The sequence below is a fragment of the Planomonospora corallina genome (genome assembly GCF_042650625.1).
GTDB lineage: Bacteria > Actinomycetota > Actinomycetes > Streptosporangiales > Streptosporangiaceae > Planomonospora_B > Planomonospora_B corallina.
Genome location: NZ_JBHSBM010000008.1, coordinates 106776 through 164446, shown reverse-complemented (window position 1 = coordinate 164446; position 57671 = coordinate 106776). Strand labels below are relative to the sequence as shown.

The following is a 57671-nucleotide window of genomic DNA, read 5'->3' as shown; positions in this document are numbered from 1 at the left end:
TCGCCGGTGTTGTTCTTGAAGGCCACCCCCAGCACCGCGACCTTCGCGCCGTCCAGCCGCTTGCCGATCCCGGCCAGCTCCTCGGCGATCAGGCCGACGGTGTAGCCCGGCATGGAGTCGTTGACCTCCCGGGCGACGCCGATCGTGTCCAGCCGGATGCCGCGGTCCCGGGCCGCCCGCCAGACCATCCAGGGGTCCTTGGTGAGGCACGATCCGCCGACGCCCACACTCGGCAGCAGGATGTTGACGTTCCCCGAGCCCTTGGGCATCGTGTTGGCCGCGTTGATCACCTCCAGCACGTCGACGTCCAGCGCGCCGCACAGCTTGGCCAGCTCGTTGGCCATCGCGATGTTGTGGTCGATCCACCAGTTGCCGGCCAGCTTCACCATCTCGGCGCTCTCCGCCGACCCGCAGTCGATGATCTCGACGCCGATCGTCCGCTGCCAGAACCGCGCCGCGGCCGCCGCGCTCTCACCGCACAGGCCGCCCACGATGATGGGGAACGTGCGCAGCTCGCGCAGGGCGTGGCCCTCGGAGAGCCGTTCGGGGCAGAAGGCCAGGCCGAAGTCCTCGCCGGCCACCAGGCCGCCCGCCTCCAGCAGCGGGGCGACCAGGTTCCTGGTCGTCCCCGGCGGCACCGTGCTCTTGACGATGACGAGCTGGCCCTCGCGCAGCCGTTTGGCGATTTCCGCGCACGCGTTCCGCAGGTACTCGTCGACGAGCTCGGTGCCGCGAACCGGTGTGCCCACAGCGATGATCACCACGTCCACGTCGGACACCAGGTCGTAGTCGGTGCTGACACGCAGGCGGCCGGAGTCCAGGCCGTCGCACAGCAGCTCCGCCAGCCCCGGCTCGCTGAACGCGCAGCGGCGTCGCGCCAGGCCGGCCACCAGCTCGGGATCGACGTCGATCCCGACGACGTCCACGCCCCGTTCGGCGAGCACCGCAGCGATGGGCGATCCCACATATCCCATTCCGATTACCGCGGCCGAGGTATTTCCCTGATCAGACAGGAATTCCATGGGTCACCCACTCTCAGGAATACGTCGTGCCGGTGCCGTATCAGCGTGCCAACCGGAAAGCCGCCGACGCATCTCCTGCGATGCTGTGAATTCCCGGCCCCCACCGCCCGGCACCGTCCATCCGCAACTCACAAGATGCACCGCGGAATCCGGCCGTAGGAGCATGCACGGAGTCACACCGACCAAGGGGGGCCATACGGTGCCTGCGCGACTCCACCAGCTCAGCACGGCGACGTCCGCCGACCTCACCGCCCGTGTCGCCGCCTCGGCACTGGCGACCGAGTCCCGGATGAGCCCGGACGTCGACGGCTGGCTCGCCGAGAAGAGGAACCAGCCGTTCGAGAGCACGCGCCTGGCGCTGGCCCGGCTGACGGATCCGGACGGCTGGTACTTCGCCCCCGGCACGGGGAACCTGGAGCATCGCAGCGGCCGGTTCTTCAGCGTGGAGGGACTGCACGTCCAGGTCGGCCGCGCGCACGGGGACGGGCACGACCGAGAATGGTGGCAGCCCATTCTCGTGCAGCGGGACATCGCCATTCTCGGGATAATCGCCAAGGAATTCGACGGCGTCCTGCACTTCCTGCTGCAGGCCAAGATGGAGCCCGGGAACCTGCACATGGTGCAGCTGTCGCCCACGGTGCAGGCGACGTCCAGCAACTACACCCGGGTGCACGGGGGAAGACCCGCCCGCTACGTCGAGTACTTCACCGAACCGGGCATGGGCCGGGTCCTCGTCGACGTCCTGCAGTCGGAGCAGGGAGCGTGGTTCCATCTCAAGCGGAACCGGAACGTCGTCGTGGAGGTCACCGGTGACGTGCCCGTCCACGACAACTTCTGCTGGCTGACGCTCGGGCAGATCCGTGCGTTGCTCCGGCGGCCCAACGTCGTCAACATGGACGCACGGACGGTCCTCGCGTCCCTGCTCAGCGTCGGCGGCGCCTCGGCCGGCGATCCGGAGCCCGGCGGCCTGCACACGATGACGGAGGTCCTCAGCTGGTTCACCGGCCGCAAGAGCCACCACGAGCTGTCCGCCCGGCTGGTTCCGCTGGACTCCCTGGTGGGATGGCACCGGGACGACGAGAGGATCCTCTCCGAGGACGGCAGGCACTTCAGCATCGTCGGCGTCCGGGTCCACGCCCGGACGCGCGAGGTGCACAGCTGGAAGCAGCCGCTCCTCGCGCCCCACGGTCCGGGCCTGGCGGGACTCGTGGTCCGCCGCATCGGTGGGAGACTGCACGCGCTGGTGCGCGCGGAGGTCCTGCCGGGATACCGCGACACCGTGGAGCTCGGTCCCACCGTGCGGTTCATGATGAACGACTACGCGGACACCCCGGCGGACCGGCGCCCGGAGTTCCTCGACTACGTGCTGTCGGCGCGCGGGGGAGTGCGTTACGACGTCGTGCAGTCGGAGGAGGGGGGGCGTTTCCTCCACGCCGAGACCCGCTATCTCGTGGTGGAGGCCGGTGACGACTTCCCGCTGCGGGTGCCGGCGGACTTCGCCTGGATCTCGTTCGACCAGCTCCTGGCCCTGCAGCGGCACAGCTACTACCTCGGCGTCGAGGCGCGGACCCTGCTGCTGTGCCTCCTGCTGCTGTGCCTGGGGAATCTGTGACGGAGAGGCGAATCCGCCGAGAGGCCCGGTGAGAGGCACCGTCTCACCGGGCCTCTCGCTGTGAACCGTCCCCGCCGGTCCTCCCGTCCCTGCCGCCCCCTCCCCGCGACCGGGGCGGGACAGGAAAGGCGGCGGCCCGGTCGTCGCCGGGCCGCCGCCTTTCCGGCCGTGGTCAGGTCCTCACCGCAGGACCTTCTCCCCTTCGAGCTCGCCCTCGGACGGGGCGGGGGCGGCGGGTGCCGGACGCCGGCGCCGGGAGGTGGCGAAACGCCGGAACATCGGGTCCTCGACGAACCTGAACTGCACCCAGGCGATGGCCAGCGTGACCAGGATGAGCGCCCCCAGCACGAGCCAGCCGACGGGCGCGCTCCAGCCCTCGGGCGTGCCGAGCAGCTGGCGGGCGTAGACGATGATCATGTAGTGCCAGATGTAGAAGGCGTAGGACAGGTCTCCGAGCTTGACCATCGGACGGCTGCCGAGCCAGCCGGCGCGGCTCCCGACGTCCCGGGTGGCGGCCGTGAGGATGATGAGGCCGACGGGGACGAGGTGGACGGCGGCCATGTTCAGCCGCTCGGGGATCAGCGGGGACAGGGCGAAGACCGCGACGAAGAGCGCCACGGCGGCGCCGAAGTTCACCGGGACCCTCCTGCCCGTGATGACGATCCTGGCCAGGATCATGCCGAAGACGAACTCCAGCATCCGGAACGGCGGGAACTGCTGGATCACCCACATCTCCAGCTCCGGCCAGCCGAAGCCCTCGATGGGCTTGGACGGGGGCAGCAGCAGCGGAGCCAGCAACGGCACCGCGAAGCTCGCCGCCACCACCCCTCCGGCCCACGCCCACAGCCGCTCGGGCCTGATCCGGTCGACCAGGCGGATGAGCAGCGGGAAGCACAGGTAGAAGAACAGCTCGGCCGAGAGAGACCAGGTCGGCGGGTTGAAGGCGATCCGGGTCATCAGGTCGGGGCTGAACGCCTGCAGCCCCAGGACGTGCCGCACCAGGGTCCCCAGATCGGTGGGCGTGTCGAGCAGCAGGCCGAGCACCAGGGCGTAGACGGCCAGCGTGGTCCAGTAGTTGGGGAAGACCCGGAAGAAGCGGCGCCGCCAGAACGTCGGGGCGGTGTCGGCCGGCCGGCGCGCCCAGGTCATGACGAAGCCGCTCAGCACGAAGAAGTACACCAGCGCGGCCCAGCCGGCGTGGAAGATCAACCCGGTGTACTCGTACTGGAAATTGGAGGCGAACAGGGCGCCGCCGAGGAGGGCATGGGTGAGGAAAACCAGCAGCGCGGCGATGAAACGCATTCCCGTGAGAGTTTCCAGACGGGATGATCGCGCGCTCGGCAGGACATCGTTCTGCGACGTTTTCTGTACCATCGGACGGCACTTTCTCGGAGTCTCGGATCGATCGTCGGGTTCCGGCTGCGCACCCCGAGTCCGCAGCCGTTCCCCCTAGTCGACTATCACTTCCCGCTGCGACCGCCACATCTTCATGAATGCGATTGTCATCGAATTCTCCTGAAACGGCCGATCGTCCATTCGATGTTGAGGCCGAGGGCCGTCCCCGCCGGGCCGCTCATCAACTCGGGAAGCACGCGCTCGCGCATGAGGTGGTGGATGACGGCCTCACGCAGGCTCCGATCGGTGATCTCCGACAGGTACTCGGCCTGGTTCGCGGGAACGAGCGCGGTCATCAGGCACTCCTCCGCCAGGATCTCGTAGGCGCGTTCCTCGACGGCGCCCTGGAAGCGGGACGCCAGCGCCGCGGCCACCGACGCCCGGGTCTGCGGGGTGGGCAGGATCCTCTTGTCGGCGCGACGCTGGGCGGCCTCCCGGGCGCTGGGCCGTACCTGTGACACCGCCTCCCGGAGCACGGGTGCCAGGGTGCGCGGTTCGGGGGAGTCGAGCGCGGCGAGCCAGTACCGGCGCAGCAGGCGGTTGGAGTCGTGGAAGAGCAGGGAGTAGGGGCCGGTGGGGCCCAGATCGGGCGAGTTGAAGGCCAGCAGGCCACCGGGCCGCAGGACATCGGCGATGGAGGCGGCGGCGTGCCGCATGGCCTCCTCCGTGAGGAGGTGGAACACCATGTTGGCCATCACGACATCCACCTGGTCTCCGCCCGTGACATCGATCAGCGGGCGGAAGGCGCCGCCGGCGCGGAGCGCGTGGAACCGGGTCCACGGGTGCTCGCCCAGCAGTTCGTAACCCTTGGCGAACCAGGTCGTGGGGATGTCGACCAGGTGCAGTTCGAAGGTGGCTCCCCGGTCGGCCAGGCGCCGCTCGACCTCGTGCGAGACGCATGCCTTGATCAGCTCTATCGAGGCCAGGCCGGTCCCCGCTCCGTAGTCGAGCACCCGGACGGTCTCGCCGGGCCGGACGGCCGCGATCCGCTCCTCGACGGCCTGGAGCGTGTCGCGGACCACGATGCCGGTGGCACCCGAGCTCCAGCTGCGCGGATGGGTGAGGTCACCATCGGTGAAGAGCAGCCGGTGCAGGCTCTCGCCGTCGGTGAGATCGATGTCCGGGGTGGGCCGCCACGTGTCACGGCGTTCCGTGGAGACCCGCGGCGGCGCCGGCTGCACGGGCACCAGGCGGTTGAGGGACACCGCGACGAAAGGCCGGGTGGTCGGATAGCGGCGCTCGAGGTGGCTGACGGGCTGGAGCCCGGCCAGCCGCAGGCACCGCATGTAGGCCGGGTACTCCATGGGGTACTGGTGCGACAGCCCGTGGTAGGCGTCGAAGGCCACCGAGTGCAGGGCCCCGAGGTGCCGCCGGGTCACGTGCGGCGGGACGCAGTGGCCCTCCAGGACGACGAGCCCGTGCCTGCCCACGTGCGGCACCCACCTCCGGAAGTGGGCGACCAGGTCCGCCTCCACCTCCGCGGCGCTCAGCGCGCGGCCGTCCGGGGCCACGTAGGCGCCGGTCGACCAGCCGGGCACGTCGTCGCGCGGCCCCCCTCCGATGTAGGTGCGGTCGTGGTCGAGGAAGGAGCGGATGTGCAGCCCGTCCTCCATCGCCAGCCCGTGGGCCGCCAGCTGCGCGGACAGAGCGTCGGGGTCGCTGATGTCGCCCAGCAGCAGCAGCGGATCCCGCACCCCGGCCGCCTCGAGTACGGCTCGTGCCGAGTCGAGGGCGACGCTGCTGGCGTCGATGCCGACGTAGCGGACGCCGTCCCCGAACAGGCCGTGGAGGTGGGCCAGCCAGCTGCCGTCCCCGCAGCCCATGTCGGCGATGAAGGAAGGGCACGGATCACGGCTGAAGATCTCCGCGAACACCGGATCCGCCTCCGTGAAATAGCGCCGGTGCGCGGCGGCGCTGGCCTCGACGTTCAGCCGGCGCTGGCAGTGCCACTCGCCGTCGCCCGGCCGGACGAGCAGGTCCCCGCGGCAGAGGTCCTCGAGCCGGGCCAGCATCGGCAGGTAGGAGCCGACCATCCCGAGGTGGTCGACCATCTTCAGCCCGGCACGCCCGAACGGGGTCCAGGACCCGTCCCCGTCGAGCCAGCCGAGCATGGCCAGCAGTCGCGCGACGTCGCCCTCGGGCCGTTCGAGCCGTCCCGAACCGCGCAGCGACAGCAGCGCGGGCGCGGCGAGCACGCCGTCCAGGTGCGCGGTGACCACGTCCTCGGGATCTGCGGTGGTCCGCCAGTACTCGTGCGCCTTGAGCAGGTCCGAGAAGGCCTTACCGGTGGCGGGGTCCCAGGGGTGCGCCCAGGAGTCGGGGGCGTTGTCGGCGAATCGGGCGAGGAACCGTCCGCCGGCGACGTAGCGCTCGCGGTGCCGCTGCGCGGCCCAGCCCTCGTCGGTCCACTTCAGCGTCTCCTCGTCCAGCCAGCCGACGGCGGCGAGAGCGCGCCAGGCGACGCGGACGTATCCCGTGTCCAACCGATCGATCCCGCCCTGCGAGTCCAGCAGGCCCAGCGCATCGAGCGCGCGGACCGCGGAGGAGAGCATCACACCGTCCTGATAGAGGAACATGGTCCGGCGGACCGATTCCCGGTTCACATCGGTGGACTGCGTACGGGGCGGCGCGGCAGTTATCAATTGAAATCCTCCCTCGACTAGCCCTGTTACGATCGCAACGCCGTCTCCTCCGGCACAACTCCTCCGTTGCGTGATCCGAATCGGATAATTCGCCGGGCACGAAAGAAGAAAGGCGCCGAACGGATCGGCGCCTTTCCCGGGCGTGGCGGTCCGGCGGACGGCCCGCACGGTTTCCGCGGTTCATCCGGTCGGAGGCGGTCGCCCTTTCCGGAAGCGGTCGCTCTTTCCTGAGGCGGCCGCTCTTTCCTGAGAGGTTCCCGCGGCGCGGAGGCGGTTCCCTACGTCTCGGAGAACACGGGCCGCTCCTTCACCTCCTCCGCGGCCCCTTCAGCGGCCGGCTCCTCCGCAGGGCCCGCGGCGGCGGTCTCGCCCGTGGGCGGCACGTGCCGCATCGTGGTGACGGCGAGGACCGCCAGACCGATGATGATCCCCGCGCTGACCCACGCCGTCGTGCTCAGCGCGCTGGTGAGAGCGCCGTGCGCCGCCTCGGTCAGGCTCTCGGCCAACGGCCCGCCGCCGAGCCGCTGCACGGCCGTCGCGGCCCCGGGCGCGCTCTCCTGGGCGGCCGCCGCCACATCGGCGGGGAGCCCGGAGGGCATCGTGCCCTCGATCTCGGAGCGGTAGACGGACATGCCCAGCATGCCGACCACGGCCACCCCCGTCGCCGCCCCGAACTCGGAGGACGTCTCGTTCACCGACGCCGCGGCGCCGGCCTTCTCCAGCGGCACCGAGCCCATGATCATGCTGGCGCTCAGTCCCGCCGCCGGGCCGATGCCCGCCGCGACCGCGACCAGGCCCGGGATCAGGAACCCCAGGCCGCCGCTCGCGTCGACCTGGGCGACCAGCGAGTAGCCGGCGGCGACGAGGAGCAGCCCTCCCGTGATGATGTACGCAGGACGGTACTTCTGCGCCAGGAGCGGGCCCACCTGGAGGCTGACCAGGGTCGCGATGCCCATCGGGATCGTCCAGAGCGCGGCGTTCAGCGGTGTCAGCCCCGCCACCAGCTGCAGGTACATATAGACGAACAGGTACGCCCCGGACAGGAATCCGGAGAAGACGGTCATCGTCACGGCCGCGCTGAACGTGCGGTTGCGGAACAGGCTCACGTCCAGCAGCGGGTTGGCCAGGGCGGACTGGCGGCGCACGAAGACCACGAGGAAGACCAGGCCCGCGGCGATGGACAGCACCGCCGTGACGTCGAGGCCCTCCCGCGAGATCTGCTTGAGCCCGTAGACGAACGGCAGGACGGCCGCCAGCGAGAGCACCACGCTGGGCAGGTCGATCCGGCCGGCATCGGGGTTGCGGAACTCGGGCAGCGTCCTCGGCCCGACGGCCAGCAGGAGGACGGTGACCGGAACGGCCAGCAGGAACACCGACCCCCACCAGAGGAACTGCAGCATCACTCCGCCGACGACGGGGCCGAGGATCGTGCCGCCCAGGAAGCAGCCCATCCACACGCCGATCGCCATGGCCTGCTGCTTCGGGTCCTTGAACATGTGGGAGATCAGGGAGAGCGTCGACGGCATGAGCGTCGCACCGGCGATGCCCAGCAGCGCCCTGGCCGCGATGAGCATCACCGCGTCGGTGGAGAGGGCCGCCAGTACGGAGGCGGCGGCGAACGCCGTGGCGCCGATGAGCAGCAGGCGCCGGCGGCCGATGCGGTCACCGATGTTGCCCATCGTGACCAGGAGGCCCGCGATCATGAAACCGTAGATGTCGATGATCCACAGCTGCTGCAGGCTGGAGGCGCCCAGGTCGGCGCTGAGGTGGGGGAGCGCCATGTAGAGCACGCTCATGTCCAGGGCCAGCAGGACGGTGGGCAGGGCCAGGACGGCCAGACCGATCCATTCCCGCCGTCCGGCTCGCAGGCTCAGCTCTCCTTCGGGAGGCGTGTGCACGGATGCTCCTTTCTGCCGTCGTTCGAGTGCCGGAAGAGGCAGCACCGGTGTCCGGGGGGCCGTTCCGTGCCCGGCCGGGGCGCCTCTGCCCGCTTCTCCGTACGTGCGCGGCGAGGTGCCGCTAATCGGACGCGGGCGGGATGTTCTGGTTCAGGCGGAACAGGTTGGTGGGGTCGTACTTCGACTTGATCTTGGCGAGGCGCTCGTAGGTGCCGCCCGGGTAGGCCGCCCTGATCCGCTCCTCGCCCTCGTTGAGCAGGAAGTTGACGTAGACGCCGTCGTCGCTCTGCTTGAGCGAGGCCGCGAAGTCGGCCACCCAGGCGGCGTGCCGGTCGCCCTCGGAGGGGTCCGCGTAGATGGCGGCCAGGTTGACCATGATGCGGCTCCTGCGGTGGGCGAACGCGGTGGCGTCGGACGGCACCCGGGCCATCGCCCCGCCCAGGACCCGCAGCTGCGTCGCGGCCATCAGCGCCGTCGAGGACTTGATGCGCTCGACGATGGTCTCGGCGACCGCGAGGTCGACGTGGTCGATGAACAGGTTGACGGAGGCGGCGAGGGGGTACATCTCCTCCTCCTCCGGATACATGCCGGAGTACGGCATGGCCTCCACCATGTCGGCCAGCGGGGTGGCGATGGCCCGGAAGGGCGCCAGGACCCGCTCACCCTCCTCGGCCGGGCCCGCGTAGCAGATCATGGCGAAGATGACCGGCGTGCCGTGGAGCTCCTCGGGCAGGAAGGGCATCGGCGGGGCCGGCATGATGTTCGCGATCGTGGACAGCTCCTCGGGGGCCGCGTCGGCCTCCTCGACGAAGGCGACGATGGCCTCGGGGGTCGCGGGCAGGATCAGGAAGCCGCCGTAGATGCCCTTCAGCTCGTGCAGGCGGAACTTGAACCGGGTGACCACGCCGAAGTTCCCGCCGCCGCCGCGGATCGCCCAGAACAGGTCCGGGTGGTTCTCCTCGTCGACGTGGAGGATCCGCCCGTCGGCCGTGACGATCTCGGCGGCCAGCACGTCGTCGACGGTGAGGCCGTGCTTGCGCACGAGATAGCCGATGCCCCCGCCCAGGGTGATGCCGCCGATGCCCACGGTCCCGGTGTCCCCGAACCCGGTGGCCAGGCCGTGCTCCCCGACCGCGACGGTGTACTCCCCGGCCGTCAGGCCGGTCTGCGCCCACGCCGTCCGGCCCTCGACGTCGATGTCCAGTGCCTTCATGGCGGTCAGGTCGAGGCAGATGCCCCCGTCGGAGACGCCGTGGCCCACCCCGCTGTGCCCCCCGCTGCGGACCGACAGCTCCGTGCCGGTCTCCCTGGCGAGCGTGACGATCCGGGAGACCTGGGCGGCGTCGGCCGGCCGGATGACGACCGCCGGCCGGTGGTCGACCCCACCGGTCTGCACGGCGCGGGCCTTGTCGTACTCGGCGTCACCGGGCTTGATGATCTGCCCGTACAGCGCGGGGTCGAGCTCGTCGACGACGAACGACCCGGATTCTACGGTTGTTGTCACGAGGTGGACTCCTTCTTCAGGCAGGCTTCACAGACGACTCAAGCGGGAGCACCCGGACCCTCGCACCTTCGAGGATGCGCAAGCCGGCTCCCGCCAGTCCCGTCCTGTCACGACACCGCGGGCACCACGTGTTCGCCGACGAGCTCCACCTGCCGTGCCGGGTCGGGTCCGGAGACGATCCCGATGGCCGTCTCGATCCCGGCCGCCTCCAGCTTGCGCAGCTCTTCGACCAGCGCGCCGGGATCCCCCGCGTCGAAGGGCAGGATGCAGGTCTTCTCGATCTCCTCGTAGTCGCGACCCTCGGCCGCGCAGTGGCCGCGCAGGACGTCGAGCCTGGTCTCCAGGTCGGGGCCGGCGTAGAGGTTGCAGGCGTCCGCGTAGCGGGCCACCAGGCGCAGCGTCGTGTCGCCGCCGCCACCGATCATGATCGCCGGGCGCGGCCTGGACGGGCTCTGCGGCAGGTTGAGCAGACGCCCCAGCCGGTAGTGGCGTCCCTCGAAGGGCTTCCCGGAGCCCTGCTCGCCCTCCCACATCCCCGCGCAGATCTGGAGCGTCTCCTCCAGCATCTGGAAGCGCCGGCTGAGGGAGGGGAACGGGATGCCCATGCCGGACGCCTCCGCCTCGTCCCATCCGACGCCGAGGCCGAGCATCGCCCGGCCGCCGGACAGCACGTCGAGCGTGGTCACGGTCTTGGCCAGGAGCGCCGGCGCGCGGAAGTGCACACCGGCCACCACCGGGGCGATGCGGCACCGCCGGGTGTGGGCGGCCAGGAACGACAGGACGGTGAAGCACTCCAGTTGCGGGGCCTCCGGGCCGCCGACGTGCGGCCCCTGCCAGAGGTGGTCGCCCACGCCGATCAGTGACAGGCCGCAGTCGTCACCGGCCCGCGCGATCCTGGCCAGTGTCTCGGCCGGGCCCGTCTCCCACGCGAAGTCCCCGATCACCACACCGATCTTCATGCCCGGCCTCCGGTCATCGCGGGTACGGTGAGCCGCACCGGCAGCGAGCGGTGACCGTTCATGATGAAGGTCGGCAGCGGCTGCAGCTCCTCGGCGGGCACCGCGAGGGACAGGTCCGGGAAGCGTTCGAACAGGGCGGACAGGCCGATCTCCCCGATCAGGCGCGCGATGCCCGCTCCGAGGCAGTAGTGCGGGCCGTACCCGAAGGAGATGTGCTCCTTGTCCGCGCGGGTGACGTCGAAGACGTCGGGGTCCCGGTGCAGGGCCGGGTCCCGCCCGGCCCCGGTGTAGTTGATGAGGATCGGCTCGCCCTTGCGGATGGTGACGCCGTCGAGCTCGATGTCGTCGGCCGCGAACCGCAGCGGAAGGCTGGCCAGCGGCGCCTCGGCGCGGAGCGTCTCCTCCAGGACCGCGCTCCACGGCACCCTGCCGCTGGTGACCATCTCGCGCTGCTCCGGATGGGTCAGCAGGGCGGTGGTGGCCTTGTCGAGGAAGTTGATCGTGGTCTCGGTCCCGGCGCCGAGGATGGCGAAGATCGTGTCGGCGAGCTCCGACTCGCCCAGCCGGCTGCCGTCCTCGTCACGGGCGGCGATCAGGTCGCTGGTGATGTCCTCGCCGGGATCGCGCCGCTTGGCCTCGATGAACTCGGCCATCGCGCCGCGCCAGCCCGCCAGGACCGCGGCGGCCTGCTCGGGGGTGGCGGTGGTGTCCACCATCAGCTCGATGACCACCGCCGTCTTGGCCAGCGCCGCCTCGTCCATCCCGATCAGGTCGGCCACCAGGCGGGCCGGGAGCGGGTAGGCGAAAGCCTCGCGCAGGTCCACCACCTCACCCGGCTCCCTGGCCGCCATCGCGTCGATGAGCTGGTTGGTCAGCTCCACGATGCGGGGCCTGATGGCCTGGATGCGGCGGGGCGTGAACGCCTTGCCGACCAGCCTCCGCAGCCGCAGGTGGTCCTTGCCCCAGGAGGTGGAGATGTTGTCCATCGCCACCCAGCTGATCAGCTCCCAGTCCGGCGGGATCTCGCCGCTGCCGAAGGCCGGCCAGTGGGCCCGGGCGCTCTTGGTGATCCGTGGATCGGTCAGCATCCGCCGGGCGGTCTCGTAGCCGTTCACCATCCAGGCCTTGACCCCCCCGGGCAGCTCGACCAGGGTGGCGGGGCCCTTGGCCCGCAGCGTGCGGGCTTCGGCGTGGATGTCCTTCCCCGTCACGTCGAGGACGTAGGGGCATGTGTCCATGAGAGTCTCCAAAGACCTAGTCGGGCAGCCTGATGGAAAGCGCGTGGCGGAACTCGTCCCGCGGGTCGTATCGCCTCTTGACCTCCTGCAGGCGCGGGTAGTTGTCCTTGTAGTACAGGTGGTGCCAGGGCACCCCCGAGGTGTTGAGCGCGGGGTCCGCCAGATCGGCGTCCGGATAGTTGATGTAGGCGCCGTCGCTGTGCTCGTCGGGCGCCGGCACTCCCCCGCTGTGGGCGTAGACGTCCTCGTACAGCTTCCGGATCAGGGCGATGTTGGTGTCGTCGTCGTCGGGACTCGACCAGGCGCCCAGATAGGCGGCCTTCAGGATCGAGTCGCGCTGCGCGGTCGCCGTGGCGTCGGGGGCGACGGCGTTGACCCGCCCGCCGTATCCGACGAGCAGCAGCTGGGTCGGGTTGTAGATCTCTCCGGTGAGGTGCCGGTGGATCGCCTCGATCTGGCGGTCGGTGTAGCCCCTGCGCAGATAGGCCGCCTTGATCTTGAAGCGGCGCGTGTCCGGGCCTCCGGGGTCGCCGTAGCCGGGATAGGCGGCGGCGTACAGCCACGGCTGGGTCTGGAGGTCGCGGACCACGGGCTCGGCGCCGACCCCGGCCGCGATGGCGTCCAGGAACTCGGTCATCAGCTGTTCCGCGCCCGGTGTCCCGGCGTCGATCTGGGCGCCCGCCATCAGCCCCGGAGGCACCGACCGGTGCGACCCGTGGAACCACGGGAACAGGTGTCTGGCAGGCGAGTCGGGGTCGCTGTTCTTCTCGCACCAGTCGCCGAAGTTCCGCATCATGGTGGTGAAGCCGGCCCGGTCGACCGAGTCCCACGACCAGACCGCCACGCCGCTGAGAGTCGCGGCCGGAGCCCTGGGCAGCAGTTCGGCGGGGTCCGCCGAGGTCACGCCGGGTGTGCGCATCCAGTAGCGGGTCACCACGCCGAAGTTGCCGCCGCCGCCGCCGGTGTGCGCCCACCACAGATCCCGGTGCGGGTCGCCGGGCTCGCGGCTGGCCGTCACGACCCTCGCCCTGCCGTCCTCCCCGACGACCACCACCTCCACCGCGTGGAGGTAGTCGACGACGGCGCCGTGGCTGCGCGACAGGGGGCCGAAACCGCCGCCGACGAAGTGACCGCCGGCTCCGACCTCGGGGCACATGCCGCCCGGCACGGTGACGCCCCAGCCCTTGAACAGGACCCGGTAGACGTGGCCCAGCGTCGCGCCGGCCTCGACGGCGAAGGCCCGTCGCTCGCTGTCGTAGTAGACGCGGGTCATCTCGGAGACGTCCAGCAGGACCTTGACCTCGGGGTCGGCGACGAAGTTCTCGAGACCGTGACCACCGCTGCGCACGGCGATCCGCCTGCCCTCGGCGACGGCCTCGTTCACCGCCTCGACGACCTGCTCGGTGGTGGTCACCACGCGGACGAAGTCAGGACTTCCAACGAATCTGTGATTCGTTCCGCGGAGCAGGCTCTCATATCTCGGATCGTCCGGAGTGATACGCGCAGACACAAGCGCCGGAACGTCGGTCATATCGATTCGTCCTCCAATGTCTGGGAACAGAGTGGCGCGCGGCGGCGGCACCGGCACCTTCCGTCGTGCTGACAACCGAGCAACGGGAGAGATGCGCGCCTCAGCAGAGGAACGGGACGATCGGCCTTTGGAGCATTTCTGCTGTCACGGGCCCGGCGGTCGGCCGCCGGGCCGGCCAGACATTCCGGAAAGGATTGCGCCGGTGGCCGAGGCGAATCGAACGGGCAGAATAGTCATCGATGCCCTTTTCTCCGAGTACACGTTCCCCAACTTCCTCGACCCCATCAAGAAACGTGCGGCGGAATTCGAGGAGCTCCACCCCGAGTACCGGATCAACGTGGGCAGCTTCTACTTCCAGAACCTCGCCGAGGAGATCTCGAAGGCGGCCCTGCAGGGCCGCACTCCGACCATGGCCTCCTACTACAGCGGCGCGACGCAGCTGGCGCGGGACACGCTCACCCGCGAGGGGAGGCCGCTCTACACCTCGGTGGAGAAGGCGATCGCCGGCCGCGAGGAGATCCTCGGCCACCCGGTCGTCCTGGACGACATGGTCGCCGCAGGCCGGGAGTTCTACACGATCGACGGCTCCTTCCAGGCCGTGCCGCTGACCCTGTCCACCATGCACATGTACACCAACACCACGCTGCTGAACGCGGCGGGCGTCCAGGAGGTCCCGCGCACCTGGCAGGAGGTCGAGACCGCCTGCCGGGCGATCGCCGAGCTGGAGAACGGCCCGTCACACGCCATCAGCTGGGCCAACGACGGAAAGTTCTTCCAGCACGCGCTGATCCAGCAGGGCGCGGCCCTCACCGACGCCGGCAACGGCCGCCACGGCCGCGCGAGGAACGTCGATCTCGCGTCTCCGGAGATGCTGGCCTATGTCATGTGGTGGTACCGGCTGTTCCGGGACGGCCACTACCTCTACACCGGCAAGGTCGAGGACTGGGCGGGCTCGGCCCGGGCCTTCGCCGAGCAGCAGGTGGTCTTCCGCTTCAGCTCCTCCTTCGACGCCCCCTACATGGTCAAGGCGGCCGAGGAGGCCGGATTCGAGATCCACGTCGGGCCGACCCCCCACAACGGCGACCTGCCGTACGGCGGGAACTGGATCGGCGGCGACGCCATGTGGCTGGCCGACGGGCTCGACGAGGCCACGCGGGACGGCGCCCTCGCCTTCATGCAGTACCTCAACAGCCCGCGCAACGCCGCCGAGTGGCACAAGGTGTACGGCTCCGCTCCCGTGACCTACCCCGCCATCGAGGTGCTGGAGCGGGAGGGCTGGTACGACGAGCACCCCTACCACCGCGCGGTGTCCGAGCAGCTGGAGAAAGCCGACCGGGCCCCCGGCTCGCACGGCCCGATCCTCGGGCACTTCGCGCAGATCCAGCACGCCATGATGGACGCCCTGGAGGACATCATGGGGCGCGGCCACGACCCGGTCGAGCGTTTCACCCGGGCCGCCGCCCAGGCCCGGGAACTCCTCGACCACTACGGCGCCGTCTGCGTCGGCACCGGACCGCGGCCCGGCCACTGCCTGCTCATCGACTGCTGAGACTGCCGAGACCGAGACTGCTGATCCGCGACGCGGCGGACACGGCGCGAGGGGCCGATGGGAAGATCCCATCGGCCCCTCGCTCTCGTGGCCGGCCGGTGACGGCGAGGTCGCGGCCGGTCAGCGGCCCCGGCCGGGAAGGCCCAGCGGACGGCCCGCCGTACGGTACAGCCACCACTGCACGAGCATGAGGTTGGCGACCCAGCCGATCCAGCGGGCTCCTTCGAGGAGGTAGTTGAAGTCGACCTCGATGCCGAGTGCCATGATGGTGTTGACGATCAGCACGCCCCAGACGTTGTTCATCACGATGGCGAAGCTGTAGAGCATGAACCTGCGGTGCAGCTCCCAGTTGCGCTTGCGGGCCCAGACGAAGCCGGCCACCGTGAAGCCGAACCACAGGAGCGTGGAGCAGGTCACGCCGATCTGGCCGACGACCGGGGCGAACCGGACGATGACCAGTCCGATCACCGCGGAGACCAGGGCGGAGACCACGTACACCCGGCCGCTGATCCGGTGGACGGCCGGATGACGGATCCGGATCCGCGGCCAGACCTGCAGGATGACCGTGAGCATCGCCAGCGTCCCGCCGATCATGTGGACCACCAGCAGCGGGTAGTACATCGGGAAACCGTCGTGCGCGGGAAGCGGCGCCGTCTCCTCGGGCACGTACGGCCTGATCTGGAAGACGAGGTAGGCGACCACGATCAGGGCGAGCGGGACGATCCACGGCCGGCGCCACCACGGCACCTGGGCGGACGGCGGAGCGGCCGGTCTGGTGATCTCGCGCGTGTCGAGTGCCACTGTGGGTCTCCTCTACGGGTGCAGGACGTGGCCGATGTTCGGTGACTGGTCGCCGGCGAGCAGCGAGCGGTAGGCCTTCCCGATCTCCTCCGGCCCCCGGCCGTTCCTCACGGTGAGCCACGGGACGGTGCTCTCCAGGAAGCGCTTCTCGGACGCGCCGTAGCGGGAGTAGTACGCCTGCGCCCCCTCCGTCTCCGCCTTGTCCCACTCGACGGCCGGGGTGAAGAAGACCTCCGCCTCGGGCCCTCGCAGCCCGTCGGGGGGCGGCACGGCGGCGGTGGGGTGGGTGAAGCCGATCAGCACGGTCGCGGCGAGGTCCTTCTCGTACGTCTCCGCGACCGCGAGCCGCGTCCCGGCGTCGCCCGTCAGGTCGACGAAGACGATCGGGCCCTTGACCGGGGGCCACTGGTCGTAGGGCGAGACCGTGTCGTACAGGCCCAGACCCTCCACGAACGAGGTGGCGGCCGTGATGCCCACCGTCGTCAGCTTGGACCCGCGGTGCGCCAGCTCCTCCACCAGGCCGATGGCCACCTTGCTGGAGGCGCTGGTGATGACGGCCGACACGGCGCCCTGCGCCTCCCGCGCGACGAGCAGGTCGGCGAGGTTGTACGCGGCCGGATAGACCGGGTGGAGGAGGGCCCGGCGGTCGTCCAGCCCGTCCGGCTCGGCCGCGAGCTCGAACGTCCAGTACCACGGGTGCAGGAAGTGCCGCGTGGGGGTCATGTCGGTGAAGCCGCGCGGCGTGACGGCCGGCCGCACCACGTGGTGCGTGGACATCGGCATGTAGCCGAAGTAGCGGGTGCCCACGCCGATCTCGGGGTGCCTGGACTCGACGACCCGGGCGAAGCCCCAGACGGGGACCCGTCCGTACCCCTCCGGCCCGGGGAAAGCGTCGAAGAACGGTATGTCCGACTCGCCGAACCGCGCGTACGTCGCGTTGTTCGTGGTCAGCCCGAACTTCTCGACGGCCAGGAGCACCTCACCGTCGTCCGGCTCGAGGGGGGATGCGGCACGAACCTCGATCGCTGACAGGTCGTCGCGCTTGACCACCAGATCCCATCTATCCAATTCGGCCACTGTCCTCTCGTGCACGGCGAGACTCCGCCTGGACTGCTACACGGGCCATCGTGCTTTCCCTCCTGAGCGCCCCACACCTTCAGGAATGCGGTCCCCGGTCAGGACGGCAACACCGCAAAATGGAATACGCGTGGCCTCTCCGAAAACGCGAACCTGGCTTCGTCTCCGATTCAGAGAGGACCTCCAGAGAGGACCACGCCATGCCGCCTTCCGGATTCACCGACCACCACTCCGGACACGCGCCATCACGACTGCCCTCCCTCACCGGGATGCGATTCGTCGCCGCGTTCACCGTGTTCGCCGTCCACGTACTGCTGACCCCGATATTCGCGGACAGGTCGCTGCAGATGTTCCCCGCCCCGGGGGAGACCGCCATGCTCCTGTGGCAGACGGGCTTCATGGGCGTCAGCTTCTTCTTCATCCTCAGCGGGTTCGTGCTGACGTGGTCGGTACGGCCCGGGCAGAGCACACGAGGATTCTGGCTCCGGCGGTTCTTCAAGATCTATCCGAACCACCTGCTGACTCTCGTCGCCGCGACCGTCCTGCTCGGCGGAGTCTCCCAGATGCCCCTCGACCTCACGGCGGGCGTCCTCAACGCGCTGCTGGTCCACTCGTTCTTCCCGCAGATGGAGATCTGGACCGCCTTCAACTCCGTCTCGTGGTCGCTGTCCAACGAGGCCTTCTTCTACCTCCTGTTCCCTCTGCTCTGGCTCGCCGTCGGCCGCATCCGGCCCGAGCGGCTCTGGCGCTGGGCGGGAGTCGTGGTCGGGGTGATCTTCACCGTTCCGCTGGTCGCACCGCTGCTGTTCGCCGACGGGCCGTGGGACCCGCTGACCCGCTCCCCGTACCTGGAGTTCTGGTTCACCTCCAAGTTCCCGCCCGTCCGCCTGCTGGAGTTCGTCTTCGGCATGATCCTGGCCCGGATCGTCCTGACCGGCAGGAAGGTCCCGCTGAACCTGGGCGCCTGGCTGCTCGTGACGGCCGTGGTCTTCTTCGTGGCGCCGTACCTCCCGCTGACGTATCCGCAGGTGGCGGCCATGGTGGTGCCGCTGGGCATGACCATCGCCACCGGCGCCCGCGCCGACCTGGCGGGCAGGCGCACCTGGCTGGCCGGTCGCCCCATGGTCTGGCTCGGCGAGATCTCCTTCGCCTTCTACATGTGCCACCTGCTCGTCCTGAACTACGGGCACATGCTGCTGGGCGGCGGCAGCTGGGACACCCCCGCCGCGCTCGGCATCGTGGCCCTGCTCTTCCTCGCCTCGCTGGCCGTGGCGTGGCTGATGTACACGCTGGTCGAGAAGCCCGTGATGCGCTTCGTCCGGTCTCGGCGGGCGGCGCGTACGGCGGAGCCGGCCGCGGCCGCGGAGCCGGTGGCCGTGTCGTCGTCCGGATGACCGGTCCCGGAAACCTGGACCATGATCGCTTGCGGGCATGAACGAGGGCGGCAGGGACGCGTACCGCGTCCCTGCCGCCCTCGCCGCGTCGTGACCGTCCCCGTCGCGTCGTGACCGCCCTCGCCGCGTCGTGACCGTCCCCGCTGCGTCGTGACCGTCCCCGTCGCGGCCCCGGGCACACGGCGAAGGACGCCGCCTCGCCACAGCCAGACGGCGTCCGGAACGGGCTGCGGGTCCGCGCGACCGCGTACGGGCGACCGCGCAGACCCGGCCTCACTCGCCCATGAGGGGCCTGATCTCCACACCGCCGCGCCAGGTCGCCGGGTTGTGCTTGGCCATCTCCATGGCGTGGTCGATGTCGTTCGCCTCGAGGACGGCGAATCCGCCGATCACGTACGGACCGTCCACGAACGCGCCGTCCTTCACGCCGCCGTCCCGGGAGACGGACTTGCCCTGCGTGCTGGGGTGCAGCGCGTAACCGGTGACGGGCTTGACGCCGATCTCGTCGACCTTGGCGGCGTAGGTCTCGTGCGCCTCCATCTCCTCCGGCGGCGCGCTCTCCCAGTCGCCGGGGGTCGGGGTGTACAGGATCATCGCGAACTGCGGCATGGGTTTCTTCCTTTCTTTCGTGTGCACGCCTTCCTGGCCATCGGATGCCAGATCGTGGTCAGGCCTGCAGGTCTGCTGTCGGGGGATCCCCCGCCACCGGTCGAGGCGCGAGGGCCTGTCCCGGGACGGGAAGCTTTGTCGTTCGTGCGTTGAGGAGCGCCACACCGAGCAGGAGGACCGCGCCGACGGCCGCCACGGCGTGGAGCCCGTCGGTGAACGCCGCCCGGGCCGAGGCCGCCAGGTCCCCGCCGGCCCCGCCTGGAAGGCCCTCGGCCGCGGCCACGGCCCTGGCCAGGCTCTCCCGCACCGGTTCGGCCACCTGCGCCGGCATGTCGTGCGGCAGCCGCGCCCGGTAGACGACGGTGCCGACCGTGCCGACGGTGGCGATGCCGACGGCGTAACCGAACTCATTGCTTATCTGCGACAGCGCGGAAGCCGTCCCGGACTTCTCCGGCGGGACCGAGCCGACGACCAGTCCGGTGCCCAGGGTCAGCAGGGGTCCGCCCCCCACGCACCAGACGGCGAAGCCGGCGACCAGTCCGGCGGCGCCGTCGCTGAGGGCGACCATGGCCAGACCGGCCACCGTGAGCAGCAGCCCTCCCGCGACGAGCCGGAAGGGCGGCACCCTCGTGCTCAGCACCGGCGCGGCCATGAGGCTGAGGATGCCGAGGGCCAGACCGGGCAGCAGGCCCAGCCCCGCCTCCATCGGGGACATCCCCGCGACCGACGGGAAGAACTGGGTGATGAACATCATCGTCGTGCCGGTGAGCATGGTGTAGAAGAACATGCTGACCAGCGCGGTGTTGAACGCCCCGCTCCTGAACAGGCTCAGGTCCAGCAGCGGATCGGCCAGCCGGCGCTGCCGGCGCAGGAAGCGCACGGCGAAGAACACGCCGACCGCCAGGGCCAGGGCGGGACCGGTCCGCCAGCCGTGCCTGGCCAGTTCCTTGACGCCGTAGACGAAGGGCAGGACCGCCAGCAGCGACAGCGCCACGCTGCCGAGGTCGACCCGCCCTCCCCGCTCGCCCGTGGACTCCGGCAGCAGGAGGGGAGCCAGCACCAAGGTGATCGCCATCGGCGGGACCGCCAGGAGGAAGACCGAGCCCCACCAGAAGTGCTCCAGCATGACGCCGCCGATCACGGGCCCGACGATGGCGCCGATGGAGAAGCACGCGGCCCACACGCTGATGGCGAGCCCGCGCTCCTTCTCGTCACGGAACATGTTGCTGATCAGCGCCAGGGTCGTCGGGCCCAGCGCGGCGCCCGCGACGCCCAGCAGCGCGCGGGCCGCGATGAGCGTCTCCGGGCCGGTCGAGTAGGCCGCCGCGACCGAGGCGACGCCGAAGGCGGCCACGCCGATCAGGAGAAGCCTGCGGTGGCCGATCCGGTCGCCCAGGTTCCCCATCGTGACGAGGAGACCCGCGACCATGAAGCCGTAGACGTCCACCAGCCACAGCTGCTGGGTGCCGCCCGCCTCCAGCTCCGCGCTGATGGACGGCAGGGCCAGCAGCAGCACGAAGATGTCGATGGAGACGAGGAGCGTGGGCAGCGCGAGCACCACCAGGGCGGACCATTCACGCCGACCCGCCCTGATCTGCACGTCGCCGGCCACGGTTCACTCCCTCTCTGCTCGTCTGACCCGGCACTGGAAGTCGCATCTGCGGCGGGGAAGGAACACCGACAGCCAGAACATTCTCTCCGTGCCGGTCGCGCGGCGGCTTCTTTCAAAAAGCGCTCTCGGCCGCGGGGAAGGCGTCGACGACGCGGTGGCGGCCCCGGTTCCCTCTGACCAGAAGGTCCTTCAGGACATCGGTGCCACCGCTCCGGAGCGCCGCCGCGGCGGCGGTCAGGTCCCGCACCACCTCGTCCAGCACGACGGCGACCGGCTCCGCGTTCTGCTCCAGGATGTCGCACCACAGTTCCGGCAGGCCGGCCGCTATCCGCGTGGTGTCCCTCAGCCCTTTCCCCGCCAGGGAGAGCACCGTCTCCTCCGCTTCCGCGAACCGGGCCGCCAGCGCCGCGGAGACCAGGTGCGGCGTGTGCGAGACGGCGGCGACGATCCGGTCGTGCCTCCTCGAGGGCAGCAGGCGCACCGTCGCCCGGCATGCCTCGGCGAGCTCGACGACCGGCCGGACGGCCTCCCACGGCGTGCCCGGGCCCGGGCACAGCACCCACGGGCGGCCGGCGAACATGTCGGCCCGAGCCGCCGCCGGGCCGGACAGCTCGCGCCCGGCCATCGGATGTCCGGGTACATAGGTGGTGAGGTCGCAGCCGGCGCGCGCCGCCTCCGCCACGATCACCCCCTTCGTGCTCGCCACATCGGTGTACACCGCGCCGAGGCCGCGTTCCTGGGCCTCGCGCAGCACCCGGGCCACCGAGGACGGCGGGGTCGCGATGACGACGACGTCGGCCGGAGGGGTGTCCGGCGTGAACCGGACCCCTGCCCCCATCCGCTCCGCCTCGGCCACGGCGTCCGCGTCCGCGTCGATCAGGGCCACCTCGGCGCCGGACCGCCGCACGGCGAGCGCGACCGAGGTCCCGATGACGCCGCTGCCGATGACCGTGACACTGCGGATTCCGGTCACACGGGGAGAAGCCGGTGGAACCTCGAGGGTGGCGACCGTCATCACTGCGTCCCTTCTTCACCTGACCGTCCTGACATGATTGTGAGAATTACCGGAATGCGTCCGCGGGGGATCCTGGAGGTGAACGTTTCCTGGCCGGACGCGCCGGGACGGATCTCCATCCGCCCGGGCAGGAGCACGGCGATCCGACCGGTCATCCGGAAACCGCCGTCACGGCCTTTCGGCGATTCTTTTCCCGCTCTGCGGTTTCTTTCTCACACGTCAATGATGCGTTCCCTTCCCCCCGTCCTCCAGGGAGACCGGAAACAGCATGCTGCCGTCCCGGATCAGGTTCCTGCCACGGCCGGGGAGGGGCGGGGCCGCCCGGTCCCTCCCCTCGCACCGAGGGACGTGCGGGCCCGCACCCGGGGCGCTTCGGGGCCCGGGACCGCGCCGGGCGCGGGCCCGCGGAAGCGATCCCCCGTGCACACGCGTCAAGCCCCCGGTGGAGACACCGGGGGCTTGACGGGGAATCCGCTTCAGGCGGGGACGGGGGCGAACTGGCCGGGGGTCCGCCCGGCCCCGGCCGGGCCCCGGTACGCCTGGGCGATGGACAGCCAGTGGTCCGCCTCCTCGCCGGAGGCCGTGACGGCCAGGTCGTCGCGGTGGCGCCGCCTCGTCACCAGCAGGCAGAAGTCCTCGGCGGGGCCGGTCACCCGCTGGGGCGAGTCCTCCGGCCCGAAGGCCCACAGCTCACCGGAGGGACCGGTGATCTCGAAACGGAACTCGGTGGCCGGCGGCGTCAGTCCGCGCGCCAGGTAACCGAAGTCACGCGTCAGGACGGCGAAGAGCACCAGGTGCTTGATCCTGTCCGTCCGCTCGAGCCGGGCGCCCACGGCGTCGGCGATGTCCTGTCCGTGCGCGAACTGCTCCATGATGCCGGCACAGGCGAGGATGACCGGCGGCAGCGGGTTCACCAGCCACGGCACGGTCTGGCCCTCGGGCACGGCGGCCAGCGCCTCGACGACCGCCTCCCGTTCGGCCCGCCACTTGCCCAGCAGGACTTCCGGCGTGTCGTTCTGGTAGAGCTTGAGCGCGGCGTTGACCGCGCCGTCGAAGTCGTTCTTGGCGCCGGCCACCAGGGCCTGGAAGGCGTCGGCGTCGGAGGCCGCCGTCTTCGCCAGCGTGAAGATGAAGGTCAGGTGCGCGATCTGGTCGGCGACCGTCCACCCCGGGGCGGGTGTGTGCAGCTGCCACTGCTCGGGGCCGAGCCCCGAGACCAGCCGGTCCAGCACCTCGCCCTCCGCGGTCAGATCCCGCAGGACCTCGTCCAGGGATGTCATAGCGTCCTCCTCTTGCTAGGGGTTGGTGAGAGTCCGGGAACCACCGCTCTCCGCGCCGCGGCGAACGCGGCCCACGAGGTCAGTTCGATCAGGGCGCGATCGCCCGGCCGCTGCTTCCGGAACTCCTCGACGACCTGGTCGTCCACCTGGTAGGCGGCCACGGCCGTCAGCAGGGCCAGCCGTCCCGCGGGGCGGTGCACGGGAGCGAGGAGCCGCACCGCGTCCGTCACCCACGCCCGGCTGAGACCGGCGGGTCCGCCGTCCCAGCCGGCCAGGTGCGCCGTCACGAGTTCACGGACGGCTCTGGGCACCGAGAGGCTTCCAGCCGCCTCGATGGCCGTGGCGGCCCGGCCGAACGCCTCGGCGAGAACGGGCTCCTCGCGCGCCCAGGAGAGATCCGCGGGCAGGTCCGCCGGTGGCAGCAGGCTCAGCGACCCGCCCGGCGCCGCGGGGCGGCGGGCCGCCGAACTCATGATCAGCCCGAACAGCCCCATGAACACGCGGCGCAGGGACCCCGGCAGCCGCGGCGGCACCGGGGAGCCGGCCAGGAACACGTTGACCATGCGGTTCAGGTAGTGGAACGTGAACGCGACCGCCACCAGCTCCGCGTCGGGACGCCATGAGGTCTCCTGCGTCCGCCGCGAACGCGCCCAGGCGGCGATCCTGCGCATGACGGGGTCGGGCAGGTTCTCCAGTTCCTCCGCCGTGCACCTGCCCCCCGTCAGACCGCGCAGCACGGTCCCGTGCACGTCGACGCAGTACGGGCAGCGGTTGTCGAGCGACACCGCCGAGGCGACCGCCTCCTTGGTCGCCCTGCCGACCGTCCCCTCCGCGAGCATCGACTCGCGCAGCATGATCCAGGAGGCGGCGAGCAGGTCGGGCGCGGGCGAGTGCAGGATCACGGGCGGCGCCGGCATCCCGAAGTCGCGCTCGAGCTGGGCGTACACCCGTGCCACCGGCTCCGGTGCGGCGTCCGGCCGCACCGGGGTGACATGCCGGACCTGCGCCAGCACGCCGGGCAACGACGCCCGGGTGAGCATCCGTCCCATCGCCCCGCCCCCTAGCCCCTCGCGAGGCTGGGGAGGAGGCCGGCCACGCCCCGCCGCCCGCCGGTGCCCCCGTCCGGCGCGGGAGCCCCGTACGCGACGTCGACCCCACGGGCGCGGGCGGCCTCCACGATGCCCGGTACGGCGCGCTCGGCCAGCGCGGCGATGGTCATGGCCGGATTGACGGTCAGGCCCGCCGGCACGGCGGAGCCGTCGGTGACGAAGATCCCCGGGTGGCCGCGCAACTCGTGCCGGTCGTCGAGGGCGGAGGTCGCGGGGTCGTCCCCGATGCGGCAGGAGGCCAGCGGGTGCACGGTGTAGGCGCCGATCAGGTCGTTGGTCCACGGCGTCACCGTGGCCAGGCCGTCGCGCTCCAGGATGTCCTTCACCTCGGCGTCGGCGAGGTGCCATCCCCGCCACGTGTTCTCGGTCGGCTGGTAGCGCAGCCGGCCGACGCCCAGCATCTGCTGGGAGATCCGGTCGGCGTTCCCGCGCACCGGCGGCGGGCCGAAGACGCCCTCGTTGTCGTCCTCGGTCATCTGGAAGATGATCAGCCATGACTGCCAGGCCTCGAGCATCTCCTTCTTGCGGGGACCGAACCAGGTCATCCCCGCCCCGTCCGCCACCTGCGCCAGGATCGTGCCCAGGCCGGGCGGGAAGTAGAGCTGCTCCAGCGAGAAGCGGGTGTACTCCGGCAGGGAGCCGTCCAGCCGGTCCCAGTTCGCCACGGTCGGCCCCTTGCCGATCTGGTTGGCGGCGTACGCCAGGCCGTCGTCGCGGCTGAGGCCGAGCACCTCGCGCACCCGGTCCTCGTTGAGGACGGCGGTGTTGAGCCTCTCCCCGTTGCCGGAGAAGTAGCGGCCCACGGCGTGGGGCATCCCTCCCAGCGCCGCGGCGCTGCGCTGGAGGATGACGGGGGTGGCGCCGGCTCCCGCGGCCAGTACGACGATCTTGGCCTCGATCGTCCCCTCGCCCGTGGTGATCCTGTAGTCCTCGTCGTCGACGAGGCTGTAGTGGACCCGGTAGTGGCCCTCGTCCGTCCGCGAGATGGACTGCACCTCGTGCAGCGGCCTGATCTCGGCGCCGTGCGCCAGCGCGGCCGGCAGGTAGTTCACCAGCAGCGACTGCTTGGCGTCGAACCGGCAGCCCGCCATCATCCAGTTGCAGTTGGTGCACGCGCCGGTGTCGACGGCGGCCGGGACGGGGTTCGCCGTACGGCCCGCGTGGTCGCAGGCGGCCGCCCACAGCCCGCCGGCGTAGGAGACGTCGTCCCAGTCCTGCTGCGTGATGGAGATCGACTCCGCGACCCGGTCGTACCAGGGGTCGAGGGTGTCGCGGTCGATGGAGGCCGGCCACATCCGTCTGCCGATGCTGCCGCGGCGCTCGAAGACGAAGCGCGGCGCCCGCGGCATGGCGGCGAAGTAGACCACGCTGCCGCCGCCCACGCAGTTGCCGCCCAGGATGCTCATGCCGTCGCCCACGACGAAGTCGAAGGCGCGCGTGTACGACGAGCCGAGCTTGAAGTTGTGCTCGAAGTCGGCGCCGGTCAGCCAGGGGCCGCGTTCGAGGACCACGACCTTGGCCCCGCCCGCGGCCAGGTGGTAGGCGGTGATCGCACCGCCGAATCCGCTGCCTACGACCAGGACGTCGGTGCGTTCGTGGCTCATGCGGGGCTCCCTGAGGGCGTCGTGTTCGGGTGCGGGGTCGCCAGCGCTCTGCCGTACGAGAACTTCCGGAAGCGCCACAGTCCGTCCGTGTCCGGCTTGGCGATGCCCATCGCGGTGAGGCCGGGATGGCCTGCCGCGAGCGCCTCGGCGGTGTCCAGGTGAGCGGCCGAGTCGTAGGCCATGTAGCTGAAGAGCGCCAGGCTGACCCACATGGCCTTCTCCGGATGGCCGGGCGAGGTCAGCCTGCGCACCAGGTCGGTGCGTTCGTCGAAGGAGAGCGCCACGAAGGCGGGCTCCTCGGCGGAGCGGCCCTTCTCGGCCGCGTAGGTACGGGCGTGCTCGTTCAGCAGGCGGGCGAAGTCGTCCAAGCCGCCGGTGACGCCGGTCGCGTCCCACTCGAGGAGCTCGACGGCGCCCGCCGCCACCGCCCCTCCGCCGGGGGAGACGCCGGCGACGGCCCGGTCACCGGGGAACCGCTTCTCCCCCGGGAGGATCGTGTCGGCGAACGCCTCGAGAGTCGTCGTCCTGGTCTGGTGTTCGTCCGGGGCAGGCGACCGCATATGCATTCCTCATGTCAAGTCCGGCTCGGTCCGACCTCATCGTCCGGCCGGCGGCGGAACGCCCGCATCTCGCCGCTTGCTTTACTTGTATTGGTTCCTGCAGACTTCCGGCAATCTTTCAGATATTCCGTCTCGCAGGGGAAACCCCTATGACCCCTATTCCTCTCCCGCATTTTTTCCGGCCATACCCGAGAATCGCAAGATAATCGTAGATTTCCCCTCTCTCGGTGCTATCTTCCCGTGCAGGAGTCAAGTACGCCTTGACTGATCATCACCGAGTGCTCCCGCAATCCATTCTCGGGGAGGGGAAATGGAGAACGAGAGATCCGTCCTGCGCGCCATTCTCGCCATGCAGGACGAACTCGGAGAACCGCTGACCGTGGACGACCTCGCACGGACGGCGATGTTCAGCAAGTTCCACTTCTCCCGGATCTTCCAGCGCGTGACGGGCCTGTCGCCCGGCCGGTTCCTCTCGGCCCTGCGCATCCAGGAGGCCAAGCGGCTGCTCGTGACGACCTCCTCCGCCGTCACCGAGATCAGCCACCGGATCGGCTACTCCAGCGTGGGCACCTTCAGCACGCGGTTCACCCACAGCGTGGGCGTCTCCCCCATCAAGTACCGCCAGCTGGAGAGCGCGGTCCCCTGGTCGCTGATCGGACACCGGCACGACATCCCGGGCATCTCCTCCACCCGGATCGTGGGCGAGATCTCCTCACCGCTGGAGCGGCCCGTCTTCGCCGGCCTGTTCCCCGGCCGGCTCCTCGAGGGGCGCCCCGTCCGTTACACGGTGGTCGACGGTCCCGGCCCGTTCGAGCTGACCGATCTCCCGCCGGGGGACTGGTATCTGATGACGCAGTCCGTCGAGGCCGGACGGGAGGACGCGTTCGACCACCCCCCGGGCGGTGACAGCTCGCTGTACGTCGGATTCAGCGGTCCCATATCCATCAGGCCCCACTCGGCGACGGAATGGGTGGACGTGCGCCTGCGCCCGATGACCCCGCTGCACCCGCCGGCCCTGCTGGCCCTGCGCGAACTGCTGGGAACGTGAAATGACCGCCCGGGCCGGGGCCCGGGCGGTCATTTGAGCTCATCGGGCCGGGACCGCCTCGGGGCGGCGCACCGTCACCGGGCTCACGGTCATCGGCAGCCCGCCCCGGATCCGGAGCGACAGCATCGGCTCCGGAACCGCCCGGTGCCCCGGCACCGCGGTCAGCCGCAGGTCTCGGAAGACCATGGCGACGACGAAGGCGGCCTCCATCATCCCGAGGTGGTTCCCGACGCAGAAGCGGGGGCCCGCGCCGAACGGGATGTAGGCGTACCGCGGCCGGCCCGCCGGAGCGTCGGGATCGAACCGCTCGGGGACGAACCGGTCGGGCTCGTCCCAGAAACGCGGGTGCCGGTGCAGGGTGTAAGGACTGATCATGACGTCCGCGCCGGCCGGGACGCGGTACCCGCCGACCTCGTCGTCGGCCACCGCCCGGCGGGGCAGGGCCCACACCGGCGGGTAGAGCCGCATGACCTCCTCCAGCACCATCGCGGTGTACTTCAGCCGGTGCAGGTCCTCGTAGACCGGGAGCCGGTCGCCCAGCACCGCGACGGCCTCGGCGTGCAGCCGCTCGCGGACCTCCGGATGCTCGCCGACGAGATGGAAGGTCCATGACAGCGTGCTCGCCGTCGTCTCGTGCCCGGCCAGCAGCAGCGTGATCAGCTCTTCGCGGATCCGCTGCAACCCGTCCTCCCGGCTGGCGGCGACGATCCGGGAGACCACGTCGTCCCCGTCGCCGTCGTAACCGCCGAACCGCTGGGCGACGAGGTCGTCGGCCACCCGGTGCAGGTCCCGCAGCGCGCGGCGGAAGCGCAGCCGCTTGGGCAGCGGCAACCAGGACGGCACCCTGTTCAGCGACACCATGTCGAACATCGCCTGGTCCTGCACCGCCTCGAAGGAGTGCCCGATCGAGGCGAAGGCGTCCAGGTCGGCGTCGAGCACGGTGCGCCCCAGCACGCCGAGGGTGAGTGCGGTCATCTCCTGGGCCACGTCGACGGGCCCGCCGCCCTCCCGTGCCCGCAGCCGATCCACCAGCTTGGCCGCTTCCCGGCCGATGGCCTCGGCCTGCCGGGCGATGCGCCGGTTCTGGAAGACGGGCTGGACCGTCTGCCGCTGCCTGCGCCAGAGCCCGCCCTCGCTGGTCAGCAGCCCGTCTCCGATGGCCTGCCTGGCCTCGGCCAGGCCGAGTCCTTTGTGGTAGTTGCCGCTGTTGTCGGCCAGGACGTGCTTGGCGTGGTCGGGATGGTTGAAGAAGTAGAGCGACTTGGGACCGATGGTCAGTTTGACCGCGTCGCCGTACCGCTCGGCGGCCGTGGTCAGCATGCCGAGCCGGTCGGCCACGAGCTGCCTGAACAGCGCGGGACCGGCCGTGAGCGGAGGGCCGGGCGGGGTCCGTCCGCTCATCCGGGCACCTCGTCCCACGTCGGGCGGACCTTCTGGAAGGCGCCCCGGAAGACCAGCAGCGGCTCCCGGCCGGCCCACTGGTCCATGGACAGCACCCTGCCGATGAAGACGGTGTGGTCGCCGCCGTCGTAGGAGCGCCACAGCTCGCACTCGAAGTGGGCCAGCGCCTCGTCCATGAGCGGCACGCCGGTGGCCCCACCCGGCTGCCAGGCGACGCCGTCGAACTGGGCCGCGCCCAGGGTCCGCCAGCGGTCGGCGAAGTGCCGGGCCATGGCCTCCTGGTGGGAGGCCAGGACCGAGACTCCGAAGTGGCGTGTCATGGTGAGGCATTCGTGCATGACCGCCCCGCGGTCGACGCAGACGAGCACCAGCGGCGGGTCGAGTGAGACCGACGTGAACGAGTTGGCGGTCATCGCGTGCGGCGGGGTGCCGGTGGTCACGACGGTGACCCCCGTGGCGAAGGTGCTGAAAGCCCGCCGCAGCGATCTGGCGTCGGAGACGTCTCTGACCGGGATGGAGTGGTCGACTGTCACGATGACCTCCTAGGCCGTGTACGGTTCGAGCGCCGCGACCAGCGCGTCGGGAACCCTCGCCGGCACTGTGCGGGTGTTGGGCCCCCGCATACAGGCGACCCGCTGGCGGCCGCGCGCGACGAGCGTCTCGGTTCCGTCCTGGTTGACACGCACGTAGTCGAAGCTGAACTCCAGCTGGGTCTGGGCCAGGTCGACCAGCCGCATCCGGATGGAGAGCTCGTCGAAGGCCGTGATCTCGGCGAAGAACTCACAGTCGACCTTCAGTGTGAACAGCTTCAGGTCGTCCTGCAGATCGGCGAGCACCTCCGGCGCCCGCTCCTTCAGGAACATCTCGCGGCAGCGTCCCTGCCAGCGCAGGTAGTTGACGTAGTAGACGTTGCCCACGATGTTGGTCTCCTCGAACCCCACCGTGTGCGTGTACTCGAAGTGCTTGCCCATGTCTCACGACCGCCCTTCGACGAAGATGGCGATGACGACGGGGTCGGGGACGCCCCACACGGAGGCGACCAGTGTCGCGATGCGGGCCTGGCCGCAGGCGAACACCGTCCAGGGGCCCCTGCCGTCCCGGGTGAGGGCCAGGGACACGTGATCGTGCAGGCCCGCGTGCTCCGCCGCCGCCAGGGCCGCGCGCACGCGGGACGCGGCGGCGTCCAGCCCCTCCCCGCTCTCCCTGACGACCTGCCGGGCGAGTCCCATGCCGTCGCCCAGCAGCTCGCTCCACCGCTCGGCGGGCTGCTCGGCCACCCGCTCCAGCGCGCCGCCGACGGCGAACTCGGCGGCGATGCCGAGCATCAGGTCCGCGCCGTGGGTGACGGCGATCGTCCAGCCGTCGTCGCTCCGCAGGCCGTCGGGCCTGCCGAGGGCCCGGCCCGCGACCAGGCCCGCCAGCTCCAGGCTGTCCACCTCGCCCACCGGGGAGCCCGGTTCCACGGCGATCGCCGCCCGGCGGCCGGTCAGCTCCTCGACCGTCCGCTCCAGGTACGACCCGAGCAGCGGGGCGGCCCAGGGGCCGCGGCCGTCCTTCTTCCTGACCGCCTGGAGCCGCAGGCCCTCCCACCGCTCGACGACCTCGCCCGAGCCGGTGCGCACGGCGATGTCGTAGACGTAGGCGTCGCCCACGCGCTCCCGCTCCGTGGCGGTGAAGCGCAGCTCCCCGCCGGCCGCCGGCGCGGCAGGTCCGGGATGGATCCTGTCGATGCCGGTGGGCAGCAGGGTGGCGTCCGGGACGCACACCTGGTTGCCGTGCATCAGCGCGTCGCGCATGCCCGGGTCCGCCAGCAGCAGCCGGCCGGGCAGGAACGCGGCGAACCAGTCCGACGACTCCCGCACCGAGACGTCCGCGTCGACGTGCCGGGCCGCGGCCCGGTGGTAGCGGCGCAGCCGGTGGAAGCGCGGTCCCTGGAACAGGACCTCCCCGTACAGTTCCGTGGCCGGGTCCAGCGGGACGGCCGGCAGCCCGTCGGGCACCTGGTCCGGCGGCCCGTCCGGCACGGCCTGGCCGGTGTAGCGCAGCCGGGCGCGGAAGTGGTCGACCTCGAAGCCGGTCTCCGAGCTGCGGATCGCCACCTCCACGGTGTCGTCGTCCGTGACGGTCGCGGCCACCCTGATCCGCCCGCTGTCGTCACCCGGCACGATGATGGGCCGGGCGAACTCCGCCCCCTCGATCACGGGGAGCTCCTCGCGCCCCGTGACGGCGGCGCCGACCTGCACCATGGCCTCCATGCCGAAGACGGCGGGGAACAGGTAGTTGCCGTCCAGCAGGTGGTCGGCGAGGTAGAGGTCCGTGCCCCCGCTCATCTCGACCTCGCAGACCAGCTCCACCCCGTGGTAGCGGATCAGCGGCTTGTCGACGAACCGCAGCAGCGGCAGGTCGGGCAGGTCGTAGCGGACCGTGTTGACGCCCTCGGTGCGGCCGCTGATCACCACGACCGGCGGGGTGGCGGGATCGGCGACCAGCCGCCGCATGATCTCCACGCCCTGCTCCGGCGTGATCGGCGTGATGCCCTTGCGGACCAGGCCGTCCACCACCGACAGCCGCTCGCCCATGCCCACCTCGGACCAGACCGACCACTCCATGCAGATGGCCCGGCAGCCCGGGTGCTCCCGGCCGACCTCGGCGGTGATGTCGGCCAGCCACTCGTTGGCCGTGGCGTAGTGCGCCTCGCCGTGCAGCCCGGCGCGGCCGATGATGCTGCCGAAGGAGACCAGCAGGCGCAGCCTGCCCGGCTCCACCGCCGCCAGCACGTTGCGCAGCCCGTCGACCTTGGGGGCGAAGGTGCGCCGGAACGCGGCCATGTCGAGGCTCGCCAGGCCGGCCGGCTCGTTGCGTCCCGCCCCGTGCAGCACCGCGGTGACGGGCCCGAGGGCCGCCTCCGCCTCGGCGACCGCCCGCCTCACCTGGTCGGGATCGGTGATGTCGGCGCGGGCGTAGTGGACCGCCAGCCCGGCGTCCTCCATCCGCCGCAGGTTCTCGGCCAGCTCGGAGTCGCCGGCGGGGTCGGAGCGGCCCAGGACGGCCAGCTTGGCGCCGCTGTCGGCGGCCACCGCGATGGCGCACTCGGCGGTGATGCCCTTGCCTCCTCCCGTCACCAGCAGCACGTCGCCGGTCTCCAGCGCGGCCGTGGTCTCCGCGGGCCGTACGGGCATCGCGCGCAGGGTCGGGACCCGCCGCACCCCGGCGGCGTCGTAGTGCACCTCGGCGTAGTCGCCGGTCGCCGCCACCTCCGCGGCCACCCAGCCGACCGCCTCCGCGACCGCCGGCACGTGCACGATGGTCACGCGCAGGTGCGGGGCCTCCAGGTGCAGCGTCTTGGCCAGTCCGGCGGCGCCCCGGCCGTGCTGCACGAGCACGAACCGGGTGCCCTCGGGGGCGGAGACGACCGCCTGGGCGGCGAGGAGGGCCTGCTCCAGGTGTTCCTCCGCGCAGTCCTCGGGGAGGCAGACCAGCACGCCCGGCCCGGTCCCGTCCTGTTCGAGCGCGCCGCGCAGCGCCTCGGCGATCGGGGACGTCCCGTAGGACCGCCACTCCCCGCCGGTCCTGGACACCGGCCGGGCGGCCAGCGGGACCTCGTCGAGATCGAGCACGAACGGCCGGGCCCAGTCCGCGGCGCCGGCGACCAGGGGAGCGGCGGCCGCGCCGCCCGCGGTGCCGGTCCGCATGACCTCGTCCAGGGCGTCCGCCAGCTCACGCAGGTTCGCGGTGGCCACGTTGGCCGGGACGTGGGTCGCCGGGATGCCGAGGATCTGGGCGGCCTGGTCGATGATGTGCATCACGGTGACCGAGCTCAGGTGCAGCTCGTCCAGGGGCCGGCTGTCCTCGCGCACCATCTCCAGCGGCAGCTCGGCCCGCTGGGCGGCCAGGCGGCGCAGCAGGTCGACGGTGGACTCCCCGTCCGCCGCCGCCTCCTCGGGCGCGGCCTGCGGCTGCGCCGTGCGGACGGCCTCGCCGCGGACCTGGACCTGCGGCGCCTGCTCGGCGGGGCTGGCGAAGAAGGCGAACTCGGCGCCGATCTCCAGCGGGCGGACGAGCCGGCCGTGGAACAGCTCCTCGTGGGCCACGGGGGCTCCGATCACGTACGCCGCGGCCACCACGCCCAGGAACGCGGAGATCGACTCCGAGTCCGTGTCCACCGCCATGGCCGGCACGTCGCTCACCCCCGCGGCCAGGCGGCTGAGCACGGACCCGGGACCGACCTCGACGAACAGGTCGACCCGCGCGGCCGCGCGCTCCACGGCCTGGGTGAACAGCACCGGGTCGGTGATCTGGCGCTGGAGCAGCGCGGCGATGTCGGTGTCCGGGGACAGGATCTCCCCGGTGACGGTGGAGACGATGTCGCGGGAGATCGGGTCGAACACCTCGGTCTCCAGGTGCTCACCGAAGACCTTGCTCGCCGGCGCCACCAGGGGCGAGTGGAAGGCGTGGGAGACCGGCAGCCGGGTGAAGCGGATCCCGGCCTCGGCCGCCCGCACGCCCGCCGTCTCGATCGCGTCCGCCGGCCCCGCTATCACGGTCTGCTCGGGCCCGTTGTAACCGGCGATCACGACGGGCAGGTCCTCGATCAGCTCCAGCACCGGTCCGGGGGCCGCGCTGAGCCCCGCCATGGTTCCGGGCCGGCTGTGCTCGGTCATGACCCGGCCCCGCACGCCGGCCACCCGCAGCAGGGTCTCGGTGTCCATCGCCTCGGCCCAGTGCAGCGCCGACAGCTCGCCCAGGCTGTGGCCCACCGCGACCGTGGCCTCGATGCTCAGCAGGTTCAGCGCCCGCAGGCCGGCCATCGACCCGGTGACGATGCGCGGCTGGGCGACGGCGGTGTCCACCATGTCGCCGTCGGCGGGAAGCGCCGCCTTGAGGTAGACCTCCTCCGCCTCGGCGAACCGCCTGCGCAGCGCGCCGCCGCTGGTGCCCCGGCCGGAACCCTGGCCGGGGAAGAGGAAGCCGATCCTGCCCTCCCGCTCGGCGTGGCCGAGGAAGGCGCGCCCGCCGGCCCGCACCAGGCGGGTCTCCCCCGCCTCCAGCGCGTCCAGCACGACCTGCAGCTGCTTGACGGCGTCCTCCGGCGACACGGCCACGACGGCCGCCCGGTACGGCAGGCCCCGCAGTTCACGCTGGAGCGTGGCGCCCAGGTCGGCGAGCTGGGCGTAGGAGAGCTTCGGCACGAAGTCGATCAGCTCCCGCACCCGCTCGCGCAGGGTGTCCGGCGAGGCCCCGTCCACCAGCAGCACCTCGGCGTCCTGCGCGGAGGCGGCGAGCGCCTTGGTCCGGGTGCCGAACCTGGCCCGCCGGCGCGAGCCCGGGTTCTCCAGCACGACGTGGGTGTTGATCCCGCCGAAGCCCATGGCGGTGACCGCGGCCCGGACCGGCGCGCCGGCGGGCCAGGGCTCGGCCTTGCGCAGCACCCGCAGCGAGGCCCCCTCCTCCATGAGCACCGGGTGCGGGTCGACACAGCCGATGGTGGGGGGGAGCACCTGCTCGTGGACCGCCATCGCGGTCTTGATCAGACCTGCCACCCCGGCCGCGGCCTTGGTGTGGCCGATCATCCCCTTGATGGAGGTGATCGCCGCGGGCGCGGCCTCCGGATCCGCCGTCGCCCGGGCGCTCGAGAGCGCCTTGAGCTCGGTGGCGTCGCCCAGGGCCGTGCCGGTGCCGTGCCCCTCGAACAGGTGGACGGTCTCGACGCCGAAGCCCGCCTTCTCGTAGGCCCGGCGCATGGCCAGCTGGTACCCGCTGATCTCCGGACGGGTCATGCCGCCCCTGCCGTCGGAGGCGACGCCCCAGCCGGCGACCGTGGCGTAGATCCTCCGGCCGGACTTGACGGCGTCCTCCTCGCGCATCAGCACGACCATGCCGCAGCCCTCACCGGGCCAGAAGCCGTTGGAGCCCCGGTCGTAGAGCTTGAACTCGCCCTTGGCCAGCGCGCCCGTCTTGGCGAATCCGATGATCTCGAACGGGTCGATCGACAGGTCGACTCCGCCGGCGATCGCCACGTCGAGGTCGCCGTCCAGCAGCCCTCTGACGGCCGTGGTCACCGCGAGCAGGGACGAGGAGCAGGCGCCGTCGACCGTGTAGCCGCCGCCGTTGAAGTCGAAGTGGTTGCAGATGCGCCCGGCGATCGTGTTCGACAGCCCGCCGGCCAGGGTGTCCTCGTCGATGGCCGGGAACGGGCTCTTGTACGTGTCCTCGAGGCCGGCCAGGAAGCCGGCCAGCCGGTCGTCGTCCCAGCCCTCCGCCTTGAGGGCGGCGGCGACGGTCCTGCGCACGTACGGCCAGCGCAGGCGGAGCACGTTGGCCCGGGTGAACTCCCCGGTGAGCGTGTTGCCGACGACGGCCGCGGTCCGCTCACGCGGGAGGCCCTCCCCTTCGGGGAAGCCCGCGTCGGTCAGGGCCCGGCTCGCGACGTCGAGGGCCAGCCAGTGCGTGAGGTCGGTCGAGCGGTAGGTGCTTCCAGCGATCTTGTAGGCGAGCCGGTCGAACTCGTACCCCTCGATGACCGCGGCGTTGCGCGCGTAGAAGCGGTCCGGGGTGGCCGGGTCGGCGTCCCAGTAGTCCTCCAGCCGCATGCGGACGTCGGGCAGCCGGCGGAAGGCCCGCCGTCCCGCGACGGCGTTCTCCCACAGCTCCCTGGGCGAGGCGGCGTCCGGGTAGACGCACGCCATGCCCACGATGGCGATCCGGGTCATGCCTTGGCCCCCTCTTCCCGGACCCCGGACAGCGCCTGCGCCGCCTGCCGCTGGACCTGCTCGGCCTCCCTGGCCCGGGTCTTGAGGGAGATGTCCAGCGCCCACAGGTAGCCGCCGCGGATCAGGCAGACGGCGGCGGTGGCGAAGAAGATGCCGTAGGGGATGTTCATGCCGGTGAGCACGCCGTACATGACGGCCACGCCGCCGCCGAAGGCGACCTGCGAGAGCGGCTTGGAGGGACTGGTCCCGGGGTCGGTGATCATGTAGTTGGTGAACAGCACGAAGGCGATGCCGGTCATCATCGACAGGCCGCCGAGGATCGAGATGTCGTCGATGATCAGGCCGCGGACGACGGCCTGGAGGGCGAAGCCGCCGACCCAGGCGGCGATCAGCCACATGCGGTTGGTCAGCTTGGCGTTGAGCATGGTGCCGAAGAAGATGATGACCAGCGGGATGATCCAGTCGACCGGGTTCCCGACGTGCTCGCTGAAGTGGTACGGCGGGGCGATGCTGGCCCAGGGGAACAGGATCAGGATGACGGCGATGCCGAAGTTGGAGGGGTTCATGAAGTGCCGCAGGCGCCCGCGCACCGGGGCCCGCAGCACCCACTTGGCGCCCACGGCCACGGTGACGCCGAACATCATCACCAGGATCTGGTCGTTGACGTAGGTCAGCATGTTCAGCGCGATGCTGGTGATGTGCGCCGGGAGCAGGAAGTTCACCAGCCCGGTGAACCCGCCGCCTCGGAACCTCGGCGCGCGCCCCTCGACCCGCGCCCCGATCGCCTCCAGGACGATCTCCACCGTGTAGCCGGTGGCCAGCGCCACGAAGGGCCAGGCGAAGCCCTGCTCGAACCCCCACCAGGAGAAGCCGAGGATGTTGAAGATCGTGATAGAGAGCGCGAACCTGCGCAGTGCCTTGATGGTCTTGGCGTCGTGCCTCGGGGGGGCCGCCGGCGCCTTGGTCTGCTCGGCCATCGTCACTTCTCCTTCGCCTGCGAGCCGAGCTGGAGCGCGTGCCAGCCGGGAGTGAGCTGAAGATCCTGCTCGCGCACCTGGCCCGTGCGGTCACGCCACGTCAGGTGCACCTTCTGCGGGCCGGAGACGCCCTTGCCGAGGCCGATGTGCACGGCGTGGGCGCGCTTGCCGGAGTGGCCGCTGCCGCCGTCGACCCGGCCCAGGAACGTGCGCCCGTCCGCGGTCGTCACGGTCGCCTCGGCACCGATCACCGGGGAGCCCGACTCGTCGGACAGCCGCAGCCCCAGGAAGGCGCCCGTGTCCGGGCTCACGTTCCGGTAGAACACCGGCGGGCCGAACTGCCTGGCGACGGCGAAGTCGAGCCGGCCGTCCCCGTCGGCGTCACCGGTGGCGATGCCCCGCGTGGGGATCGGCACGGCCAGGCCGAGCTCCTCGGACAGGTTGGCGTAGGTGCCGTCCGCCCGCTTGGCGAAGAAGGCCAGGGTCTGGTCGCCGGCGATGTCCGCGCCCTCCTGGACGACCGGCCACGACCGGACGTCGTGGACGACGATGTCGTTGGCCGTGGCGAGCTCCTGCAGCTGCGCCCAGCGGTTGACCCAGCCCTTGACGAAGCCCGTCGCCTGCACGATGGCCTGCTCGCCGCTGTTGTCGAAGTCCTCGATCTTGACGTCCCAGCCCCAGCCGGACCAGGCCGTGCGCAGCTCGGCGCTGCGGTCGGCGAACGGCGCGCGCCCGCTGCGGAGCTGCTCGCGCAGGTCGGCGCGGTCCTCGGCGGTGGAGATCAGATGGAAGTTGCTCTCCTGGATGCCGAAGGGGGTGGTGATGTTGCTGACGAAGAAGTCGTAGAGGCCGTCGTGGTCGAGGTCGGCCGCGTCGGAGCCCATGCCCTTGAACGAGTCCTGCCCCAGGGTCTTGGACTTGGGGGTCCAGGCGTCCCGGCTCTGCTCGACCAGCTTGAACCGGATCTTTCCGGGAGTGGAGGTGTTGTACAGCAGCCGGTCGGGGCCGAAGTCGTTGTTCAGGAACAGCTCGGGGAGCTGGTCCCGGTCGAGGTCGACCGCGGTCGCACCGAGTTCCCAGCCCCGGGAGACCTCCTCCGACAGCACGTCGTCCAGCTTCTGGAAGCTCACCGAGGTCTCGGTCGCGCCCGTCCACCGGAAGAAGTAGTTCCGGCCGCCGTTGAAGCCGGCGGACATGGAGTCGTTCATCTCCACACCGCCCTCGGCCGTGTCGTCCAGGACGCGGGAGCCGTCCTTGAAGTAGTTGCCGATGAAGACGTCCTGGTGCCCGTCCCCGTCGAAGTCGGCGACGGTGGCGACGTTGCTGTTCCAGACCGGGCCGTCGTACTCGCCCCCGCCCGAGTTCGGAACCAGCTCGACGGGCTGGAACGCCGCCGCGCTCAGCTCCTCCGCCCCGGCCTTCTGCAGGTGCACGATCGGCGAGCGGCCCCACAGGTAGACGAGGAGGTCCATGCGGCCGTCCTCGTTGAGGTCGGCGGGCACGCAGCCCATGGGCGCCATCGTCTTGTCCATCGGCAGCGAGCCGTGTGTGAGCGCGAACGGCCGGTAGCGGTCGGCGCGCGCGCCGGGAGCCGGCGTGACCACCACCTGGTCGATGCGCGTGTCCACGATGCACAGGTCGTTGTCCAGCCCGTCGGCGTCGAGGTCGTTCATGGCGACCGCGGCCCCGACCGAGGAGATCCAGGCGCTGATCTTCTCGTAGGTCTTGTTCACCTTGCGGATCGTCTGCTGCTGGTAGCCACCGGGAAGGGCGACGTTCAGCGGCGTGAACGTGTACCGCTGCGCGGACTCGGTCCGCTCCTCGCCGGAAGCGAAGCTCGGCCGGGAGACCACGAACATCGTGGCCATCAGCACGAGCGCGACGATTCCCGGCAGCTGCCGGCGCAGCCAGCCGACTGTCGTGGTCACGGGGTGACACCTCCAAGAGATACGAATTGATCGGCGATGCGCTGCCGCCACACCTCGTACGCCGGCAGACCGCCCTCCCCCTCCGCGTCGGGACGGGTCTCGCGGCTGATCCGGGCCGCCTGCTCGGGAGTCGTGCCGCACAGGACCTGGGTGGCCACCTCGTTGTGCGGCACCAGCAGCCCCGCCCTGACCCGGGCCTCGGCGGCGAACACGCTTCCCTGCGCCAGTCGCGGACGGTGCCGGCCGGCGCGCTCGCGCAGCTTCACCAACTCCTCCTCGGGCGCTCCGCCCGCGTAGGTCGCGGCCAGCCCGACGCCGCTCCACAGGTCGGCCCACCGCGGCTCGGGGAACCCCTCGAGCAGGGAGACGACCCGGTCGACGTCCGTCCCGCCGACGAACCACAGCGCCCGCCCGATGCCCTGGTCGATGGCCCGGTCGCTGTAGGAGGACGGGTCGTGGGCCGGCCAGGGGAAGCGGGGCTCCCGGTAGTGCCGGTGGACGTACTGCCGGGTGCGGAAGTACGCCTGGTGGAACCCGTATCCGTCGTGCACGAGCCACTTCAGGAGCGGGTCGAGGCCCTCGCTGTCCGGCCACCTGAACCGGGGGAGCCGGGCCATCGCCCAGCCGATCCCGACGTACACCATGTAGAGGTGGTCGTCGCCACGGCCCCGGAGGAAGTCCTCGACGTTGCGCGAGCCGCCGAACGGCAGGCCGTCCAGGACTCCGAAGCCCATCCCGGCGCCTTCGTAGGCGAAGCCCCGGAACCTCCTCGGCACCTGTTCCAGGCGCTCCTCCGCCTCGGCGGGGGTACGGGCCTCGACCGCGTGGGCATAGCCGGCGAGGAAGACCTCGCCGATCGTCTCGAGCAGTTCCCTGGATTCCCGGTCCTTGACGTGGAAACCGCGGTTCTCCAGTTTCGTTTCGGAAACGCTCGGAGTCAGAATGCGTCGTCTCAATGATCGCAGAGCGCCAGCCAATTGCGTCTCCACTCCCTTGCAGGAATTCTCGTAATAAATCTTCCATAAGGGACGTAGGGGATCCCACTTCAGGCGTGCGCATTCCGGCGCCCGTGTTTCCGGAATGCCGAAGAGGGCGGCCGTTCCCGCGAACGGCCGCCCTCGTCGATCATCCGGGTCTCAGAGGAGCGAGTGCTCCGCGGCGAAACGGCCGCGCACCCGCCGGCGCCACAACTCGTACTGCGGGACCGGGGCGGAGTCGTGCGGGCCGGCGGTGAAGTCGTCCGCGAGCGCCACCGCGTCCGCCACGGACAGGTCGGTGAGGGCGGCCACGGCCGCGGCGGTGTGCCCGGGCACGAACCCGGCGTGGTCGCGCGCCTTGACGGCGAAGACGGAGCCCTGGGCCAGCTCCGGCGCGTGCTCGCCGGCCTCCCGGCGCAGCGCCGCCAGGGCGGGCCGGTCCGCGCCGCCGGCGAACGTGGCGGCCAGCCCCACCCCGCTCCACAGGTCGGCGTGGCGGTGGGCGGCGAATCCGCGGACCGCCGACGCGACGCCGGCCGTCCGCCCGCCGTGGATGAACCACAGGGCCCGGCCGATTCCCTGGTCCACCGCCCGCGGGAAGTAGTCGGCCGACCCCTGCCAGGCGTAGGGCTTGGGGATCCGCTGCCGGTCCACCCAGGTCTCCGTGTGGAAGTAGGCGAGGTCGAACCCGTACCCGTCGACCGCCAGCCAGCTCATCGTCGGGTAGTACGCCGACCCGGTGAGGTCGGGCATGACCTTCCTCCACAGCGGCCGGGGCAACCGGGCCATCGCGAAACCGATGCCGATGTAGGAGAGGAAGATGTGCGGCTGCCCCGGCCCGAGCAGCAGGTCGCGGGTGCGGGTGCCGCCCCCCATGGCGTCCAGGATGGTGAAGGCCATGGTCGCGCCCTCGTAGGCGAACCCTCGCAATTCGGCGTCCACCATTCCGAGGCGGCGTTCGACCTCCCACTGGTCTTTCGCCTCGATTCCCCATTCGAATCCGCACACCACCGCCTGCGGAATCATCTCCAACCGGGCCGTGGCCGCGGAGGGCGTCACCGGGAAACGCCGGCCGCTGAAACCGACCTCGGCGAGCGAGGGGGCGAATACGAACCTGCGGACCGAACCCATTAACGTCGACACCGGATATCCTCCGCTCGGTCGAATGAGGTGAGCCGATGAACGGCCGGCCGGACGGAGCCGGGCCGTATCCCGTGATGTGCGTGTGTCACGACCACGGAGCGACCGGGTACCAGGGGATGATCTCCCGCCTGGCGAGCAGCCTCACGTCCCAGTAGAGGAAGGTGAAGACCCCGGCGATGATCAGCGAGACGCCCGTGACCGCCGCGAGCCGGCCCGGCTTGCCCATGAGCCACCGGTGCACCCTGCTGCCGGCGACGGACGTCAGCAGCAGGAAGAGCACCGCCATGACGACGATGTTCCCGACGGACTGCAGCACGAAGGCGGCCGCGCCGTACAGGGGGTTGCCGCTCTCGGCCGCGTCGCGGAAGAGCTGCCTGAACAGCGGGAAGGGGCGCCCGATCAGGAAACCGCCGATCAGTGCCCCCATTACCACCTGCGGTGCGTTGGGGAAACGACGGGTCAGCCGGGCGAGCGGATCGGGCACCACGCCGAGCGCCGCCAGTCCCAGGTAGAACATGACCAGTCCGATCAGGCCGAAGACGACCATCGACTGGATGCTGCGCGCCGACAGTTCGCCGGGCACGTTCTGGGCGGTGGAGAACTGCGCCATCCCCGTCCCGGCCACGCCGACGATCGCCCCGTAGACGGCGGAGACGGCGACCATGCCCGCCGAGAGCCAGCCCAGCGGCTTCAGAGCGTGGCCGAGACGGCCCCAGCGGCCCCCGGTCCCGCCCATCATGGGGGTGACCGCACCGAAGACCGCGATGTTGCATGCCGTGAAGGATCCGGCCAGCCCGGTGACGAAGGCGTACACGACGCCGGCCGTCACGCCTGTGATGGGCGTCGCCTTGGCGTCGTGGCCGAGCAGCGAGTTGGCCACGCTGTCACCGATGACCTGGTCGACGAACTCCGCCGACCAGACCACGGTCAGCAGGAAGCCCACCAGGCTGCCGGCCAGGACGAGCAGGCCGCGCCGGCGGGGGAACACGCCCGTGTGGACCGGCACGCCGGTCGCGGGAGGCGCATCGGTCGTGGGTGGTGCGGTGGCCATGCCGTTCTCCTCCGTACGATGGGTCCGCGGCTATCCCGACCAGGTGCTGGTCCGCCAGCCGGCCTGGGAGGCCACCGGCGGTCTGCGGAGCAGACGCGGCCGTCCGGCACGCGGCGTCGCCGGACCGCCCGCCCCGCGTGCGAGGAGAACCGCGATCGCCGTCTCCAGCGCCTCGATCTCCTCGGTGGTGGGATTGCCGCGTACAACATTCACCTGTCGCTGCGACACACCTCGATGATCGATCCGCCGACGCCCCGGTGCATCTTCGTGTATGCGAGGATCAGACCTTGATCTCCAGATCGGTGGGGAGCTCCTCTCTCCTGCCGATCTCCAGCTTCCGATAGGTCCTGGTCAGATGCTGCTCCACCGTGCTCACGGCGATGCAGAGCTTGGCCGCGATCTCGGCGTTGGTGTAGCCCATCGCGGCCAGGGTCGCGACCCTGCGCTCGGCGGCGCTCAGCGTCCTGGAACGGTCGCCCGCGGAGACGACGGCCCCGGAGTGCCGGCCCCTGTCCGAGAGGGCCTCGACGAGGGGGGTCGCCCCGCACTCCCGGGCCACGGAGATCGCCCTGCCGGTCATGATCCCCGAACGCCGGTACTCTCCGACGAGCTGGTAGCCGACGGCGAGATCGCACATCGTCCGGGCCAGCTCGTAGCGGTCACCGGCGCCCTGCAGCAGGTCCACGGCCTGCCTCAGGAGCTTGATGCGTTCCTGCGGCTCACTGGTCCTCGCGAGCACGCGTGTGGCGAGCCCCCGCGCCCGCAGCGCCAGCGTGCTGCAGCGGCCCAGCTGGACCTGGGCCAGCTCCCTGGCCTCCTCGATCTGGCCCAGGCCGAGGCACGCCTCGGCGGCGTCGACCCGCCACGGGATGAGCTCCGGCGCGTCGACGTCCCACTTCACCATCAGCTCCCCGCACAGCTGGAAGTCGCGCAGCGCCATCCCGGGATAGCCCGTCGCCAGGTGATAGCGGCCCCTGGCCTGCAGATAGTGCAGGCCGTAACGGCTGTCGAACATCGCGTCGGGAACCGGCTCGTCCAGCCAGTCGTGCGCCTCGGCCAGCATGCCCCTCGCCGTCAGCGCGAGGATCAGCGCGCTCACCGGTCCGCCGACCGCTATGCCCCAGCCGCTCAGGGGAATGATCTTCAGCGCCTCGCGGGCATGTCTCTCGACACCGACCATGTCCCCCTGGCGGATCGATATCTGGGCCCGGATGGCGTTGAGCCGGGCCTGCCTGCTCGGGGCGTTCCGCGATGCGGCCTCGGAGCCGAACCTCTCGCACCAGGGCACGGCGCTGTCGGCCCGCCCGGCATAGGTGAGCGCCAGGAGGGCGTTCTCCACCGTGTCCATCGACACGTCGTTCATCCGGGTGCTCTCCAGGATCCGCTCGATGCCGCGGACGGACCGCTGCTCGGTCGGGATGGTGAGGACCTCCGCCAGAGCGAGTGAGGACTCCAGGCGTCTGCTGGCCGCCACCGAGGTGACCGCCCCGAGCGCCTGCTGCTCCGCCGTGGGCCTGATGTGCTCCATGAAGGGCGGGCAGGTGACCCGCAGCCACAGTTGCAGGGCGATGAGCTCGGGAAGCGCCGCCGGGTCGGCGGAGCGGCCCAGCTGTTCCAGGACCTGCCGCGCGCTCTCCGTACGGCCGTGCCAGAGCAGCGCCTGGGCCAGCACGACGGCGTCGCTCCCGCGCAGGCTTCCGCGGCTCATCGCGTCGGTGAGCTCGGCGAAGTGCGTCGTGGACGCGCCGGGGTTGATACGCCATTCCGCCCGGACCAGCATCGTCGTGATCTTGGTGCGCTGGTTCTCGTCCTCGCACTCGCGCCACGCCTTGCGCAGATACCTGACGGCGGATTCCACCGCTCCGGAGCGGAGCGCCGCCATCGCCGCGTCCTCCAGGCAGGAGACCGCCCAGGGGAAATCGATCCGGTCGGCTCCGAGCAGGTGCTCGGCCACGGTCCCGGGCGGGGCCCCGGTGCTGTAGGAGACCTCCGCGGCCCACCGGTGGAGCTCGCCGCGCTCCTCGTCGTCCATCTCGTCCAGTACCGCGACGCGGGCCACCTCGTGCCGGAAGCGCCCGTCCCGCAGGAGGCTGGCCGTGTTGAGGACCTGCAGCTCCTGCCGGACCTGCTCCGAGCTCATGTCGAGCATCCGGGCCAGCGACGCGGGCTCGTCCAGGACCGCCAGCGCCCGTACCACGCGGAGGGTCTGCGGGTCGCAGTCTCCCAGGCACGACAGCACGGCGCGTCCGTACTCCTCCCCCACGGCGATGTCCGCCGGGTCCTGTTCGCGGCCCGCGGACGACGCCGCGACGTGGTCGCTGATCAGGGCGTGCACCAGAAGCGGATTGCCGCCGCTGAAGGCGTGCCAGGCATCGGCGTACGCGGCCGCGGTCCCGTCCCCGACGCGTTCGGCGGCCAGGCTCCGCACCCCGGCGGGGGAGAGCGGCGCGAGGTGGATCCTGCGCCAGTGCGGCTGGCGGACCTCGGTGTGGAAATAGGTGTCGGTGTAACGGCCCTGGTCCGACTCGGCGAGGACCACCACCGTGCGGGCGAACCTCACCCGCCGGGCCAGATAGGCGAGGCAGAGCAGGGAGGCCCGGTCGGCGTGGTGGACGTCGTCGACGACGATCGCCAGCGGATGCCTCTCCGACAGTTCCAGCAGGACGGTGCAGAGGGCGTGCACGAGCTGGGCGTCGATCTGGGGCGAGGAGTCGCTCCGCCATTCGGCCGTCACGATGGACCGCACGCCCTCGTCCAGGAGCGCCAGCGCCCGGGTCCGCTCCTCGGGCGTCAGGGGCGCGTCGCGGACGAGTTGGCCCAGCACTCCCAGCGGCAGATCGCGTTCCAGCCGGGAGCCCATGGCGGTGATGGGCAGCGCCCCGAGGACCGCCGCCTCCTCCGCGAAGGAACCGAGCAGGACGCTCTTTCCCGTCGCCACGGTCCCCGTGACCAGCGCGACCCGGCCGCGGCCGCTGAGCGAGTCACGGAGGAGATCACCGAGGACGATGCGCTCTTCTTCTCTTTCGATCAGGCCCATCAGTCTGCCCCGCTCCCTCTTCGGTCAGCTCGTCCTCCTCGCCGTCCGCTCCGCGGCCGGCCGTGAAGACTGCCCGGAACTCTAAACCTCCATCACTTCGGCTTGTTATCGTCAGATTTTCGCCGGGCGGCGCCCGGCTCCGTTCCTGGACCACGATCCGGCCGTGACCGGCTGCGGAGCACGGTCCGAATCACTATCCGGTCATCGGTGATGTTTCATCCAGGAGCGGGTGGAAACCATGGGTGGCGGGATGCGCACCGCTCCGGAATCAGGCCGCCGGACGAATCCGAAACCCTCCGGCCGGGCGCCCACCGGAGCGGAGACGGCACCCGGCCGATGGCGCGGCGCACAGGTGCCCGCCTCCGGCCGGCGGCGGGACCGGGCGGGCAGAGGCCGGAGAGCACCTCACAGACGTTCCGATATCGCGATGATGCCGTCCCGATAATGGCCTGCCATAAGATGACGTGGATTCGGCGGAGCGCCACATGCGGCCACGTCCGGCAAGGAAGCAGGGAATCGACCCGAGTTCATCGAGATAGGTTGTTTATGGGCATCGCGATGCAGGCGCTTGACGGCATGTACGGTCGGCCCGCAGCGGGTGTGCGGGCTCGCGTGGAACGTATAGAGGCCGACCGCCGGGGCGCCGAGGTCCGGGGGGAGACGGATCGGGACGGCGGCGTCCTCACATGGCAGGCCATCGATTTCGACTCCGGCCTCTACCGGATCGTGCTCGAAACCGACAGCTATTTCGCCGGGCTGGGTCACTACGCCGTCTATCCCGAGGTCGCGGTCGTGGTCCGCATACAGCGCCCGTCCGACACCTATCGCGTCCAGGTCACGCTCTCCCCGTACTCGTATTCGACGTATTTCAGTTCCATCGACTAGGACGGCCGATCCGGCTGCGGGGACCGGGCGGGAGCGCGGAGGCCGCGCCTCCCGGGGCCTCCCCGCCGGACGGCCGGCACGGGGGCGCGCCCGCGCCGCCCTCCCCGAACCGCCGCGTCCGTTCACGGACCCGCCCGGGAAAGCCGGCGACGCCGGCGCGCCCCCTCCCGGACGCCCCCGGCCGCGGGCCGCCGCGTCCCCCGGCACATCGACACCGCCCCCGGCCGGTCGCTCCGGCCGGGGGCGTCGCGCGTCGACGGAAAGTCCTCCCGCATCCCCGGCCAGGTGGAGGGCCTAACCGCCCCGTACGCGGCACGCCGGCGGCGCCGGGGCAGCAGGAGAGCGGCGAGCCGGACCCCGCGCCGGCCGCGGTGCCGCGCACGCCGGGAGACCCGCCCCGCGCGGCGCCCGGCAGGGCCGGGCGCCGCGAAGTCAGTGGACAGCGCGACCATGGCGGGATAAGACAGCAACGAGGCCTCCGGCCGGGATGTCGGATCTTGCCGGCCACCGTCCCGCCGAGGGCCCGCCCGGCAGTTCCCGCTCCGTTCCCCGCCTCCGCACCGACCGGCGCCACCGGATTGAGAATGTCCTCTGATCGCGTTCCGAGATTCAAGCAGTCCGGTGCCCGCCGAGACCCGAGATCGCCGCCGCCGACCCGATCCATCCTGCGGGATATCACACCGGTAGTGCATCGATAATCGAACGATGTCCGACCATGGAATACTTTCGAACGCACCCACCGAAGCGAAGGAAGGAAGCAGCCATGAAGATGGACATCAAGCGGTTTTCTGCAGTTCTAGCCGCCGCGGCCGCATTCTGCTTCGCGGCTGCGGGAGTCGGCCTGGCGTCCGATGCGTCCGTCTCTTCCCAGGCAGTGCCGACGCCGACGCCGACGCCCACTCCCACGCCGACCTACAACAACCCGTGGCAGTGACGTCCGAGCCCTCCCGGAAATCAATGGGAGTAAGCGGGTGATAGGTTTGCATGAATATGGAGCATCAACCTAGAGGAATTATTTGGAGACCGCCGCACCGATCAGCGTCTCACTAACTCATCGACCAGGCGCCCGCCGACGGGTTGCAATTACGCGCCGTCTTACCTTGGCACTCTTGATACGACTTGTGTACACTTGCCGGGCGAAATACAAGTCTGTGTGCGGGGACAACAGATAGCGCGGCCTGCCCGTCATGCGGGCGCCTGGCCGTCAAGGAGACATGCGTGCAGTTCCGCCTGCTGGGTGCACTTGAGGTCATCGCCGACGGTCACCGCATCGATCCGGGCGGCACGCGGCAGCAGATCGTCCTGGCGACCCTGCTGCTCAACGTGGGCCGCGTCGTCTCCATCGACCAGCTCATAGAGGCCGTCTACGACGATCCCCCGGTCACGGCCCGCGTCCAGGTGCAGATCTGCATCTCCAATCTCCGCAAGCTCTTCGCCGCGTACGGTCATCCGGACGCCATCCTCACCCGCACGCACGGATACGTGCTCCAGGTGGACGAGCAGCGGATAGACGCGCGCGTCTTCGAGAGCCACCTCTCCCGGGCCCGCCGCGCCCGTGCCGGTCACGACCTCGACGAGGCCATCAGGCACTACAGGGAGGCCCTGGCCCTGTGGCGCGGGCCCGCCCTCGACGGGATGAGAAGCAGGCTCGTGCAGCTGACGGCCAACGAGCTGAACGAGCACCGCATCGCCGTCAACGAGGAATGCGTCGACCTGGAGCTCGAGCTCGGCAGACACCACGAGCTGATCGGCGAGCTCAGCCGCCTCGTCAAGGCGTACCCCCTGCGGGAGCGCCTGCTGGGGCAGCTCATGCTCGCGCTGTACCGCTGCGGGCGGCAGGTGGAAGCGCTGCAGGTCTACCGGGACGCCCGCCAGATGATGGTCGACGAGCTGGGGATCGAACCCCACGAACGTCTCCAGCAACTCGAGTACCTGATCCTCACCTCCGCCGAGGACCTCGAGCGGCCGGTCCAGGCCGCGCCCAGACGCCCGCCGGACACCGCCAAGCCTCCCGCGATGGTCCCGGCGGCCATCGCCGACTTCACCGGCCGGGACGAGCAGGTCGCGCTGATCCGCGAGAAGCTCACCGCCCCGCCCGCCGGCACGGCCCGCTTCGCCGTCCCCGTCGTCGCGATCGTCGGCAGGGCGGGCATCGGGAAGACGACCCTCGCCGTGCACTGCGCGCACGAGGTGGCCGAGCTCTTCCCCGACGGCCAGCTCTTCGCCGGTCTGCACGGGGGCACGCCCAACCCGGCCGGCCCGGCCAAGGTCCTCGAGCGCTTCCTGCGCGTGCTCGGCGTCCCGGGCCATGACATCCCCGACACGCTGGAAGAACGCGCCGAGATGTACCGCACGCTGCTGGCCGAGCGCCGGGTGCTGGTCGTGCTCGACGACGTCAGCGGCGAACACCAGGTGCTGCCGCTGCTTCCCGGCAGCCGGCAGGCGGCCGTCATCATCACCAGCAGGACGAGGCTCGGAGGGCTGCCCGGCGCCTTCCACCTGGGCCTGGACGCGCTCGACTCGGCGCGGTCGGTACAGCTCATCTCCCAGATCGCGGGCGAGGACCGGGTGCAGGCCGACCCCACGTCCTCCGCCAGTCTCGCCGAGCTGTGCGAAGGGCTCCCCCTGGCGCTCCGCATCGCCGGCTCCCGGCTGGCGGCACGCCCGCACTGGGACATCAGGCAACTGGTCAGCCGCCTGGAGGACGAGGCCCGCAGGCTCGACGAGCTCAAGCACGGGACGATGGGAATCCGGGCGAATCTCTCGCTCATCTACGACGGGCTCGGGGAGCCCGCCCGGCGGCTCTTCCGGCTGCTGGCCACGCTGAACTCCCACATCCTCCCGACCTGGGCCGCCGCCGCCGCGCTCGACCAACCGGTCCCCGTCGTCCAGGACCTGCTGGACGAGCTGGCCGACACCCACTTCATCGAGGCCGCCGACTCGGGGCTGGGGGTACGGACCAACTACCGCTTCCACGATCTCGTCCGCGTGTTCGCCAAAGAGCGCCTGGCGGCCGAGGAACCCCCCGCCGAACGCGCGGCGGCGCTGGAGCGGATGCTGCACACGCAGCTGGTTCTCACGACGAGGGCCCAGCAGCACGAGTTCGGCTTCACCGAGCTCCCGCTGCCGCGGACCGGGTGGCGCCCGCCGCTCTCCGACGACCTGATCGACCAGCTGGTCGCCTCGCCGCTCGAGTGGTTCGAGCGTGAGCGGCGCGTCCTGGTAGCGGGCATCCATCAGGCCATGCAGGCGGGCTTCGCCGAGCTCTGCTGGCGCCTCACCGCGATGAGCACCAAGTTCTTCGAGGCCAGGGCCTATCTCGATGACTGGCGGGAGACCCACAGGCTCGCGCTGGAGGCCGCCCGCCAGGCGCAGGACCGGCTCGGTCAGGCGATGATGCTGTTCAAGATCGGCACGCTGAGCGTGACCGAGCAGCGCTTCTCCGACGCCCGGCACGCCCTGGAGGAGGCGGCGGAGATCTTCGCGGATCTGCGGGACGACCGCGGCCGGGCCATGGCGGACAGCAGGCTCGCGATCCTCGACCGGCTGAGCGGGCGCTTCGACGACGCGGCCGAGCGCTTCGACCGTGCGCTGACGGTCTTCGGCGGCGACGACGGCTCGGTCAGCGCCGACTCGGTCTACATCCTCTTCAGCAAGACCAAGCTCTACCTCGACTGCGGGCGCCCCGACGAGTCCCACCACCTGCTCTCCGAGGTGCTGGAGTTCACCCGCTCCAGCGGTGACAGGAGGATGCGCGCCCAGGTCATGTTCCGGTTGGGCGAGACGCACTTCAGCAAGCAGGAGTTCGCCGCCGGCGAGGAGGCGTACGCGGAGGCGCTGTCCGCCGTACGGGAGATCGGCGACCGGATGGGGGAGGCGTTCATCCTGCTGGGACTGGGGACCGCCCGCTTCCAGCAGGGTGAGCCGGAGGTCGCGCGCGATCTGCTGCAGCAGGCCCGTGAACTGGCCAGGACGACACGTCAGCACCTGGTGGAGACGCAGGCGGTCACGGTCCTGGGCGAGCTCGCGCTGGCCGGCGGTGACGTCGCACAGGCGCATTCGCTCCTCGACCAGGCCGCCCGGTTCTTCGCCGAGATGGAGCTCCCGCTGCTCGAGGCGCAGGCCCGCGTACTGCTCAGGCAGGCGTACATGACGACCGGGGACCACGCCGCCGCCGAGGCCGAGGAGTCCCGGGTCCAGCAGCTGATCGAGCAGATCGACCCGCAACCCGCCCAGCGCATCCGGGAGCGGCTGGCTCAGGCGCAGCAACCCGGAAGGTGAACACCGGCCGGACACCGGGTCAGGATGGTGCGGGACACCATTCTGGGAGCAACGGTGAGGACTGCACATCGGACCTGCCCCATCTGCGACGCCGTCTGCGGACTGAGGCTCACGCTCGACGAGACCGGACACGTCACCTCCGTCAAGGGAGATCCGGACGATCCATTCTCCAAGGGATACATCTGCCCCAAGGGGGCGAGCCTCGGCGCACTGGACGAGGACCCCGACCGGCTGCGCCTCCCCATGATCCGCGAGGGCGGGCGGTGGCGGACGGTCACATGGGAGGAGGCGTTCCAGGCGGTCGAACGCGGCCTGGCCCGCGTCGCCGACGCCCACGGCCGCCAGGCCCTGGCCGCCTATTTCGGGAACCCGACGTTCCACACGATGGCCGGACCGCTCTACCGGGGCCCGCTGAGCCAGGCCCTCGACACTCCGAACATCTACTCGGCCAGCACCATCGACCAGATGCCCAAGCATGTGGCCTGCGGCTTCATGCTCGGCAACCCTTTCGCCATCGCCGTGCCGGACCTGGACCGGACCGATTACCTCCTGGTGCTGGGGGCCAACCCGGCCGAGTCCCACGGTTCGCTGTGCGCCGCACCCGACTTCCCCGGCCGGCTCAGGGCGCTGCGCGCCAGGGGAGGCAGGCTGGTCGTCGTCGATCCGCGTTTCACCAGGACCGCCCGCCTGGCCGACGAACACCTGTTCATCCGGCCCGGTACGGACGCCTACCTGCTGTTCGGCATCGTCCACACGCTCCTGTCCGAGGGGCTCGTCTCCCCGGACGTCGAGGTCGGCGGTCTGGACGAGCTCCGGGAGCTCGGCGCGGACTTCCCGCCCGAGGCGGTCTCCGCGCAGTGCGGCGTGCCCGCCGACGCCATCAGGCGGCTCGCCCGCGAGCTTGCCGCCGCTCCCACCGCCGCCGTCTACACGCGGGTCGGCACCTGCACCTCCGAGTTCGGCACCACCACGCAGTGGCTCGTGGACGTGATCAACGTCCTCACCGGGAACTTCGACCGGCCCGGCGGCGTGATGTTCACCCTGCCCGCCACGATCGGCCCGCCCAGCAGCGGCCCGTTCACGACCGGACGCTGGCACAGCAGGGTCCGCGGCCTGCCCGAGGTGATGGGCGAGCTCCCGGTCGCCACCCTGGCCGACGAGATCGAGACCCCGGGCGAGGGGCAGGTCCGTGCGTTGATCACCGTCGGCGGCAACCTGGCCCTGTCCGCTCCGAACGGCCCGCGGCTGGGCAGGGCGCTGCGGGAGCTGGAGTTCATGGTCAGCGTCGACCCCTACCTGAACGAGACCACCCGCCACGCCGACGTGATCCTGCCGCCGCCGCGGATCACGCAGATGCCGCACTACGACTTCCTGCTGCTGACTGTCACCGTGCGCAACTACTCCCGGTTCTCCCCGGCGATCTCACCGCTGCAGCCGGACCAGCTCTCCGAAGCGGAGATCATGGCGAAACTGACACTGATCGCGGCCGGGAAGGGAGCCGGCGCCGACCCGGCGGCGCTGGACGAGGAGATCCTGGCCGGACTGCTGCAGGCCGCTCCCCTCCTGGGCAAGGACCCCGGTGAGCTGCGTGCCTCACTGGAGGGGGACTCGGGCCCGGAACGGCTGCTGGACGCCATGCTCAAGCTCGGGCCCTACGGGCTCTCGCTCTCGGACCTGCTGGCGAATCCGCACGGGATCGACCTGGGGGCGCTCCAGCCGCGCCTGGCCGAGCTGCTGGCCACCGAATCCGGCCGGGTGGAACTCGCCCCCCGCCAGCTCACGTGTGACGTCGCGCGGCTGCGCGCACGTATGGGCGAGCGCCCTCCGCAGACGCTGCTCATCGGACGGCGGCAGCTGCGCTCGAACAACAGCTGGCTGCACAACGTGCGCAACCTGGTGGGCGGGAGCAACCGGTGCACCTTGCACATCAATCCAGCGGACGTGGCCAGGCTGGGCCTGCGGGACCGGGCGGTGATCCGCTCGGCCGCCGGGGAACTGCTCGCCGACATCGAGGCGACCGAGTCGATCATGCCCGGGGTGGTCAGCCTGCCGCACGGCTGGGGCCACGACGGCGGCGCCCAGCGGGTGGCCGCGGAACACGCGGGCGTCAACGCGAACGCCCTGACCGACGAGTTCGTGGTGGATCCGCTCTCAGGAAACGCCGTCTTCAACGCGGTCCCCGTCACGTTGGCCCGGTGGGACGGCGAGCCGCCCCACGCCCCGCGCCGGCCGGCGGACGAGCTGGACAGAAGCGGGGCCGCCCAACCCGGGTAGGGCATGCCGGTCCCTCGGCGCGTACGGTCCCGGACGAGCGGGGCGGGCTCCGGGGTCCGGGAAGAGGGAGCCGGGTGCGGCGCGGCAGGCCGACGAGCGCCGCGCCCGGTGGCGGGAAGCCGTTACGGTCCTGATCATAAATCCGATATAGGGACGACCTAACACGTAGCACGGAGACATGAATTGAATTCATGTCATGACCGGAAAAATGATCATGAGATGTTCGGGGGATTTCGACATCGACCAGGAGAGGCGATTCCGGCACGGCCGGCAGTGGTCGGGCTACGGAGCGGCTCTCTAGAGACGTCCTGGTAGACACTCCCCACAGAGCCCGAAAAGGCCCCATATCGCCAATTCCGGACCGTCCACATCCCGGCATCCATGCCATTTATGTGACGACAGCTTTAAGTAGGAATAACCCTGCCCCTTTACCTTCCACATGGATCATTGTCAGTCTAATATCGTGGTCTATGTCACGGCATGCCTCAGATTCCCCGGACAGGCGGGTCTGGCACTCTTGGCGCATTGATGCCCCTGCCGTACATGATTTCGACGGTGACGGCTGGGAGCCCGAGCGGCTGAGCACGTTCCGCTGGAGGAAGGTCGTCCTGTTCACGACGGCCGCCGCCGCCTTCAGCGCCGCCGGAGTCTGGATCGTTCTGACCGGTCCCTCCACGTCCCGGACCGTGCTCACGGGCGCCACCCCCGCGCCGGACAAGAGCGCGTGGGAGGCGGTGGTCCCGCCGCCGGACGGTGGCGCACCCGGCCGGCCGCCGTCCCTCGCCGCGACCGCCACCGCGGAGAACGCCGAGGAGAAGGACGGGCAGGACTCCCCGTCAGCGGAGAAGACGGCCGCGCCGGTGGAACCGGAGGTCTCCACCGAGCCGCCGGACGCGTCCACCGGCCCCTCGATCGAGCCCTCCACCGCTCCCTCCGCTGCCCTTTCCACTGCCCCTTCCGCTGCCCCCTCCGCCGTGCCCTCGGCCACTCCCTCCGGCGCCCCTCCGGTCGAGGCCCTCCCGACGCGGATCACCACCAAGGACGCCCGCCGCGTCCACGGCCGCTGGGCGCAGGACCTCTCCCGTGCCCAGGTGAAGATGGACGACAAGGCCATGGGGAAGCTGGAGCACGGGCTCGCGCTGGAGATGTCCCGGGCGGCTTTCGAGACCGCCCGCATGGAGAACGCCCAGGTGCCCTCGGGTCTGTGGCCCCGCCCGGAGATCTGGGTGCCCCGCGACTCCCAGGGCTCCACCGACTGGTTCGTGGCGGTCTCTCACCAGGAGGGAGTCGCCCGGATCAGCATCGTGCTGGCCTCCACCACCGCCGGATGGCGGGCCACGGCGTTCACCGCCGACACGCGCCCCGTCCCCGCCGAGCTGCCCGAGCTCGCCACCGACGCCGAGGGTTACGCCACGAGCCTGCCGGAGGACGCCTCGGGACTGGCCGCCACCCCGCGCCAGGTCGCCCGGGCCCACCTGGCGAGCCTGGAGAGCACCGAACCGGACGCGCGCTTCGCCGACGGCCCGTGGACCAGCGAGGCGGCGCTGTTCTGGCGGCAGGAGCGCGCCCAGTTGGAGCGGGCCGGGTGGCGGCTCTCCCTGACCTACCGGCAGGAGGGGCCGGTGCGCTCACTCATGACCAGCGACGGCGGCGCCCTGATCTGGTACGCCGCCCGCTCCACCGACCTGCGCACCGCCCGGCGGGCGGGGGCGCTGGTCACGTTGAAGGGTGCGGCCGCGGTCCGCACCGGCAGCAAGGCGTTCGCGCACTCGGCGAGCGTGACGTACGGCCGCATGTACGTGGCCTACGTCCCGCCCGCCGGTTCCGACGAACAGGTCCGTGTGCTCGGCGAGTGGTCCGAAGTTCTGGAGAGCCACGGCACCTGACGTTCCCACCGGAAGAAGAGGAACATCGATGACGAAACCATCACGTAAGCCCTCGCGTGCGACGATGGTCACGGCGGGTGTCGCGGCCGGGGTCTTCGCGGCCGGCACCGGGCTCGGAGTCGCCGTCTCCGCGCTCTCCCCACCCGGAGAGGACGGGACGGTACGGCTGACCACCGGCACGTACATCTTGGATCCCGGGACCGGCACGTGGACCGCCCTGACCCCGGAGGAGCGCGACGCCCCGCCGGCCGGTGCGGGGGACACGGGCGCCGCGGGCACGCGGATCTGTCTCTCCCTCACCCCGGACGGCCGCGCGCTCACCGACGCCGGCAGCGGCTGCGCCTCCCTCTCGGAGGTCGGCATCGCCCTCGCCTCCGCCCAGGTTCCGGGCAACCCCAGCAGCGACCCCGCGCCGCCCAAGAAGTCCGCCGATCCGCCGAAGTCGTCCGGCTCGAAGTCGAGCAACTCCGGCTCCGGCTCCCGCCAGGCGGCGCCGAAACAGCAGAACGCCGCTCCACCGGTGCAGCAGAAGCGCACCACCGCGGCGCCCCCGGCCGCCGCGCCCAAGAGCGCGGCTCCCAAGGTCGCCGCGTCCAAGAGCACCGCCCCCAAGCCCACGCAGAAGGCCGCCGAGAAGCAGGACGAGGGCAGCAAGATCACAGAACCCGTTCCCGCGGAGCGGGTCCACACCTCCGGCCCGCAGGCGTCCAGCCCTGCCCAGCCGTCCTCCGGAACCACCCCACCTCCCGGTGACGGCACGGCCAGGCCGCCGGAGGACGAGCGCAGGTCGGCCAGGCCGGACGGTGCGGACACCCGGGCGAAGAACGGGCAGCGGACGGACGACCGCACACGGGCCGGGCAGCGCACGGACCGCCGCCCGGACACCGGAGAGCGGAGGGACAGGGGCGCGGGGACCGGGAGACCTCCGGAGGAAGGCGGCCGCACCGGCCAGGATGAGCCGACGCGCTCAGCGGACCGGCCGCAGGCCGCGGCGACCTCCGTCCCGCCCGCGCGGAGCGAGGAGACCCTTCCGCCTTCCGCGGAGCGGCTCCGGCCCGCGGTGCCGCGGCACAAGAGCCGGTCTCCGCAGACTCCGCCGGACACCGGGACATCGCAGGCCCCGGAGAACGCCCGGCCGCAGGACACGGAGGCGCCCGCCCCCGAGGACACGCGGGCCCCGGCCCCCCTGGAGACCCAGGCGCCGCCCGTCCCGGACCCGGCCGGCTCCCCCGGCGGGGAGGCGCCGCCGGTCGTCTCCGTCCCCGCCGACGAGGGCTCCCCGGACGGTGGCTTCTCGCTCCCGGTCCTGCGGGACCCCGAACTCCTCCGGCGCGCCCAGAAGGCCCTCGGCCTGGACAGGAACATGCGCTACACCGACGCCAACGGCGTGTGGGACCTCAACGTCGCCCCGCCGGGCACCCCGCCGTGCCGGGACTACTCCACCGCCGAACTGGCGGAGCTGCGTTCCGCCTCCGGCGGCAGGGCCCTGCCGGAGAACGCCGTTCCCCGCGACTCGTGCCGGCTGCCGGCCTTCCTCCGCTGGCTCTTCGCGGAGCCCGCTCCGGGCGAGGTCAGCAACTGGACCAAGTTCACCGGCCTGTCCGACAGCAGCCTGGAGCTCGTGGTGACGGACTCGCCCGGCCGGCGGCCCGGACCGCGGCCGACGTCCGGGACCGACCGGCCGGTCGAGCCGGAGCAGGAGCCCCCGGCCTGGACCGACCGGACCGACCGGCCGGACCTCGTCCAGCCCGATCCCGGCGGGGCAGACTCCACGCAGCCCGGCGGGAGCGATCCCGCGCGGCCCGGCGCCGGCCTGCCGGACCACCGCGGGCAGGGGTACGGCGAGCAGGGGCACGACCGGTCCGGGTACGGCGGACCGCGCGACGAGGGCCTGTCCGGCGACAGCGGGTACGGCGACAGCGGGTACGGCGACAGCGGGTACGGCGAGACCGCACCGGATCCGGCGGGGTACACGAACCCGTGAGCTCACCCACCGGAACCGGGAAGACCGTGCTCGGCCCCGGCCAGTGGGCGGCGTGGGTGAACGAGCACGGCGCGCACCTGCTGGACTACGCCGCCTACCACCTCGGACCCGACCGGGCGGTGCGGGCGGTCGCCGCCGCCTTCACCGCCTGCGGCACGCGGACCGTCCCCGGAGGCGTCTCCGTCCGGGCCTGGCTGCTGGCCGTACTGCGCCGGGACTGCTTCACCCGGCCCGGGCACCGGGACGGGTACGCACCGGGCGCGGGGCCGGGCCTGCCCGATCCCGCGCTGCTCGAACGGGCGTGGGCGCTCGCCGACCCGCTGGGCACGGAGACGCTCCGGCTGATGTTCCGTCACGAGCTGACCTCCGAGGACCTCTCCCACGTGCTGGCCCTTCCCCGCGAGGAGGTCGACCGGCTGGCGACGAGGACCCAGGACACCGTCGAGACCCTGGTGAGCGCGCTGGACGGCCTCGCCCACGGGCGTTCGTCCTGTCCGGCGCTCCGCCCGCTGGCCGAGGCCGCGTTCCCCGGCGGGCTCCATGAACCCGGCGGACCGTCCGGGACCGGCGGAGTACGGGAGGCCGAGGGCGCGGGAGGAGCCGGAGGCGGCCGGGGGCCCGCCGGTGGGGGGAGCGGTGAGGCGGGCAGGGCCCTGCTGGCGCACATCGTCAGATGCCCGACCTGCGCACGGCCGATCAACATCCGCTACACGGTCCCGCAGATGAGCTCCCATCCGCCGGTCGCGCCTCTGACCACCGAGGCGCGGGGCCTGCTCCTGGCCTCCCTGCCCCCGGCCGCCGGACGGCCCGCGCAGGAGGCGCCGGCCACCGTGGCCCTGCCCGTGCCGCGGCGCGGAACCGCCCCGTACGCGGCACCGGCCGGTGGACCGGTGAGGGCGGCGCCCGCCCGCAGGCCGCCCGGGCCGCCCGCCCCCGGGCCCTCGGCGGGGTCCACGGAACCACCCACCCGGGTGTCCCCCCGGCCGGCCGGTGCGGGGCCGTACCCGCCACCCGCCCCGCGGACGGGGCCGGTCCCGCTGCCCGCGCCGGTGCGCCCGCCCGGACTCGCGCCCCCGCCGGGCCCGGGACATGGCACCCCGCTCTACGACGCGCTGCTCTCCCAGGTCATGGCCCGTACCGGGCCGGCCCTGGACGTCCCCGAGACCATCCCCGACGCGGCCCCCTCCGGTACGGCCCGCCCGCCCGCGCGCCGGGACGGCGGCGCGGGGCTCCGCCTCCCGGAGGCGCTCCGGTGGGCGGGCGCCCGGTTCCGGAGCACGACGCTGAGGATCGTCATCATCGTCGCCGCGGGCACGGCGGGGACCCTGACGGGGATGAACCTCCTCGGTCCCGCCACCGGGATCGGTTCCCCGGCCGAGAACGGCATCCCCTCCGCCAGGCCCCAGGCCGCCACGACCGCCGCGCCCGGCCCCACCGCACCAGGCCCGGCCGCCGCGCCAGGGCCCACCGCACCCGCGGGTCCGCCGGCCGGGGAGCCCGGAGGAACCGGAGAGCCCGGAGTGAGCGGGGATCCCGGAGAAGGGGGGGAGAGCACGCTCGCCTCCCGCGTCCTCCTGCCCGCCGAGGTGACGCTGGACGCGTACGGCCAGGGCACCCTCACCTTGACCTCAGCCCCGGCGGCCTCCACCTCGGCCACCGCCTCGCAGGAGCCGCTGAC

At 71.4% G+C, this 57671-nt stretch carries 39 protein-coding genes (2 of these 39 cut by a window edge); 11 read left to right on the top strand and 28 right to left on the bottom strand.

What is annotated here, in order from left to right:
* Positions 1 to 1022, bottom strand: partial view of a nucleotide sugar dehydrogenase gene (locus ACFOWE_RS02740; RefSeq protein WP_377285145.1) — the 5' portion only. Its footprint begins 328 nt before the window's first position; the window shows 1022 of its 1350 coding nt (coding positions 1-1022); its start codon is at positions 1020 to 1022; its stop codon lies off the left edge, out of view.
* 199 nt (positions 1023 to 1221) lie between these two features.
* Between ACFOWE_RS02740 and ACFOWE_RS02735 the strand changes: the two genes are divergently transcribed.
* Entirely contained in the window at positions 1222 to 2634 is a 1413-nt protein-coding gene (locus ACFOWE_RS02735; RefSeq protein ID WP_377285144.1) for an NDP-hexose 2,3-dehydratase family protein, read from the top strand.
* A gap of 180 nt (positions 2635 to 2814) precedes the next feature.
* Here the strand turns inward: ACFOWE_RS02735 and ACFOWE_RS02730 are convergent, their stop codons facing one another.
* From ACFOWE_RS02730 to ACFOWE_RS02700, 7 genes are all read right to left on the bottom strand, one after another.
* On the bottom strand, positions 2815 to 3936 hold the full coding sequence (locus ACFOWE_RS02730; RefSeq protein WP_377285143.1) for an acyltransferase family protein: 1122 nt from the start codon (positions 3934 to 3936) through the stop codon (positions 2815 to 2817).
* Between the two features lie 200 nt (positions 3937 to 4136).
* On the bottom strand, positions 4137 to 6605 hold the full coding sequence (locus ACFOWE_RS02725) for a class I SAM-dependent methyltransferase (protein ID WP_377285142.1): 2469 nt from the start codon (positions 6603 to 6605) through the stop codon (positions 4137 to 4139).
* A 344-nt stretch (positions 6606 to 6949) separates the two neighbouring features.
* A complete protein-coding gene (locus ACFOWE_RS02720; RefSeq protein WP_377285141.1) occupies positions 6950 to 8569 on the bottom strand; it encodes an MFS transporter in 1620 nt (539 codons plus the stop codon).
* A gap of 121 nt (positions 8570 to 8690) precedes the next feature.
* Positions 8691 to 10073 carry an FAD-binding oxidoreductase gene (locus tag ACFOWE_RS02715; RefSeq protein ID WP_377285140.1) on the bottom strand — a complete coding sequence of 461 codons (1383 nt, stop codon included), beginning with the start codon at positions 10071 to 10073 and terminating at the stop codon, positions 8691 to 8693.
* A 107-nt stretch (positions 10074 to 10180) separates the two neighbouring features.
* Entirely contained in the window at positions 10181 to 11032 is an 852-nt protein-coding gene (locus ACFOWE_RS02710) for an LLM class F420-dependent oxidoreductase (protein WP_377285139.1), read from the bottom strand.
* The gene (locus tag ACFOWE_RS02705; RefSeq protein WP_377285138.1) at positions 11029 to 12270 is read right to left on the bottom strand and encodes a cytochrome P450 family protein; all 1242 of its coding nucleotides are present in this window, start codon (positions 12268 to 12270) and stop codon (positions 11029 to 11031) included. The genes ACFOWE_RS02710 and ACFOWE_RS02705 overlap by 4 nt, the downstream gene beginning before the upstream one ends.
* 16 nt (positions 12271 to 12286) lie before the next feature.
* Complete coding sequence (locus ACFOWE_RS02700) at positions 12287 to 13801, bottom strand: FAD-binding oxidoreductase (protein WP_377285137.1); 1515 nt, start codon at positions 13799 to 13801, stop codon at positions 12287 to 12289.
* Positions 13802 to 14003: 202 nt separating this feature from the next.
* On the opposite strand from ACFOWE_RS02700, the gene ACFOWE_RS02695 reads away from it, so the two are divergent.
* Positions 14004 to 15350, top strand: coding sequence for an extracellular solute-binding protein (locus ACFOWE_RS02695; protein ID WP_377285136.1), 1347 nt, complete (start codon positions 14004 to 14006; stop codon positions 15348 to 15350).
* Between the two features lie 120 nt (positions 15351 to 15470).
* Here the strand turns inward: ACFOWE_RS02695 and ACFOWE_RS02690 are convergent, their stop codons facing one another.
* Both ACFOWE_RS02690 and ACFOWE_RS02685 read right to left on the bottom strand, forming a co-directional pair.
* The gene (locus ACFOWE_RS02690) at positions 15471 to 16151 is read right to left on the bottom strand and encodes a DUF2306 domain-containing protein (RefSeq protein ID WP_377285135.1); all 681 of its coding nucleotides are present in this window, start codon (positions 16149 to 16151) and stop codon (positions 15471 to 15473) included.
* A gap of 12 nt (positions 16152 to 16163) precedes the next feature.
* A complete protein-coding gene (locus ACFOWE_RS02685; RefSeq protein ID WP_377285134.1) occupies positions 16164 to 17219 on the bottom strand; it encodes a DUF2855 family protein in 1056 nt (351 codons plus the stop codon).
* 209 nt (positions 17220 to 17428) lie between these two features.
* Between ACFOWE_RS02685 and ACFOWE_RS02680 the strand changes: the two genes are divergently transcribed.
* Positions 17429 to 18622, top strand: a complete 1194-nt coding sequence (locus ACFOWE_RS02680; RefSeq protein WP_377285133.1) for an acyltransferase family protein — start codon at positions 17429 to 17431, stop codon at positions 18620 to 18622.
* A gap of 273 nt (positions 18623 to 18895) precedes the next feature.
* On the opposite strand, the gene ACFOWE_RS02675 is transcribed toward ACFOWE_RS02680, so the two are convergent.
* The 7 genes from ACFOWE_RS02675 to ACFOWE_RS02645 form a co-directional block, all read right to left on the bottom strand.
* Positions 18896 to 19231, bottom strand: coding sequence for a YciI family protein (locus ACFOWE_RS02675; RefSeq protein ID WP_377285132.1), 336 nt, complete (start codon positions 19229 to 19231; stop codon positions 18896 to 18898).
* A gap of 58 nt (positions 19232 to 19289) precedes the next feature.
* Positions 19290 to 20843: an MFS transporter gene (locus tag ACFOWE_RS02670; protein ID WP_377285131.1), complete on the bottom strand. Its 1554-nt coding sequence runs from the start codon at positions 20841 to 20843 to the stop codon at positions 19290 to 19292.
* A 112-nt stretch (positions 20844 to 20955) separates the two neighbouring features.
* Positions 20956 to 21858 carry a prephenate dehydrogenase gene (locus tag ACFOWE_RS02665; protein ID WP_377285130.1) on the bottom strand — a complete coding sequence of 301 codons (903 nt, stop codon included), beginning with the start codon at positions 21856 to 21858 and terminating at the stop codon, positions 20956 to 20958.
* A 476-nt stretch (positions 21859 to 22334) separates the two neighbouring features.
* Positions 22335 to 23138 carry a TIGR03084 family metal-binding protein gene (locus ACFOWE_RS02660; RefSeq protein WP_377285129.1) on the bottom strand — a complete coding sequence of 268 codons (804 nt, stop codon included), beginning with the start codon at positions 23136 to 23138 and terminating at the stop codon, positions 22335 to 22337.
* Complete coding sequence (locus ACFOWE_RS02655; RefSeq protein WP_377285128.1) at positions 23135 to 24187, bottom strand: carboxymuconolactone decarboxylase family protein; 1053 nt, start codon at positions 24185 to 24187, stop codon at positions 23135 to 23137. Before ACFOWE_RS02655 ends, ACFOWE_RS02660 begins: the two co-directional genes overlap by 4 nt.
* Positions 24188 to 24198: 11 nt before the next feature.
* Complete coding sequence (locus tag ACFOWE_RS02650; RefSeq protein ID WP_377285127.1) at positions 24199 to 25851, bottom strand: FAD-dependent oxidoreductase; 1653 nt, start codon at positions 25849 to 25851, stop codon at positions 24199 to 24201.
* Positions 25848 to 26411, bottom strand: coding sequence for a DUF5987 family protein (locus ACFOWE_RS02645; protein WP_377285126.1), 564 nt, complete (start codon positions 26409 to 26411; stop codon positions 25848 to 25850). The genes ACFOWE_RS02650 and ACFOWE_RS02645 overlap by 4 nt, the downstream gene beginning before the upstream one ends.
* Before the next feature lie 310 nt (positions 26412 to 26721).
* On the opposite strand from ACFOWE_RS02645, the gene ACFOWE_RS02640 reads away from it, so the two are divergent.
* A complete protein-coding gene (locus ACFOWE_RS02640) occupies positions 26722 to 27459 on the top strand; it encodes a helix-turn-helix domain-containing protein (RefSeq protein WP_377285125.1) in 738 nt (245 codons plus the stop codon).
* Between the two features lie 39 nt (positions 27460 to 27498).
* Here the strand turns inward: ACFOWE_RS02640 and ACFOWE_RS02635 are convergent, their stop codons facing one another.
* The 11 genes from ACFOWE_RS02635 to ACFOWE_RS02585 all read right to left on the bottom strand — a co-directional run bounded on the left by ACFOWE_RS02635 (position 27499) and on the right by ACFOWE_RS02585 (position 44683).
* Entirely contained in the window at positions 27499 to 28860 is a 1362-nt protein-coding gene (locus ACFOWE_RS02635; RefSeq protein WP_377285124.1) for a cytochrome P450, read from the bottom strand.
* Positions 28857 to 29393 carry a flavin reductase family protein gene (locus ACFOWE_RS02630; RefSeq protein WP_377285123.1) on the bottom strand — a complete coding sequence of 179 codons (537 nt, stop codon included), beginning with the start codon at positions 29391 to 29393 and terminating at the stop codon, positions 28857 to 28859. Before ACFOWE_RS02630 ends, ACFOWE_RS02635 begins: the two co-directional genes overlap by 4 nt.
* A gap of 9 nt (positions 29394 to 29402) precedes the next feature.
* Positions 29403 to 29831: an acyl-CoA thioesterase gene (locus ACFOWE_RS02625; RefSeq protein ID WP_377285122.1), complete on the bottom strand. Its 429-nt coding sequence runs from the start codon at positions 29829 to 29831 to the stop codon at positions 29403 to 29405.
* 3 nt (positions 29832 to 29834) lie between these two features.
* A complete protein-coding gene (locus tag ACFOWE_RS02620; protein WP_377285121.1) occupies positions 29835 to 35570 on the bottom strand; it encodes a type I polyketide synthase in 5736 nt (1911 codons plus the stop codon).
* Positions 35567 to 36547, bottom strand: coding sequence for an enediyne biosynthesis protein (locus ACFOWE_RS02615; RefSeq protein ID WP_377285120.1), 981 nt, complete (start codon positions 36545 to 36547; stop codon positions 35567 to 35569). Before ACFOWE_RS02615 ends, ACFOWE_RS02620 begins: the two co-directional genes overlap by 4 nt.
* 2 nt (positions 36548 to 36549) lie before the next feature.
* On the bottom strand, positions 36550 to 38475 hold the full coding sequence (locus ACFOWE_RS02610; protein WP_377285119.1) for a CRTAC1 family protein: 1926 nt from the start codon (positions 38473 to 38475) through the stop codon (positions 36550 to 36552).
* Positions 38472 to 39431 (bottom strand): DUF1702 family protein, encoded by a 960-nt coding sequence (locus tag ACFOWE_RS02605; protein ID WP_377285118.1) that lies wholly within the window; start codon positions 39429 to 39431, stop codon positions 38472 to 38474. The genes ACFOWE_RS02610 and ACFOWE_RS02605 overlap by 4 nt, the downstream gene beginning before the upstream one ends.
* Before the next feature lie 180 nt (positions 39432 to 39611).
* A complete protein-coding gene (locus ACFOWE_RS02600; RefSeq protein ID WP_377285117.1) occupies positions 39612 to 40595 on the bottom strand; it encodes a DUF1702 family protein in 984 nt (327 codons plus the stop codon).
* Positions 40596 to 40680: 85 nt separating this feature from the next.
* Positions 40681 to 41646 (bottom strand): hypothetical protein, encoded by a 966-nt coding sequence (locus tag ACFOWE_RS02595; RefSeq protein ID WP_377285116.1) that lies wholly within the window; start codon positions 41644 to 41646, stop codon positions 40681 to 40683.
* A gap of 30 nt (positions 41647 to 41676) precedes the next feature.
* Entirely contained in the window at positions 41677 to 41874 is a 198-nt protein-coding gene (locus tag ACFOWE_RS02590; protein ID WP_377285115.1) for an acyl-CoA carboxylase subunit epsilon, read from the bottom strand.
* Positions 41875 to 41926: 52 nt separating this feature from the next.
* Positions 41927 to 44683 (bottom strand): ATP-binding protein, encoded by a 2757-nt coding sequence (locus ACFOWE_RS02585; RefSeq protein WP_377285114.1) that lies wholly within the window; start codon positions 44681 to 44683, stop codon positions 41927 to 41929.
* Positions 44684 to 45229: 546 nt separating this feature from the next.
* Between ACFOWE_RS02585 and ACFOWE_RS02580 the strand changes: the two genes are divergently transcribed.
* The 7 genes from ACFOWE_RS02580 to ACFOWE_RS02550 all read left to right on the top strand — a co-directional run.
* Positions 45230 to 45568 carry a hydroxyisourate hydrolase gene (locus ACFOWE_RS02580; RefSeq protein ID WP_377285113.1) on the top strand — a complete coding sequence of 113 codons (339 nt, stop codon included), beginning with the start codon at positions 45230 to 45232 and terminating at the stop codon, positions 45566 to 45568.
* A 763-nt stretch (positions 45569 to 46331) separates the two neighbouring features.
* Positions 46332 to 46502 carry a hypothetical protein gene (locus ACFOWE_RS02575; RefSeq protein WP_377285112.1) on the top strand — a complete coding sequence of 57 codons (171 nt, stop codon included), beginning with the start codon at positions 46332 to 46334 and terminating at the stop codon, positions 46500 to 46502.
* 284 nt (positions 46503 to 46786) lie between these two features.
* Positions 46787 to 49849, top strand: coding sequence for an AfsR/SARP family transcriptional regulator (locus ACFOWE_RS02570; RefSeq protein ID WP_377285111.1), 3063 nt, complete (start codon positions 46787 to 46789; stop codon positions 49847 to 49849).
* Between the two features lie 54 nt (positions 49850 to 49903).
* A complete protein-coding gene (locus ACFOWE_RS02565) occupies positions 49904 to 52123 on the top strand; it encodes a molybdopterin-dependent oxidoreductase (protein ID WP_377285110.1) in 2220 nt (739 codons plus the stop codon).
* A gap of 470 nt (positions 52124 to 52593) precedes the next feature.
* Positions 52594 to 54009: a hypothetical protein gene (locus tag ACFOWE_RS02560; RefSeq protein ID WP_377285109.1), complete on the top strand. Its 1416-nt coding sequence runs from the start codon at positions 52594 to 52596 to the stop codon at positions 54007 to 54009.
* Between the two features lie 28 nt (positions 54010 to 54037).
* Positions 54038 to 55993 carry a hypothetical protein gene (locus tag ACFOWE_RS02555; protein WP_377285108.1) on the top strand — a complete coding sequence of 652 codons (1956 nt, stop codon included), beginning with the start codon at positions 54038 to 54040 and terminating at the stop codon, positions 55991 to 55993.
* Positions 55990 to 57671: the 5' portion of a hypothetical protein gene (locus ACFOWE_RS02550; protein ID WP_377285107.1), read on the top strand. 199 nt of this gene lie beyond the right edge of the window; the window shows 1682 of its 1881 coding nt (coding positions 1-1682); it begins with the start codon at positions 55990 to 55992; its stop codon lies beyond the right edge, outside the window. Before ACFOWE_RS02555 ends, ACFOWE_RS02550 begins: the two co-directional genes overlap by 4 nt.

Coding starts and splice junctions, on each gene's coding strand:
- ACFOWE_RS02730 (WP_377285143.1), bottom strand. CDS start 3,936: ATGCGTTTCATCGCCGCGCTGCTGGTTTTCCTCACCCATGCCCTCCTC.
- ACFOWE_RS02725 (WP_377285142.1), bottom strand. CDS start 6,605: ATGTTCCTCTATCAGGACGGTGTGATGCTCTCCTCCGCGGTCCGCGCG.
- ACFOWE_RS02710 (WP_377285139.1), bottom strand. CDS start 11,032: ATGAAGATCGGTGTGGTGATCGGGGACTTCGCGTGGGAGACGGGCCCG.
- ACFOWE_RS02705 (WP_377285138.1), bottom strand. CDS start 12,270: ATGGACACATGCCCCTACGTCCTCGACGTGACGGGGAAGGACATCCAC.
- ACFOWE_RS02700 (WP_377285137.1), bottom strand. CDS start 13,801: ATGACCGACGTTCCGGCGCTTGTGTCTGCGCGTATCACTCCGGACGAT.
- ACFOWE_RS02680 (WP_377285133.1), top strand. CDS start 17,429: ATGCCGCCTTCCGGATTCACCGACCACCACTCCGGACACGCGCCATCA.
- ACFOWE_RS02675 (WP_377285132.1), bottom strand. CDS start 19,231: ATGCCGCAGTTCGCGATGATCCTGTACACCCCGACCCCCGGCGACTGG.
- ACFOWE_RS02665 (WP_377285130.1), bottom strand. CDS start 21,858: ATGACGGTCGCCACCCTCGAGGTTCCACCGGCTTCTCCCCGTGTGACC.
- ACFOWE_RS02660 (WP_377285129.1), bottom strand. CDS start 23,138: ATGACATCCCTGGACGAGGTCCTGCGGGATCTGACCGCGGAGGGCGAG.
- ACFOWE_RS02655 (WP_377285128.1), bottom strand. CDS start 24,187: ATGGGACGGATGCTCACCCGGGCGTCGTTGCCCGGCGTGCTGGCGCAG.
- ACFOWE_RS02650 (WP_377285127.1), bottom strand. CDS start 25,851: ATGAGCCACGAACGCACCGACGTCCTGGTCGTAGGCAGCGGATTCGGC.
- ACFOWE_RS02645 (WP_377285126.1), bottom strand. CDS start 26,411: ATGCGGTCGCCTGCCCCGGACGAACACCAGACCAGGACGACGACTCTC.
- ACFOWE_RS02640 (WP_377285125.1), top strand. CDS start 26,722: ATGGAGAACGAGAGATCCGTCCTGCGCGCCATTCTCGCCATGCAGGAC.
- ACFOWE_RS02635 (WP_377285124.1), bottom strand. CDS start 28,860: ATGAGCGGACGGACCCCGCCCGGCCCTCCGCTCACGGCCGGTCCCGCG.
- ACFOWE_RS02625 (WP_377285122.1), bottom strand. CDS start 29,831: ATGGGCAAGCACTTCGAGTACACGCACACGGTGGGGTTCGAGGAGACC.
- ACFOWE_RS02620 (WP_377285121.1), bottom strand. CDS start 35,570: ATGACCCGGATCGCCATCGTGGGCATGGCGTGCGTCTACCCGGACGCC.
- ACFOWE_RS02615 (WP_377285120.1), bottom strand. CDS start 36,547: ATGGCCGAGCAGACCAAGGCGCCGGCGGCCCCCCCGAGGCACGACGCC.
- ACFOWE_RS02595 (WP_377285116.1), bottom strand. CDS start 41,646: ATGGCCACCGCACCACCCACGACCGATGCGCCTCCCGCGACCGGCGTG.
- ACFOWE_RS02585 (WP_377285114.1), bottom strand. CDS start 44,683: ATGGGCCTGATCGAAAGAGAAGAAGAGCGCATCGTCCTCGGTGATCTC.
- ACFOWE_RS02580 (WP_377285113.1), top strand. CDS start 45,230: ATGGGCATCGCGATGCAGGCGCTTGACGGCATGTACGGTCGGCCCGCA.
- ACFOWE_RS02575 (WP_377285112.1), top strand. CDS start 46,332: ATGAAGATGGACATCAAGCGGTTTTCTGCAGTTCTAGCCGCCGCGGCC.
- ACFOWE_RS02560 (WP_377285109.1), top strand. CDS start 52,594: ATGTCACGGCATGCCTCAGATTCCCCGGACAGGCGGGTCTGGCACTCT.
- ACFOWE_RS02555 (WP_377285108.1), top strand. CDS start 54,038: ATGACGAAACCATCACGTAAGCCCTCGCGTGCGACGATGGTCACGGCG.